Genomic DNA, 57,367 nt, shown 5'->3' with positions numbered 1-57,367 from the left:
TCCGCGCCGTCGAATCCTTCTCAACCATGCGGGCCAAAGTAGAGCCGAACTCCGGCCGCGCAGTCACTGCCACGCGGTAATTCACCTCAACTGCTGATAACTTGCGCTCGCGCATTCCTGCGAAGCGCCGCTTCGCGGGCGAAGCACCTTCGCGCGCGAAGGGTTCTTTAAGTTTATAGCGCACGAAAGGAATGGGGGCGAGTCGCGGGAAAGGGGAATTGTTGCGAAGTGGGTTGGGTTGGTCGTGGGGGGGGGGGGGGGGGGTGTCCCCCCCCCCCCCCCCCCCCCCCCCCCCACGACCAACCGCACCGACCGCTCACCGACCCCTACCCCTCACCACCGTTTGAAACTTCCCCCATGGCGACCTGCAGCTTTGCGTCAGAGTCTCAACCGAGGCATCAACGATAGGCTTGAACCCCATGAGTCAAGACATTCGAGACTTCGTGACCCCCTCGTGCGACCTGCTCGGCCTGGGCGAGCCCACGCACGCGATCCCGGTCTTCGCGGAGATCCGCAACGACCTGTTCGCGCAGCTCGTCGACCGAGGTTTCCGCTCCATCGCGCTCGAAACCGACCGCGTGTCGGCCCTCACCGCGAACGACTTCGTCCAAGACGGCACCGGGACTCTCGACCTCGCGATGAGCGAAGGCTTCAGTCACGACTTCGGCGCCCTGGATGCGAATCGGCAGCTGATCGCTTGGCTGCGCGAGCACAACGAGAACCGCCCGCCCGAGGAACGCCTGTCGTTCCACGGTTTCGACACGCAGACGGAAACCTTCTCCGCCCCCAGCCCGCGGCGGTACCTCCAATACGCCGCCGACTACCTCGGCTCGTCCCGGGACATCGCGAGTGTGGCGGGTGACGACGAACGCTGGAGCCGTACGGAAGCGGTGATGGACCCGGCCGGGTCACCGGGGGCGACGGCGGAGGCCTACCGGCTGCGCGCGATCGCGTCGGATCTCCTGACCGCACTGCGCGCCCGCGAGCCGAACGCCGGATGGTCCCGCGCCGAAATCCACCTCATGGCGGGCATCGATCTGCTGCGCTATCACCGGCAGTGCGCCGAACCTCTCGACCAGGGCGAGCGATATCAGCGCCTCTCCGCCGTCCGGGACGCGATCATGGCCCGGAACCTGCTGGACATCCGCGCCGCCGAGGCCGGTCGTGGCGCGACGATGGTGTTCTCACACAACCTCCACCTCCGGCGCACCGGGACGGATGCCGCCGGCGGGCTGGTTTCCCCGCTGCTCGGCGATCGGTACACCTTCGTCGCGACCAGTCTCGGCCGCAGCGAGGCCATGGGGCTTCAGGCTCCCGAGGCCGACACCTACGAAGGGTTCCTGCAGAAGCACATCACCACGGGCTGGGGGCTGCTCCCGGCCACCGAGGTCCCGCCCGCTCGCGTCCGGACCGATACCACTCCGCGGCAGGGCTACTTCCCGCTCGACCAAGCACTACTCGACGACGCGGACGCGATCCTGCACGTAGCCGCTTAGGCGTCGAACCGGGTGACGCCTCCTGCCCTCGGAAGGCGTCACCCGGCCACGAGCACGCGCCGTCACCCCCAGTCCCGCGAATCCAGGACGGCGCGAAGTCCGCTCACCCGGACTCGAGTCAACAGACCGGCGCCATAACTTCGCCAAACGCGGAGGCCACCGCTCCCCCTCCGGGTTATCCCGGCATCGCACCGAAGCGGATCTTCGTCAAGGCTTCACGAGCCCGTTCCCGCTGCCGCCCGTCCCGGTCGACGGCGGAAAGATCCCGGAGCGCGCGTAGTTCCCACACCGGGAATCCCAGTTGCCGGAACAACCCGGCCGCCGTGCGGAGTCCTTCGGCGGCTTCGGTCGCGACACCTTCGTCCGCCCGCAGACGGCCGAGGCTGAGCAAGGCGTATCCGCCGCCCCGGCGGTCACCGAGCGCGCGGAACGTGTCCATCGCGAGGCCGAGATGCACCTCCGCCTGGTCCGCTTCACCTGCCAGACGCAGGGATTCGCCGAAACTCCGATGCGTGTAGGCGGCCGCGTGCCGGTGGCCGACGTGCTCGAAAAGCTCCAGCGACCGCGTAAGACACCGCTCGCTCTCCCCCGCGTCCCCCGCCTTCGCGTGGAGATCGCCCAGGCTGCGCAGCACGTGCGCCTCCCAGTGACGTTCACGCGAGCTCCGGGTACCGGTCAGCGCACTCGTCAGCAGATCACCGGCTTCGTCGAGGCGACCGTTCCGGCGCAGGACATCGGCGTAGCGTTTGGCGGACCGGTCGTGCTGCCGCCCGTCCTCGCAATGGAGCGAAAGCAGCAGGCTCGCCTCGAAACACTCCTTCGCCCGCCCGAAGTCACCGAGGTCGTCCCAGACCGAGCCGAACTGGGCCGACGCCATCGCCTGCCCGGAGAGGTCACCGCAATCCCGGTACAGGTCCAGTGCCTCACGCAACGCGTCGACGGCCGACCGGGGACGGCCGGAGTCCGCGTCGACGTCGGCGAGCGCGACGAGTGCGGCCCCGGTGCCCCGCCGATCCTCCGCGGACCGGAATCTGGCCTCGGCCAACGCGAAACACGTCCGCGCTCGTGCCAAGTCACCCGCGTTCGCGTGGGAATGGCCGAGCTTCAGCAGTTTTTCCGCCTCCGCGGGGAGATCGAGGCGTTCACGCACGATGTCGAACCCGAGCAACGCCAGTGAACCGCCGCGCCGGGGGCCGACGAGATCGCCGTGGGCGTCGGCCAGCCGCGCCGCCAGCTCGGTCCAGCCGTGGCCGCTCGCGGTCCGGGCGGCGAGGGCGAGGTTCGCGATTTCCGCCTCGCGCCAGCCGATCGGGTCGGCCGCGACGCGGTCCAGCGCCGCCGCGGGCGCGTCCATCCGGCGGACAGGTGAGTACTCGGCGCCGAGCGCGGAAATCGCGTGTTCGGCCAATGCCGCAGTGACTGTCAACGCGCGTTCGAGGGCTTCGGGATCCGCCGGTACCCGAAGCGCGAGACGGGTCAGGCCAGGCAGCCGGTACCGGAGGAAGCCCGCCTGATCGGGTGCGGCGTGGAGCAGATGCTCGTCCACCAGTTCGTCGAGCAGCTCGGCCGCCTCGCGGGAGGAACAGCCCAGCAGGGCGGTCGCGAACCAGTCGGCGATCTCGACGGCGCCGGGAAAATCGAGCAACCGCAAGGAATTCCGCTGCCGTGGCGACAGCTCCGCGAGGGCCTCGGTGAGCACCGGACGGACGGCGAGGTCACCGGCGGTGAGTTCGTCGAGGCGCAGGCGCTCGTTTTCCAACCGGGTCGCGAACTCGGCGATACTCAGCCTCGGTCGCTGCAGCAGCCTCATTCCCGCCGCGCGCACCGCCAGCGCGAGCCCGTCGCAGCAGGCCAGCAGCCGTCGGACGGCGTCGGGTTCGGCCGAGGGCCGGTCCTCCCCGATGATCGCGCCGAGCAGCACCCGCGACTCCGCGTAGGACAGCGGACCGACCTCGATCGGCCGGGCACCGACGAGCCCGGCCAGCCGTCGCCGGGTCGTGACGATCGTGGCGCAGCCGGGACCGGTCGGCAGCAACGGCCGCACCTCGGCCTCGGACCGCGCGTTCTCGAGGATCACCAGCAGCCGCCGGTCCGCGGTATGGCTTTGCCACAAGGAGATCAGTCCCGCCCGATCCGGCGGGAGTTCCGTTTCCGCGAGGCCGAGAGCGCGGAGGAACCCGGTGAGCACCTCGCCGGTTTCACGCAGGTCGGCGACGAGCTGACCGTCCGGGAACCGTTTGCGTACCCGCCACGCGGCGTGGACGGCCAGCGCGCTCTTCCCCGCGCCCGCCGCGCCGTGCAGCACCACCGGCGCCGGACCGCGCAGCGCGCGCCCCAGCTCCGCCAGTTCGCCTGCCCGGCCGGTGAAATCCGGTGTCGACGGCGGCAGACGGCAGGGCGGGCCGCCTGCCGACCAGCCGGTTCCGGCGATCCGCCGGTGGACCGCGAGCAGGTCTTCTCCCGGCGAAACGCCGGCGTGCTCCCAGAGCACGTGACGGCACCGGTCGAGGACGGCGAGCGCGGCGTCCCGGCGACCGAGCCCGTGCAGTGCCTCGGCCAGCCATCCGGCAAGGCGCTCGTCACCCGGCCGCTCGGCCAGTTCCGGCCCGAGCCGGTCGGCGACCGCCTTGTGGTCACCGGCCGCCAGGTCCAGCTCCACGAGCTTGCCGAGTACCGAGCATCGCCGGTCCTCCAGCCACAGTTTGTGCGCCTCCAGGAGCGGGCCGGCCGGGACGTCGGCGAACGCAGGGCTTCGCCACAACCCCAGTGCCCGATCGAGCAGCGCCTTGCGCTCGCCACCGGTCGCCGTCGCGGCCGCCGCGGTCAGACCGGTGAAACCGGCGACGTCCAGTTCCCCTTCCGACACGGTCAGCCGGTAGCCACCCCGCCCCGACCGCAGCCGCTGCCGGGCGTCATCCACCGCCAATCCGGGGGACAACGCCTTGCGCAGTTTGGAAACCGCCATCTGCACGACGGCGGCGGCACTCGACGGCGGCCCCTGCGGCCAGAGTTCGTCCACGAGGGTGTTCCGGTGAACGAACTCGTTCGGCCTGGCCAAGAGCACCCCGAGCACCAGCCGGGGCTGAGCCGCCGACGGCAGCGGGACCGAGGCCCAGAGCGGGCCGAGCACCTTGAACTCCACGAAGCACCTATCACCTGGACGGGTGGGCAGAATCTAACCCGGCGGGGTCACCGATTTACCGCTTCTCACCCGGATGGCCGCCCCCCTCACGTCCCGGTGTGCGCGAGCAGCCTGTCCCGCAAGGCGGGCTCGTCCGCGAGGGCGTCGTTCAAGGTGTGCTCCAGCAACGGCTTGAGATCCCCATACGGCCGCTTCGACCAGTCGAGCGCGCCGAGCGGCGGCTCCGGGTCGTACTCGATGACGAACTGGATCGTCCGCGCGATCTCGGCACCGACGAGCCGCTCGACCAGGTGCAGCGCGAGGTCGATCCCCGCCGACACCCCGGCGGCGGTGATCACGTTCCCGTCCTCTACCCAGCGTTCGGCGACCGGCTCGGCGCCGAACGCACGCAGCAGTTCCCGGAACATCCAGTGCGTCGCGGCCCGGCGGCCCTCCAGCAGCCCCGCCTGCCCCAGCACCAGCGAGCCCGTGCACACCGAGGTGACCAGTTCCGCGTTCGCGGCGGCACCGCGCACGTAGTCGATCAGCTTCTCGTCGGCGAGTGCCTTCAGCGTCGGCGCGGCGCCGCCGGGCACGAGGAGGGCGTACGGCGACGGGACTTCGTCGTAAGTGTGGGTCGGCACGAGCTTCAGCGGGTTGTCGGTGACGACCGGGTCCTTGGTCTCGCCGACCACGACCGTCCGATACTCCTGCACCGTGCTCGCCATACCGTCCAGCACGGTCAGCGGTCCGACCATGTCGAGCGGGGTCATCCCCGGGTACACGACGAACGCGATGGTCTTCTTGTCCTCTGTCATGGGGCAACAGTGTCTTAGCCGAGGAACCGGCGTGGGCCCGATGTCCGGATTCCTGCGAACTACGTCCTACGGCCGGGTGAGGCTGCTAGCGTTCGATCATGCCGGGTTCACCCAGACGAGTGTTGATCGTCGGTTTTACCCACGCCGAGCTGCTCGACATCGCCGGTCCGTCGGACGTCCTGGACGCCGCGACGAAACTCGGCGGGCGGCCGGGGTACGAGATCATGCTCGCCAGCGTCGACGGACGCGGCATTCGCTGCGAATCCGGCCTGACCCTGCAGGCACAGCACCGCCTCGACCAGGTGACCGGCGAACTCGACACGCTGATCGTCGCGGGCGGCACCGGCCACGAGACCGCCGCCGCCGACCCCCGGATCGTCTCCCACATCCGCAGGCTCGCGCAGCGCAGCCGTCGCGTCGCTTCGGTGTGCACCGGCGCCACGGTGCTGGCCGCGTGCGGGTTGCTCAACGGGCGCCGCGCCACCACCCATTGGCGGTACGCGAACCGGCTCGCGACGAACTATCCGCAGGTGAACGTGGACCCGGTTCCGCTGTACGTGCGCGACGGCAACGTCTACACGGCGGCAGGCGTCACCAGCGGGATCGATCTCACCCTCGCGTTCGTCGAGGAGGATCACGGGCCCAGCCTCGCCAGGGAGACCGCCCGCATGCTGGTCACCTACCTGCAGCGGCCGGGCAATCAGGCACAGGTGAGCATGTTCCTGTCCGGTCCGCCGCCGGAGAACCGGCTGGTCCGCGACATCACCGCGTACGTCGCCGAACACCTCGCCGGTGATCTCAGCACCACCGTGCTCGCCGAACGGGCGGGCATCAGCACCCGGCAGCTGACCAGGCTGTTCGACGCGCATCTGAGTACCACGCCCAGCCGGTACGTCCGGGCGGCGAGGACCGAGAACGCGGCGAAACTTTTGTGCGGCACCGAACTTCCGCTCACGTCGATCGCGAGGCGGTGCGGTTTCGGCTCCACCGAGACGCTTCGCCAGGCTTTCCTCGACCACTTCGACACTCCCCCGTCCGCCTACCGCCGGGTCCATCTGCGGCAGGCGTTCGGCTAGGGCCGACGCGCGGGGTCCGACGCGGGCTGTGCAGGATGTGCGGGTGAACCGCCGCGACATCTCCGACGACGACACCGGCCCGATTCGCCGGGTTACGGACACCCCGTCCGATCGTCCGCCCGGAACGTCCCGTTCGCCGCGCCGGACCCCGCCCGAAGGCGTCCGGCGTCCGCGTCCCCCGGCCGAGCGGCCGCGACCGGGCGAACCGGGCAGACGTCGCGCCGCCGAACCGAAACCCGAAGCGAAACCCGCGCCGGTCGGGCACGGGCACTCGCACGGCCGCGGACCGGCGGCGCCCGCGTCACGCCGCGTCCGGCTGCTGCTGATGTGGCTGCTGATCCCGCTCGCGGTCGCGACCGTCGCCGGGATGGTCCTGCTCTACCCGTGGGGCAAGGATCCGGCGAAAAGCGCCTTCCCACAGGGAACGCCGGTGAACGCCACGATCACCGCGACGATCACCGGTCCGTGTCTCGCCGAAGGCCAGGTCCAGGTCGGCGAGCCGTCGCCGGACGCGAAACCGTGTCTCACCAGCGAATTGACGATGACCGACGGTCCCGGCGCCGGGAAGCCGCTGAAGCTGACCCTCCCGATCGAGCCGAGCACGCCCCGGTTCGCCGCGGGCGACAAGGTGGTGCTTTCCTACAACGGCGGCGACGCCGCGAACCCGGCGTCGTTCCAGATCGTCGACTTCCAGCGCGGCACGCCGTTGCTTTTGCTCGCCGGGCTGTTCGCGCTCGCGGTGATCGTGCTCGGCCGATGGCAGGGGCTCGCCGCGCTGATCGCGCTGGGACTGAGCTTCCTGGTGCTGGCCCTGTTCGTGCTGCCATCGATCCTCGCCGGGGAAAGTCCGCTGCTGGTGGCGATCGCGGGGGCGGGGGCGATCATGTTCGTCGCGCTGTACCTGACCCACGGGCTGTCCGCGAGAACCTCGGTGGCGGTGCTGGGCACCTTGGTGAGCCTGATCCTGATCGGCGTCCTGTCGGCGATCTTCTCGGCCGCGGCGTCGCTGACCGGACTGGACGACAGCACCTCGCAGCTGATCGGTTCGCTCGGGCACGGGATCGACGCGCGGGGCCTGCTGCTGGCAGGCGTCGTGATCGGCGCGCTCGGCGTACTCGACGACGTCACGGTGACGCAGACGAGCGCGGTGTGGGAGCTGCGGCGGGCGAACCCGTCGCTCGGCTGGCGCGAGCTCTACGGCGCGGGCCTGCGGATCGGGCGTGACCACGTCGGTTCGGCGGTCAACACGCTCGTGATGGCGTACGCGGGTGCGGCGCTGCCGGTGCTGCTTTACACGTCGCTCTCGGGCGTGGGACTCGGTTCGATCCTCGGGGCGGAGGACATCGCGCAGGAGATCGTGCGGACGCTGGCCGGGAGCGTCGGCATCGTCGCGGCGGTACCGGTCACCACCGTGCTGGCCGCGCTGATCGCCTCGCGGGAGCCGCAGGAGCCTCAACCCTCGTGAGTGGTAATGACGGTTCTATTGAGAGGTAAGGCAAAGGTGGCGTGTCCTGAAGGACCCCGTTGAGACGTTGAAGGTCTCAACGGGGGCCTTCAGGACATCACGCGTCGACGCTGGGGCAGCGGTGTTCCCGCCATGTCGCGAAAGCCACTTTCGGGACGTGTGGTGTCCCGAAAGTGGCTTTCGCGACATGGGCAGCGGGCTGCCAACCTCGAGGGAAGCGCACAGCAGACGTGCTGGTCATGGCAGCCTTACTGTCTCCACTGTGGCATTGGGGGCATGACCGGCTCCCGACCGCGCTTATCGCCCGGCAGCGGGAATGTTCCCTTGCCGAGGGCGCAGGCCACGCCATATTTGCCTTACCCCTCAATAACCAAAGGCCTCTTAGGTCCTACGGCGGGTGAGCCGGGTTGCGGCCGGTCCGTGAAGGACTCCTTAAGGGACCCAGAGTCCCCCCAAGCTCCCCTCGCTCGCCCCGGACAACCCTCACAAGCCCCAGCAGCACCACCAGTCACAACAGCGGCGCGTGAAGGACCCCTTTCCTCGGCTGAGCCGAGGAAAGGGCTCCTTCACGCGTTCCCCAGTACATGAAGGCCCCCATCACTGCGCTAGGCGCAAGGAAGGGCGCCATCATGTACTTCACGCGAGCGACCGCAGCTCGTGAGTGGTAATGACGGTTAGAACCGTCATTACCACGCACGAGGCCCGGACGATTTCCGCCGCTTTCATTCCAACGTCGCCACGAACCTGCTGACGGCTTCCATCGTGAACCGCTGGATGTACTTCCCGGCGGGTGCCGCCGAGGCCAGCCGGTAGAGCGGCCGCTCCGCCGCCGCGTCCCCGCGCGCCTCCGACTTCAGCTGTGCCACCAGCAGTTCCGAGAACACCAGGCCATTCGCGTCCGTGTTGTTCAGCAGCGCGTTCGCGAGCCTGCGCAGTTGCAGGACGCCGAGTTCCCGGCCACCGGCACCGGAGTAGACGGCCAGGTCGACCTTCGCCACCTTGCGCCGTTTACCCGCGTTGACCAGCAGGCTGACCGTCCGGGTACCGCGTACGTCGCTGATCACCAGGTCGATGCGTTCGGCCTCGGTCAGCGCGATCCGCCGCAGACCCCAGGTCCGCACGATGAGCGTGTCGCCTTCGAGCCAGACACGGCGGCGCAGGTTGTAGCACATGACGTAGAGCAGCGGCAGCGCGATGACGCCGGCGACGACGAGCCCGGCGACCTCACCGCCGATCAGCCCGGCGATCCCGCCGAACGCGGCCGCGAAGATCACGACACCGGCGATGCCGGAGCAGCCGCGACGGCGGCGGAGCTTGGGGTCGTCGTGGAACAACGGAAGACGCTCGGGCGTCTCCGGCACACCTGCCCGCTCGGCCATCTCGCTCACGATCCCGTCCCGGCCAAGAACGGGTTGCCCGCGCGCTCCTGCCCGATCGTGGTGGCCGGGCCGTGCCCCGGCAGGACGACGGTGTCGTCGGGCAGCGTCATCACCTTGGCACCGAGGGACCGCACGAGTTCGTCACCGTCGCCGGAGGAGCGCCCGATCGAACCGGCGAACAGGCTGTCGCCGGTGAGCACGATCCGGCCACCCTCGGCGGAGGACAGCCCGAAGATCACCGAACCGGCGGTGTGGCCCGGCGTACGGGACACCGTGATCTCCAGTCCGGCCAGCCTGAGCGGGCCCTCGACGAGTGGCACGATCCCGTCCTTCCATTCCCCGGCGTCCGCGGCCAGGAGTGGCCTGTCCGCCTCATGCAGATACAGCGGTATTCCATGGCGCGCGCCGACCTCGGCCGCCGAGGCGACGTGATCCGGGTGGCCGTGGGTGGCGAGCATCGCGACCGGCGTGAGCCCGTGCCCGGACAGCGCGGCCTCGAGAGGCTCGCCGATGTCCTCGCCGGGATCGACGAGAACGCACTCCCCGCCGCCCTCGGGGGCGAGCAGATAGCAGTTGGCTTCGAGAGGGCCGGCCGGGAATCCGACAACCAGCACGAAACGCCTCCTCGAATCTTCCGCCGAACAGGTGACAGGATGGCCCTGATCACGATCAAGTAAGCCTAGCGGCCCCTGTACGGGGGTCTCACAGGCTGTGCCCATAGACTTCCCCCACCTCAGACGTGTGAACATCGAGTGGAAACGGGGAGGGCGGGTGCCGACCAACCAGCAGCGCCGCGAAGCCGCGAAGCGCAAGCTCGAGCGACAGATCGTGCGACGGGCCGAAAAGGCCAAGCGGCGCAAGATCGTCGGCGCGGTGGCGGTCGTCGGCGTCGTCGCGATCGTGGCAGGCGCGGTGTGGTGGATCGTCAGCAGTAACAGTGGTGACGACGCCGCCTCCGACGCCTCCCCGAGCTCGGCTCCTCCGACCCCCGAGGTCACCATCCCCACGGAACGCGCGCCGATGCCCAAGCGGGCGACGCCGCTGGCGAACCCGGTGACGTGTGACTTCAAGGACGACGCCACCAAGAAGGCGTCGAAGCAGGTGAACAAGCCCGAAGGCAAGGACGTCTCGTCGAACGGCACCGTCAACCTCGTGCTGAAGAGCACCGCGGGCGACATTCCGCTGACGTTGGACCGGGCGCTCGCGCCCTGTGCCGTCCAGAGCTTCATCAGCCTCTCGCAGCAGGGCTATTTCAACGACACCAAGTGCCACCGGCTCGGCACCACCGGCCTGCAGATGCTGCAGTGCGGTGACCCCGAGGCCAGCGGCATGGGCGGTCCGGGCTACACGATGCCGGACGAGGCGTTCCCCGAGATCAAGTACGGCCGCGGCATCCTCGCGATGGCGAAGACGCAGCAGCCGAACTCCGGCGGCAGCCAGTTCTTCATGGTCTACGGCGAAGCCGAACTGCCCGCGGAGTACTCGGTCTTCGGCAGCATCTCCGACGAGGGACTGAAGGTGCTCGACAAGGTCGCCAAGGCGGGCGCCAACGCCCAGGCCGGCAACGGCGACGGCACCGGCCCGCCCAACACCGAGGTCAAGTTCACCGGCGTCACGGTCAACGCCTGACGTGAAGCTGGAGCTCAACGGCGCGCCCGCCAGGTCGGAAGACCTGGCGGGCGCGTTCGGTTACGGTCATTTCACCGCGATGCAGGTCCGCGACGGCAAGGTCCGCGGCCTGGACGTCCACCTGGACCGGCTCGTGACGAGCACGCGTTCGTCACGAGCCCCAGCCTCGGACGCCACAGGTACCCGGCTGCCGGTGGGAGGCGGGCCGGTTGGTCGTGGGTGGCGATTCGGGTCAGAGCCGAAAGTGTTCAGGTACCTGCTGCCGGGCGCGCACGTGTGCTCCGATGGACGACACGCGTGATTGGTCGGCCAACACGCGTGTCCAGCCGGACGACTCGCGGCGGGACCGGTCGCGTCCACGTGTCGTCAGCGGTAGGTGAACTTCGGCGGCCGCCGCGCGAGGAACGCGGCAACGCCCTCGGCGTAGTCCTCGCCGTGCAAGGCGCCCAACCGGATCTCGTCCACCTCGGCGTCGGATTCCTCTTGTCCCGCGACGATCTTCTCGATGATCCGCTTCATCCCGCGCACTGATGCCTGCGAACGCGAAGCCAGCGTCTCGACGAACTTCATCGTCGACGCCTCCAGCTCCTCGGCGGGATAGACGTCGTTGAGCAGCCCGATCTCCCGCGCCCGCCGCGCGTCGACGAGTTCGCCCGAGAGTAGGAAGTACTTCGCGTTCGCCGGGCCGACCAGGGAGACCAGCTGCCGTGTCGAGTCGAAGTGGTAGACGATGCCGAGCTTCGCCGGCGTGATGCCGAACCGCGAACCCTCCGCGGCGAAGCGGAAGTCGCAAGCGACCGAGATCTGGCAGCCACCGCCGATGCAGTTCCCCTGGATCATCGCCACCGTCGGCTTCCGCGACGCCGTCAGCGCCGCCACGGCCCCGTCGACGGCCTTGTCGTAGGTCTCGGCCGCGTCGGCCGTGGACCGCAGGTCCCGGAACTCGCTGATGTCCGCGCCCGCCGAGAAATGTGCGCCCGCGCCGGTCAGCACGAGCACCTTGATCTCCGGGTCCGCCTCCACCCGCGCCACCACGTCCGGGATGGCTGACCACATCCCGTAGGTGATCGCGTTCATCTTCTCCGGCCTGGTGAGCGTCAGCCGGGCGACCTCGCCGTCGCGAGTGAATTCGAACCCTTCAGTCATGTTCCGCACCCTAGTGCGCGGCCCCGCCGGTGCCCGTCGAATGTGGTCAAGACGGCCCACGACATGAGAACCCGAAAGGCGGCTTTCAACGCCTCCCCCCTGTGGTTTTCTGGTCGTCCAACGAGCTAGGGGGAACTCGATGGCGAAACGCGTGCTCGGAATTCTCGCGGCCACTCTGCTCACTTCGGCTTTGCTGAGCGGACAGTCGACGGCCGCGCCCGGACGTACCCAACCCGACCCGCTGCTGATGTTCCCTTCGCATTTCGGGACCGTCGACTGGGCGGCCGTCACCCGCGACCGGGCGGCGAAGAACATCGCCCGCTCCGAAGTGTCGGTTCAGAATCCCCTTCCGTACGCGGAAAAAGAGCAGGCCGGGACCAGCGGCGCCAACGACTCCCCCGCCACCGCCGAACACATCGCGGGCTTCGGGACGCAGCGCTCGAAGAACCCCAAGGTGCGGCTGACCGGCGACCTCAAACCCGATGCCTCGATCCCCACGCTGCCTCCGGCCGCCGAACCCGATGACTCTCTCGGTCTCGCGAGCGAAACCGGCGTCGGCGCCGATCGCCGGGCCGCCCGTACCAGCGGCGTCATCGGCGACGGCCCGTACGGCAGCGCCGGTGACGGCACGGGTGACTTCGACTTCTACCGGTTGAGCGCCGCGACGACTCCGGTGACGTTCTCGGCGCGGACCCTGACGCCGACCGGCGGCCTCGACACGTTCCTCGCGCTGTTCGACGTCGACGGCAACGTGTGGGCCGTCAACGACAACGCGAGCGGGTCGAGTGACTCCGCGCTCGCCTTCACCATCCCGCCGGGCCAGGAGTACTTCCTCATGGTGGGTTCAGGTCCCTTCGGCGTGCCTGGTGATCCCACGAAACCGGGTACCGGCAGCGGTGTCCAGACGGAGGGCCCGTACGACCTGGCGATCACCAGCGGCAAGAGCGGCGGCGACCTCGACTACTACTCGTTCGACCTGCGTGCCGGGGACGTGCTGGGCGCGTCGGTGGCAGGCGGCGGAACGCGGCTCGCGGTGCTCGACCCGGCCGGGCGGGAGGTGTTCGGCTCCTCGCAGGATTTCACCTTCATCTTCGCCTCCACTTCACCGATGCCCGGCGGGGGCAACGCCGTCGTCGACTTCGTGGCACCGAAGGACGGCCGGTACCGGCTCGGCGTCGAAGCGGGCGAAGGCGCGTACGACGTCAAACTCGAAGCGTTCCGGCCTGGCACGGAAACCGCCCCGCGCGGCAGCGTGCACACGATCTTCCTCGACTTCGACGGTGCCAGGGTCAACACGGCGGTCTTCGGTTCGGGCGGCGGGATCCGTGACCTCTCCCCGCTGTCCGCCTTCCTGCCGCGGTGGGGGCTCACCGCGGGCGACGAACGCGCGCTGACCGACGCGATCGTCGCCACCGTCAAGGAGAACCTCGAACGGGACCTGATCGCCAAGGGCACCAACCCGAGGTTCGCGCTGCGCGTTCTCGACAGCCGGGACCACGCCGATCCGTGGGGGCAGCCGAACGTCAGCCGGGTCGTCGTCGGCGGCACCGTCCTGGAGTCCGGTATCCAGACCATCGGCATCGCGCAGTCCATCGACGCGGGCAACTTCGGCAAGGAGGAGACCGCGCTGGTCCTGCTCGACGAGATCAGCCGTCCGGCCGGACCGGCGTGGTCGCTCAACACCTACCTCGGGCCGGACAGCGACAAGATCGCGTTCCTCGGCCGGGCGGTCGGCAACGTCACCAGCCACGAGGCCGGGCATATGTCGGGCAGCTGGCACACGAACCTCACCAACGACGTCCCCGGGATCATGGACCCCGGCGGGAATCCGGCCGCGATGTACGCGGTCGGTCCCGACGGCCGCGGCGGCACGGCCGACGACCCGGACCTCGACCTGGTCGAGGAGGAGATCAGCCCGGCCGAAGGCTTCACCGGGATCGAGGACACCCTCAACCGCAGTGCGTGGGCCTTCGTCCGCGGAACCTAGGAAGCCGAAGTCACCCGGTAGACGTCGTAGACGCCTTCGACACCTCGGACCACCTTCAACACGTGACCGAGGTGCTTCGGGTCGCCCATCTCGAAGGTGAACCTGCTGACCGCGACGCGGTCACGTGAGGTCGTCACCGACGCGGACAGGATGTTGACCTTCTCGTCCGCGAGGACCTTGGTGACGTCCGAGAGCAGGCGGTGCCGGTCCAGCGCTTCGATCTGGATCGCGACGAGGAACACCGACGAGGCTGATGGCGCCCACTCGACCTCCACGAGCCGCTCGGGCTGCGCGGTCAAGTCGTCGGCGTTGGTGCAATCCGTGCGGTGCACGCTGACCCCACCGCCGCGGGTAACGAAACCGAGGATCTCGTCGCCGGGCACCGGCGTGCAGCAGCGCGCGAGCTTGGCCCAGACGTCACCGGCTCCCTTCACCACGACGCCGACGTCGTTCGAGCCGCGGCGGCGGGTGACCGTGGACGGGGTCGCGCGCTCGGCGAGCTCCTCCTCCGCCTCGTCGACCCCGCCGATGAGGGCGACCAGCCGCTGTACGACGTGCTTCGCGCTGGTGTGGCCCTCGCCGACGGCCGCGTACAGGGAGCTGATGTCGGGGTGCCGGAGTTCGGTGGCGACCGCGCCCATGGAATCGGCGGAGACCAGCCGCTGGATCGGGAGACCGACCTTGCGGACCTCCTTGGTGATGGCCTCCTTGCCGCCTTCGATCGCCTCGTCGCGGCGTTCCTTGGCGAACCACTGGCGGATCTTCGCGCGCGCCTTGGGTGAACCGGCGAACTGCAGCCAGTCGCGGCTCGGGCCCGCCGTCTCGGCCTTCGAGGTGAAGATCTCGATGACCTCGCCGTTCTCGAGCTTGCGCTCGAGCGCGACGAGCCTGCCGTTGACGCGGGCGCCGATGCAGCGGTGCCCGACCTCCGTGTGCACGGCGTAGGCGAAGTCGACCGGGGTCGAATCGACCGGCAGCGTGATCACGTCACCCTTGGGCGTGAACACGAAGATCTCGCGCGAGGCGAGCTCGTAGCGCAGCGATTCGAGGAAGTCGCCAGGGTCCGCGGCTTCCCGCTGCCAGTCGAGGAGCTGACGCATCCACGCCATTTCGTCGACGTCCACGGCGTTCCCGTTGTGGGTGCCCTTGGTCTCCTTGTACCGCCAGTGCGCGGCGATGCCGTACTCGGCGGTGCGGTGCATCTCGTAGGTGCGGATCTGGACTTCCAGCGGTTTGCCGTCCGGTCCGATCACCGTCGTGTGCAGCGACTGGTACACGCCGAACCGCGGCTGCGCGATGTAGTCCTTGAACCGGCCGGGGACCGGCTGCCACAGCGCGTGGACGACACCCATCGCGGCGTAGCAGTCACGAACGTCCTCGACCAGGATCCGCACGCCGACCAGGTCGTGGATGTCGTCGAGGTCGCGCCCGCGGACGATCATCTTCTGGTGGATCGAGTAGTAGTGCTTCGGCCGTCCCTCGACCTTCGCGGTGATCCGCGAACCCTCCAGGTTGCTGGTCAGCTCGGTGATCACCGACCGCAGGTACGTGTCGCGCGAAGGCGCTCGATCGGCGACCAGCCGGACGATCTCGTCGTACTTCTTCGGCTGCAGGATGGCGAAGGCCAGATCCTCCAGCTCCCACTTGACCGTCGCCATGCCGAGCCGGTGCGCCAGCGGGGCGAGGACCTCCAGCGTCTCGCGCGCCTTGCGGGCCTGCTTCTCCGGCGGCAGGAAGCGCATCGTGCGCATGTTGTGCAGCCGGTCGGACAGCTTGATGACCAGCACCCGCGGGTCACGCGCCATCGCGATGACCATCTTGCGGATGGTCTCGGCCTCGGCCGCCGTGCCGAGCTTGACCTTGTCCAGCTTGGTGACGCCGTCGACCAGCTCACCGACCTTCTCGCCGAAGTCGGCCTTCAGGCTCTCCAGCGAGTAGCCGGTGTCCTCGACGGTGTCGTGCAGCAGTGCCGCGACCAGCGTCGTGGTGTCCATACCGAGTTCGGCGAGGATCGTCGCGACCGCGAGCGGATGTGTGATGTACGGGTCGCCGGACTTGCGCCGCTGATCGCGGTGAAGCTCCTCGGCGACGTCGTAAGCGCGCTGCAGCAGGGCGAGGTCGGCGTTGGGGTGCAGCTCGCGGTGGATGACGGCGAGCGGTTCGAGTACCTGCTTGACCGGCGCGGCACGCTGTGCGGTGATCCGGCGGGCGAGGCGGGCACGGACCCGGCGCGTCGCGGAGGGCGTGGGCGCGGCCCCCTGTCGCGACACACCGTTCTGCTCGGTGCCGTCCTTCGAGGACACCGCGGCATCGAGCTCTTGGCTCACCCGCACCTCCTGCGCTTCGTGCGGCCTTCGGACAACAAGAGTAGCCGCTCCCCCTCGCGGCCCACTTGGTACGCCCGGTCAACACACCCGGAGGGCCTCCACATGACGCCCTTCAAGCACGGAACGACCGCCGAGCCCGGCGAGTTCCATGACCACCGAAACGCCGGTGACCTGTGCTTTCGCGTCTTCCAGCAGTTTGCAGGTGGCCGCGACGGTGCCACCGGTGGCGAGCACGTCGTCGAGGATCGCGACACGCTGCCCTGGCTCGACGATCCCTTCGGGCAACTCGACGGTCGCCGTGCCGTATTCGAGCGCGTAATCGACCCGTCCCGCCACCCGGGGCAGCTTGCCGGGCTTGCGAACCAGCGCCACGCCGAGTCCACGGGAGTAGCCGACCGCGGCGGCCAGCAGGAAGCCGCGTGCTTCGACACCCGCGAGCAGGTCGACGTCGGGGCCGACGGTGGCCGCCAGCGCGTCGGTGACGGCCTTGAAGCCGGCGGCGTCGGCGAACAACGGGCTCAGGTCCCGGAACAGCACGCCGGGTTCCGGGAAGTCCGGCACCTCGGCGATCAGGTCGAGTGCCTTGTCCAGCTCCATGTACTTCCCTGCTCTCGTGTCGTGCGTCCGGGCTCTGAACGCTAGGAAAGGTCCCTTCATTGCAGAATTTGCAATGAAAGGACCTTTCCTAGCGCTTGAAACCCGGCTCTACCTCTTGCGCTTGCCGGACGGACGGCCCTTGTGGGCCTTCTGGTTCCGGGCCGGGACGCTCGCCGCGGCAGCGTACGCCTTCTCCTTGCGGAGTTCGGCTTCCAGCGCTTCTTCGTCGTTCGGGTCGAAGTCGTCGTCGCGCTCGGCGGCCTTGCGGGCCTGGTTCGCGCGCCGCGAAGCGACCCTGTCGGCCTGCTGACGGTACTTCGGGTCGCGCATCTTGAAGTCGACCAGCAGCGGCGTCGCCAGTGCGACCGACGACAGCACGCCGACCACGGTGCCGGTGAGCTGCACCAGCGCAAGCTCCTGCAGCGTGCCGGAGCCGAGCAGGATGTAGCCGATCACCAGCAGGCCGAGGATCGGCAGCGCCGCGATCAAGGACGTGTTGAACGAACGCATCAGCGTCTGGTTCAGCGCCAGGTTCGCCGCCTCGCCGTAGGTCCGGCGGGTCAGTCCGAGCAGGCCGCGCGTGTTCTCGCGGACCTTGTCGAACACCACCACCGTGTCGTACAGCGAGAAGCCGAGGATCGTCAGCAGACCGATCACGGTCGCCGGCGTGACCTCGAAGCCGATCAGCGAGTACACACCCGCCGTCACCACGATGTCGTTCAGCAGGGTGACCAGTGCCGCGGCCGCCATCCGTGGGTCGAAGTACAACGCCAGGAACAACGTGACCGCCAGCAGGAAGACCCCGAGCGCGATCAGCGCCTGCCGGGAGATCTCCCCACCCCAGGACGCGCTCACGGCGCTGTCACTGATGGCCTGGACGCTGGGCTGTCCGTTGGTCCCGATCGGGCCCAGCTGCTCGAACAGCGCCTGCTTCACCTTGGCGACCTGGGCCGAGTCCAAGGTGTCCGACCGAAGCTGGATGGTCGACGAAACCCCGCTGCCGACCTTCTGCGCCTCGTCGGCGGGCTTGCCGAGCGCGTCGGCGAAGACCTCCCTGGCCCGCTCTTCGGTGATCTGCCCGCTCTTGCCGTTGGCGGGCAGCTGGATCTGGGTGCCGCCCTCGAAGTCGATGCCGAAGTTGAAGCCCTTGACCCCCATCGAGGCGATGCACACCAGGACCAACGCGCCGAAGAAGAGGTACCAGCGCTTGCGCTTGCCGACCACGTCGAACGCGCCGGTGCCCACGTAAAGGCGGTGGAAGACGCTCTCGCGCTTGCCCGCGGTGGTGTTCTGGTCGTCGACCACGGTCACGCCTCCTTGACGTTCGGGCGGCCGGAGGCGGTACGAGCCGCGGCCTTGCGCTCCGAACCCAGCTGCTGCACGGCTCCGAGGCCGAGATTCTTGGGGTTGGACAGGAACTTCGACTTGGACCGGGACACCATCGCGACCAGCGGATGCGTCACGAGGTAGACCACGACGAGGTCGAGGACCGTCGACATGCCGAGGGTGAACGCGAAGCCCTTCACGTCACCGACGGCCAGCAGGTAGAGGATCGCCGCGGCGAGGAAGCTGACCGCGTCCGACGCGAGGATCGTGCGCTGGGCACGGGACCAGCCTCGCGGGACCGCGGACCGGAACGTCCTGCCTTCCCGGATCTCGTCCTTTAGTCGTTCGAAGTAGATGACGAACGAGTCCGCGGTGATACCGATCGCGATGATCAGACCGGCGACGCCCGCGAGGTCGAGGGTGTACCCGATCCACCGCCCCAGGAGCACCAGGACCGCGTACACCAGCGAGAAGGCCAAAACCAGCGACAGGATCGTGAGCACACCGAGCAGCCGGTAATAGAACAGGCAGTAGATGAAGACGATCAGCAGACCGGCGCCACCGGCGATGAGGCCCGCCTGCAGCGAGGCGAGACCCAGGGTGGCGGACACCGTGGTCGCGTCCGAGGACTCGAACGACAGCGGCAGCGAGCCGTACTTCAGCACGTCCGCCAGTTCCTTCGCCTCGGTCTGGCTGAACCGGCCGGTGATCTGCGTCTGGCCGCCGAGGATCGCGGACTGGATGGTCGGCGCGGAGACGACCTGCGTGTCGAGGACGAACGCGGCCTGCTTCTGGGTGTTCTTCGCGGTGAAGTCGCCCCAGATCCGGGAACCGTCGCTCTTGAAGTTCAGGTTGACGACCCACTGGGAGTTCTGCGTGTCGTAACCCGAGGAGGCGTCGGAGATCTCCGTCCCGGGGAGGAACTCCGGCTCCAGCAGGTACTTCATCGTGTTCTTGTCACCGCAGGCGACCAGCGGCTTGTCGGTGAGGTCGTTGCCGACCAGCGGATCCGACACGTTGGGCGCGCAGTTCAGCGACGCGAAGGCCTTCTCGGCGGCCGCGGCCTGCTTCGCCTGGTCCGTCGACATCAGATCGGGGTTCTGCCGGACACTCCGGGCTTCCTCGATCTCCTTCTTGGTCTGCTCGTCGGCGTTGTCGCCCGGCTGCTGCTGCGGCGCGGCGGCGGCGCCACCGCCGCCGTTGGCCGGGCTGCTCGGCGGAGCGCTCGACGCGGCCGGAGCGCCCGATGACGGCGGAGCCGACGAAGGCGCGCCTGACGCGGGCGGGGCCGACGGCGGCGCGACCGGGGTCACCGGCTGCGACGTCACGACCTTCCGGAAGCCCAGCTTCGCGGTCTTGCCAAGGGACTTGGCCTGGTCGCCCTGCTCGCCGGGAACGGTGATCACGACGTTGCTGCCGTCGAGGACGACCTCGGTGCCGCCGACGCCGATACCGTTGACCCGGCGCTCGATGATCGAGCGGGCCTGTTCGAGGGGCTCTCGCGGAGGGTCGCCGCCGTCGGGATTACGGGCGGTCAGGGTGACCCTCGTGCCGCCTTGCAGATCGATGCCGAGTTTCGGCGTCGGCTTGCCGCTACCGGTGAAGAACACCAGGGCGTACAGCGCCACCACGATCAGGGCGAAGAAGGCGAGATAGCGTCCCGGGCGGAGATGCCCGGCCGGTGCGGCCACTGTGCTTCGGTCTCCTCGGACGGACTGGGTGTTCCCCAATGGACTTGGCTGTTCACTCACCGGACGGGAGTCCGGCGGTACCGCGAACGTGCCTCGACGACGGTGCCCGATGAACGGGCACGACTATGACGACGGACACGCACGCAGCACCGAGACACTACTCGGTGCTGCGTGAGCCCGGCGTTGCCCCCGCACCTACGAAAGTCTGGTGTCGGGGATGGCCTTACAACCGCTACTTCTTGCCGTGCTCCAGCGGAGGAGCGATCTGCGCACCCGACTTCTCCTCGACGCGCTCGTCATCCTTCGACTCGACGATCGGGGCCTCGACGACCTCGTCGGCGTCCACGACGTCGGTGGTGTCTTCGTCGGTCTCGACAACCGGCTCCACCTTCTCGCGGACGGCCTGGCGCAGCCAGGTGGTCACGACACCGGGGGCGATCTCGAGGTCGATCGTGGTGTCGGCGGAGGCATCGGCGACAGACGCGTAGAGACCGGAGGTGGTCATCACCCGGTCACCGGGAGCGAGGCTCGAGAGCAGCTCCTGCTGCGCTGCCGCCGCCTTCTTCTGCTTACGGGTGCCCATGACGAGCGGAATCGCCACAACGAGCATCAGGAGCAGCGGCAGCAATAACTGGTTCATGATTCTCCATTTCGAGCGGACGCCGCGCGGTGCGCTGTTTTGTCCGATTTGGCGGGGTGTGCTCTACCCGAGTGTGCCAGGTGCCAGCGGAAACTCCACCACCACCCGTCGCCACCACGGGCCCCGTACCGCGTGCACGGTCCGGTCAGTCCTGGTCGAACAGGGTCGGGCCGCCCTGATCGCCGCGCGTGGCACCGGCCGGAGCCGTCAGTCCGAGGTGTTCCCAAGCGGCCGCTGTGGCGACCCGGCCGCGAGGAGTGCGGGCGAGCATACCGGCGCGGACCAGGTAAGGCTCACACACCTCTTCGACGGTGGTCGGTTCTTCCCCCACCGCGACGGCCAGTGTCGACACGCCGACCGGACCGCCGCCGAAGGACCGCACCAGTGCCGTCAGCACCGCGCGGTCGAGCCGGTCGAGGCCGAGTTCGTCGACGTCGTAGACCTCCAGCGCGGCTCGCACGACCTTGCGCGTGGCATTCCCGTCCGCGCGGACCTCGGCGTAGTCGCGGACCCGGCGAAGCAACCTGTTCGCGATCCGGGGTGTCCCCCGGGAGCGACGCGCGATCTCGGCGCAGCCATCGCGGTCGATGGGGATGTCCAGGATCGTCGCCGCCCGGCGGACGACGAGTTCGAGTTCGCTGTCGGTGTAGAACTCCATCTGGCCGGTGAAACCGAACCGGTCGCGCAGCGGGCCGGTCAGTGCACCGGACCGCGTGGTGGCCCCGACCAGTGTGAACGGCGCGATCTCCAGCGGGATGCTGGTCGCGCCGGGCCCCTTGCCGACGACGACGTCGACGCGGAAGTCCTCCATCGCGAGGTACAGCATTTCCTCGGCGGGGCGGGCGATGCGGTGGATCTCGTCGATGAACAGGACGTCGCCGGGCGCCAGGTTGGACAGCATCGCGGCGAGGTCGCCGGCGCGTTCCAGCGCCGGGCCGGAGGTGATCCGGATGGCGGCGTTGAGTTCGGCGGCGACGATCATCGCCATACTCGTCTTGCCGAGTCCGGGCGGTCCGGAGAGCAGGACGTGATCCGGCGGGACCCCTCGGCGGCGCGCGCTCTCCAAGACGAGTTCGAGCTGTTCGCGTACCCGCGGCTGGCCGACGAACTCGTCGAGTTTGCGCGGGCGCAGTGTCGTCTCGACCTCGCGTTCGCCGGTCTGCGGCAGCGCCGAAAGCGTCTCTTCCTCGGCGTCGAAATCGGTCACGGCCTCATAGTCCATGTGGCCTGTTACCGCTTACGCCCGAGGGTGGCCAACGCGGCACGCAGCACGGAGGACGTCGTGTGCCCGTCGCCCTCGCTGAGTACCTTGTCGACGGCCTGTTCGGCCTGTTTGGCCGGGAAACCGAGGCCGGCTAGCGCTTCGACGACCTCGCCGCGGAGCACGCCGGGCGCGGTGACCACCGGGGAGCCGTCGGTCGGGCCGGCGAGGGCGGTGACCTTGTCGCGCAGTTCGAGGGTGAGCCGCTCGGCGCCCTTGCGGCCGATGCCGGGAACCTGGGTCAGCACGGTGATGTTGCCTTCGACCAGCGCCGACCGCAGTTTGTCCGGATCGAGCACCGCCAGCGTCGCCAGCGCGAGCCGCGGCCCGATCCCCGAGACCGTCTGCAGGAGGCCGAACAGCTCGCGGGCGTCGGCGTCGGCGAAACCGAACAGCGTCAAGGAATCCTCGCGGACCACGAGCGCGGTGTGCAGCATCGCCTCTTCTCCGCGGCGAAGCGTCGCGAGAGTGGCGGGCGTGGCCTGCACGGCGAAGCCGACTCCCCCGACCTCGATCACCACGTGGTCGAGGCCGATGGAGAGGATTTCTCCGCGTACCGAGGAGATCATCGAGCCGCTCCCTGCGTCTTTGCTTCGTGTTGTTTGGCGCGCTGTGCCGCGGCGGCAAGCCTGGCCTTGTGGTTCTTGGCGATCTCGGCCGCCCTGGCCTCGGCTTCGGCGAGGCGGACCCGCATCGGTTCGCGCCAGAGGTGGCAGATGGCGAGCGCGAGCGCGTCCGCGGCGTCCGCCGGATGCGGTTTGACCTCGAGGCCGAGCAGTCGCATGACCATACCGGTGACCTGTGCCTTGTCCGCACGGCCGGAGCCGGTGACGGCGGCCTTGACCTCACTCGGCGTGTGGAACACGACCGGCAGACCGCGCCGGGCAGCCGCGAGCGCGACGACCCCGCCCGCCTGCGCGGTGCCCATCGCGGTGCGCACGTTGTGCTGCGCGAAAACCCGTTCCACGGCGACCGCTTCGGGCTTGTAGCGATCCATCCACCGCTCGACGGCGTCGGAGATCCCCAGCAGGCGCACGGAAAGGTCGGCGTCCGGCGAGGTCCGCACGACGTCGACGGCCACCGCGCGGACGGTGCGGCCCGTGCCGCCGTCGACCACGCCGAGTCCGCACCTGGTCAGACCGGGGTCGACCCCGAGTACCCGCACGCGTTTCCCTCCGCCGTTCCCACGAACATCCGTTCGAGCCTGAGGCTACCCGGAGCGATCGACGGCAGGATGAAGACATGCCGAGCCTCGACGAGTTCACCGTTCATCTGGGCCTCCAGCCGCTGCCCGTGGAAGGTGGCCGCTGGGCGCAGAGCTGGCGCGACGAAACCGCGTCGGCGATCTACTACCTGCTCGCGCCACCGGAAACGTCCGCGCCGCACCGGCTGGACCGGCTGGAGATCTACGCCCATCACGCGGGCGCGCCGGTCCGGATGCTGCTGCTGTTCCCGGACGGCCGGATCTCCCGGCCGGTACTGGGGCCGGACGTCGCGGCCGGTCAGCGGCCGCAGGTGGTGGTGCCTGCCGGGGTGTGGCAGGCGTCGGTGAGTACCGGTGAGTGGAGCCTGCTCGGGACCGTGGTGGTGCCGCCCTATACGGACGACTGCGTGGAATTCCGGTCGGCTTCGGCGCTGGCCGCGGAGTGGCCGGAGGCCGCCGAAGACCTGGCGCCTTGGCGCGTTTAGTCCTCTGAATGCGCCGGGTGGGAGCCGGTCCCGAACGCCATGAAAGGTCCTTTCCTTGCGAAATTTGCAAGGAAAGGACCTTTCATAGCACGCTCAGCCGCAGCATCAGGGGCCGTCGACGCCCGGCGTCCAGCTCTCCGGATCGCCGGATTCGGTCAGCACCGGCTGGTACCGCGCGAAGCCCTCCGGCGCGTCCGGGTGCCAGGGGAAGTGCCCGTCCGGCGTGGCGACGATCAGCTGCAGCGCCGGGAAGTCCCCGTCCGGGTAGATCAGGAACGCGCTCCCGAAGTACTCGGGATAGTGCCCCTTCGCGACCCGTTCGAAGACCACCGGCGCGCCCTCGAAGAAATCGTCGTAGCGCTTGCCGACCTCGAAGATCTCACCGTTGGCCGCGCGGTCGACGTAGGCGTCGAGCAGGACCGGCCCCATCTGCCCGGGCAGCCCGATCACGACCGCTTCCGCGACGCTGTGCAGTGCCCAGGCGCACGCGGTGAAGCAGAAGCCCGCTTCTTCCTCGTCACCCGCGACCGCGATGACCGCGTTTCCTCTCGCCTTCGCCTGCGACTCGATCCAGTGGATGAGTTCGGTTTCTTCGGCGGTGAGGGCGTCGGCTTCGGAGGTCGTCACGCGCGACATTCTGCCCCACGTCCGCGCCCGCACCTAGCCCCGGGACGAATTTTCCGCGGCATGACTGGAAAAACGATCAGCCGACCTCTGCCATGACCTCGTCGGACACGTCGAAGTTCGCGTAGACGTTCTGCACGTCGTCGCAATCCTCGAGCGCGTCGATGAGCTTGAAGACCTTCTTCGCGCCTTCGACGTCCAGCGGGACACTGACCGACGGCAGGAAGGTGAGATCCGCGGACTCGTACTCGAAACCGGCTTCCTGCAAGGCTTTCCGGACCGGGACGAGGTCGGTGGCCTCGGAGACGATCTCGAAGTTCTCGTCGAGGTCGTTGACCTCTTCGGCGCCCGCGTCGAGCACGGCCATGAGGACGTCGTCCTCGGCGGCGTCACCCTTGGGCATGATCACGACGCCCTTGCGGTTGAACATGTAGGCGACCGAACCCGGGTCGGCGAGGGAGCCGTTGTTCCGGGTGAGGGCGGTCCGTACCTCCATGGCGGCGCGGTTCTTGTTGTCGGTGAGGCATTCGATCAGCACGGCCACACCGTTCGGGCCGTAGCCTTCGTAGGTGATGGTCTGCCAGTCGGCGCCACCGGCCTCTTCACCGGCGCCGCGTTTGCGGGCGCGCTCGATGTTGTCCTGCGGGACCGAGTTCTTCTTCGCCTTCTGGATGGCGTCGTAGAGCGTCGGATTGCCATCCGGGTCGCCACCGCCGGTCCGTGCCGCCACCTCGATGTTCTTGATCAACCGGGCGAAGAGCTTGCCGCGCTTCGCGTCCAGGTTGGCCTTCTTGTGCTTCGTGGTGGCCCACTTGGAGTGGCCGCTCATCTCTCCTCCATCTACTCCTGTGCCCGCCGCTGAGCACAGTGTCGGTTTTGCTTAAGCCTGCCGCACGAGGTCGACGAACAGCCTGTGCACGCGTTCGTCCCCGGTGAGTTCGGGATGGAACGACGTGGCGAGTACCGCCCCCTGCCGGACCGCGACGATCCTAGCGGCCGCGTCGTCAGAGCCCGGTATTTCGGGGACACTGGCGAGTACTTCCACCCCGTCGCCCGCCTTCTCCACCCACGGGGCGCGGATGAACACAGCGTGCACCGGGCCGCCTTCGATACCGGTGAAGTCGAGGTCGGCTTCGAACGAGTCGACCTGCCGCCCGAACGCGTTGCGCCGGACGACGACGTCGAGACCGCCGAGTTGCCGCTGGTCAGGCCGTCCGTCGAGGGCCTGGCGGGCAAGCAGGATCATCCCGGCACAGGAACCGAACGCGGGCAGTCCGTCCGCGATGCGTTCCTGCAGGGGTTCGAGCAGTTCGAAGCTCTCCAGGAGCCTCGACATGGTGGTCGATTCGCCACCCGGCAGCACCAGACCGTCCACTTCGGACAGTTCGCTCGCGCGGCGGACGGGCAGCGCGCGGGCGCCCGCGCGCTCCACCATCGCGGCGTGCTCCCGCACGTCACCTTGCAGTGCGAGCACGCCGACCACCGGCCGTGCCCCCGTCGCGATCGCCACTCGACCTCCCGAAAGACCTTCCCCCAGCTTAGGCGTCCCGGGGAACGGCCAGGTCAGGGGACCCCGGCGAGCCGCAGGAGAGCCGCGGTCGCGGCGGCCGCGACGACGACCAGCGCGAACGGCGCCTTGCGCCAGGCGAGCACGCCGCCGACCAGGACACCGGCGGGCCGGGCGTAGCCGGCGAACTCGTGTCCCTCGGTCAGCGCGGCGACCGCGACCAGCGCGGCCAGCAGGACGACGGCCGAGCGCGTCATCAGCTTCTCGGCCTTGGGCGATACCGTGAACCGTGCCTTCAGCACCGGTCCGGCGAAGCGGAAGGCGAAGGTCCCGACGGCGAGCACTCCGCCCGCGATGATCAGTTCCAGCGGGTCCATCAGTGCACTCCCTCGGGTTCACGCTCGGCGGGTTCCTTCGCGGCGATACCGACCAGTACGCCGACCAGCGCGAGCAGCACCGGCAGACCGGCGGGCAGGAACGGCGTCGTGGCCAGCGCGACGGCCACCCCCAGGAACACGGGTAGCCGGGCGGCCCGGTCCCGCAACGACGGCAGGACCAGCGCGAGCAGGACCGCGGGGAAGGCCGCGTCGAGGCCGAACGCGTCGGTGTCGCTGATCGCGGTCCCGGCGTACGCACCGGCGAGGACGCCGATGTTCCAGCACACGAACAGCCCGATCCCGCAGACCCAGTACGCGGCGCGGCGCCGGTTCTCGTCGCGCTGGGCCAGCGCGAACGCTACCGATTCGTCGATCATGAGATGACTGCCGACGAGCCTCGACGACCAGCGCTTCCCCAGGACGTCGCCGATCGCGAAGCCGAACGGCAGGTGCCGCGCGTTGGCCAGCAGGCCAGCCGCGACGGCCGCGACCGGGCTGCCACCGGCGGCGATGATGCCGACGAACATGAACTGCGAGGCACCGGCGAAGACGAGCACCGAAAGCAGCATCGGCGCCCAGATCGGGAAGCCAGAGCTCACCGCGATCGCACCGTAGGAGATGCCGACAATGGTGTCGGCGAGGCAGACCAGCCCGATGTCACGGAGAAGATCGCGCCCCAGGACACGAGTGGTTGTTCGCCATATCGAACGCATAGCGTCATACAATGAACGAACGCCACCGTGTTCGTCAAGGCGAACGCAACGACCGATGGAGCGAACGCATGTCCCCGACCGCGTCCGACGGCGCACCACTGGACGTCATCGCCACGTCCCTGCGCCGGGAACGTGCCCGCACCGGGCTGTCCCTCACCGAGGTCGCCAAACGCGCCGGAATCGCGAAGTCGACGCTCTCCCAGCTGGAGTCCGGGACCGGGAACCCGAGCGTCGAAACGATCTGGGCGTTGTGCGTCGCCCTCGACATCCCGTTCTCGCGGGTGGTCGAACCCGAACGTCCCCGCGTGCAGGTCATCCGCTCGGGCAGCGGGCCGACCGTGTTCGCCGAACACGCCGACTACGCGTGCACGCTGCTCAGTTCCTGCCCGCCCGGTGCCCGGCGCGACGTGTACCTGATTCGCGCCGAGCCCGGGAAGCCCCGGCTTTCGGATCCGCATATGAGCGGCATCGTCGAGCACATCGTCCTCAGCGCGGGCCGCGCCAAGGTCGGGCCGCGGGACGAGCCGGTCGAGCTGATGCCCGGTGACTACATCTGTTACCCCGGCGACGTGCCGCATATCTTCGAGGCGCTCGAACCGGGAACCTACGGCGTGGAGATCGCGGAGTACACCTGATTCAGGCAGGCTCCTCGGTCTTCTCTTCGGTGACATCGGCGAGCTTCCAGCCGCCCTTCCGCCGGAGCACGAAGACGTAGTACGCGATCGACAGCAGGGCGACGCAGGCCGTGACGATCAGGCTCGGCCTGCCCACCGCCGGGTCGAGCAGGTTCTGGTAGACCACGAACACCAGGACGGCGAGTGCCAGCACCGGCACGACCGGGAACCAGGGCATCCGATACTCGGCGTGCGCGGTGGCGCCCGTGCGGCGGCCGACGATCGCGCCGAGGCACAGCGCCGCGTAGACCGCCACGATCGACGTGCTCGTCACCACCAGCAGCAGTTTCGGGTCGACGAAGCACAGCAGCGCGGCTACAAGTCCGGTGCCGACGGTGGCCACCCACGGCGTCCCGAACCTCGGATGCACCGCGGACAGCGCGCGGTTGACCGGTGATGGCCACGCGCGGTCGCGGCCGCTGCTGAACAGCATCCGCGAGCTGATCAGCACGATCGCCAGCACCGCGTTGATGATCGCGAGCGCGATCGCCAAGCCGAGCACGGTGTCGAGCGTTTTGCCGCCACGCGAGTCGATGAAGTAGGACAGCATGTTCCCCGAAGCGAACAGCGCGGTCAGATCGGGCGCGCCGAGCAGCACGGCGGTCACCGGGACCAGTTCGGCGAGCACCGTGATGCCGAGCGCGAACAGGATCGCGCGGGCGATCCCGCGGGAGGCGTCCTGCGTCTCCTCGCCGAAGTACACCGCCGAGCCGTAGCCGTTGTAGGCGAAGATCGCGACCGAGGTGGCGATCGCGATGGCGCCGACCGTGGCCGGGCCGCCGTCCGGGGCGACCGGATGCGCGAGCAGTTCGCCGAACGAACGCGCCGGATTCAGCAGGCCGAGCGCGCTGACCACGATCAGCGCGAGGATCTCGATCGCCAGGAAGATCCCGGTGACCCAGGCGTTGAGCTTGATGTCGAACACCCCGACGACGGCCGCGACCACGCAGGTCACCGCCGCGATCAGCGGGCCCGGCACCCCGGGTATCAGCACCCCGAGGTAGGTGCCGACGCCGAGCGCGATCACCGCGACGATGAGCACCTGGGTGATGATCATCAGACCCAGTACGGCGAACCCCGGCAGCCTGCCGAGGGTGCGGGTGACGATCGCGTACTCCCCGCCTGCCAGCGGGAACGCCGACGCGAGTTCGGCGTAGACGAAGGCCATGAACACGCCGACGACCGCGGCGGCCACGAAGCTGTAGAAGGCGCCCGTACCGGCGCCGGAGACGACTCCCGGCGCGATGATGAAGACCGACGAGGCCGGGCTGATCGCGGAGAGCGTGATGAGCAGCGTGCCGAGGGTGCGCAGACCGCGGCGAAGTGCGGGAGTGGACACGGCCGACCTCCAGTGGGGGCGGGAATCGGTTCTTTGAGTCTCCTTCGAAAAACTGTTGAGCACGCATCAAAGGCTCTTCTCGTTGTGACGTCAAGAGGCGATCCGGATCCGGGGTTGCGTTTTTCGAACAAGATTCGAAGAATGGAGCCATGGCGAGACCGAGCAAGGCACCGGAACGACGAGCCGAGCTGATCGAGGTGGCGAGACGTGCCGTCCTCGAACGCGGGGTGCTGAATCTGCGGCTGCGGGACATCGCCGACGGCGCGGGCATGTCGTCCGGATCGATCCTGTACTACTTCCCCACCCTCGACGACCTGCTCCAAGAGGTGCAGCGGGAGGCGGTGGCGCGCTTCTGCTCGGCGAGGGAGCAGGCCGCCGCCGCGAAGACGGATCCGGCGGAGCGGCTGCGCTCGATGATCCGCAGTGGCCTGCCGACCGGCCCGGACGACGAACTCTGCGTGCTGCTCTACGAACTCGGCACCATCGCCCGGCGCGATCCCGTGTACGCGGCACGCCACATCACGCTCTTCGAACAACAGGTGCGGATCTACACCGGCATCCTCGAAGCCGGCGCGGCCACCGGCGAGTTCACCCTGACCGCGGACGCGGTGTCGATCGCGCGGAACCTGGTCGCACTGGAGGACGGCTACGGCCTGCACCTCACCCAGGCCGTGCCGACGCTGGAAGCCGCCACCGCCGAAGCGATGTTGCTCTCCTACGCCCGCACCGCCACCGCACACCCCTTGGAGGAAAAGTCATGACCCGCGCCCGCGACCTGGGTATCCCCCTGCCCGGCCGGACCGGCGAGCACAACGCGCTCACCGACGTCCCCGGAGTCGAAGTCGGGTTCACGACGCTCGTCGAGGGCGACTCGGTACGCACCGGTGTCACCGCCGTCCTGCCGCGCGGCCGCGAGGATTTCGCCGTGCCGTGCGCGGCCGGGACCTACGCCCTCAACGGCAACGGCGAGATGACCGGAACCGCTTGGCTCGCCGAGACCGGATCGCTGACCCTGCCGGTGCTGATCACTTCGACGCACGCTGTCGGCCCGTGCCACCGCGGCGTGATCGACTGGGTGGTCCGCGAACGGCCCGACGTGGCCGCGGAATGGCTACTGCCGGTGGTCGCCGAAACCTGGGACGGCTACCTGAACGACAGCACCGCGCCGACGATCCACAGTGGACACGCCGTCGCCGCGATCGACGCCGCGCGAGGCGGTGCGCTCGACGAGGGTTCCGTCGGCGGCGGGACCGGGATGACCTGCTACGGCTTCAAGGGCGGCACCGGCACGGCCTCGCGCCTGGTGTCCTATGGGGACGACGAGTACACCGTCGGTGTGTTGGTACAGGCCAACTTCGGCTCGCGCCGCGAACTCACCGTCGCCGGCGAACCGGTCGGGCTCGAACTGGGCGAGGACAACCCGATGGAGGAGGCCTGGACGGCGCCGTCGGGCGCGGGGTCGGTGATCGTGATCGTGGGCACCGACGCTCCTTTGCTGCCCGGCCAGTGCACTTCGCTCGTCCGCCGGGTCCCGCTGGGTCTCGCCCGGACCGGCACCACGGGCTCACATTTCTCCGGTGATCTCTTCCTCGCCTTCAGCACGGCGAACCCGGGCGCGCTCACCAGCCGGTTCCCTCGCACCGAGGAGGCCGAGTACGAGAGCCTCCGGTTCGTTCCGTGGGGCAGGCTCGACCCGTTCTTCGAAGCCGTGGTGCAGGCGACCGAAGAGGCGGTGCTCAACGCGCTCTTCGCGAACGAGGAGATGACCGGCCACCGAGGTCACCGGGTCCCCGCACTCCCGACTTCACGTTGGCGCCCCTGACCCCTCGCATTTCGTCCTCTGAATGCGGTAGTTGCGTGTGCAAGGACCGCATTCAGAGGACGAAACGCGTCGGTCAGGAACCGGACAGGGTCCCGAGCAGACGCGCGCAGGCGGCCGCGCCGCTGCGGTTGCCCGCCCCGGTGAACTGCGAGGACGCGCCCGCCAGCACCTTCGCCGCGGCCTGCCGCTCCCCCAGCGTCGTGTAGGTCCGGCCGATGTCGAGCCGGACCTGCGCGGCACAGAGTTCGTCGGAGAGCGATTCGAGCAGTTCGAGCGCGCGACGCAGGCACGACATCGCGCCGCGCGGGTCCTGGCGCCGCAGATGCAGTTGTCCTTGCCTGCGCAGGACGAGCGCCATCCGGTGCGGGTCGTCCAGTTCGACGCAGAGCCGCCAGGCCTCGTCCAGTTCCGCCTCGGCCTCGTCGAGCAGATCGAGTTCGGCGCTCGCGACGGCGTGCGACGTGTGGAGATGAGCCATGCCGAGCACGTCGCCGATCTCGGTGAAGATCGCCAGCGCACGTTTCGCGGTCGCTCGCGACTCCTCGCGCCGTCCGGTCGACCGCGCGACGACGCAGAGTCCGGCCAGCGCCCTGGCCCGCCCGGCGGGATCGCCGATACGCTCGCTGATCCGGTACGACTCCGTGAGCGTCCTGGCGGCCTCCGGATAGTCGTCCCAGTACAGGTGGATCTGGCCGATTCCGCGCAGCAGCGCGGCTTCCCCGCGTGCGCAACCCGACGCCCGCGCGGCTTTGAGCGCGCGCCGATGACACCGCGACCATTCCGCGTACAGTCCACTGTGGTCGAAGTAGGACGCCGCGACGACGGCGATTTCCCAGGCCAGCTCCCCGAGTCCGGCATCCGCGGCGTGCGAGACGGCGGCTTCCAGCGCGTGAAGTTCCCCCTGGAACCACGAATGCGGTTCGGCCACCAGCGTTTCGTCGACGGCCGTGCGGGCAGCCGTGCCGGGCTCGGGCCGGAGCACACTGCCGGGCAACCGGTCCGCCGCCTTCTCGGCGAGCCAGAGCCACCCGCCGAGCACCCGTTCGACGGCGTCCGCGCGTTCGCGCTCCGGCTCGGCGCCCACCTCCTCGACGGCGAACGCGCGCAGCAGGTCGTGCACCCGGTAGCGGGACGTACCGGTTCCGCGAGAGAGCGGCTGGATCATGTGCCGGTGTCTCAAATCTTCGAGCGCGCCATCGACGTGGTCAGGGCCGCCGCCGTCGGCGAGCCCGGCCGCCCAGGCCGGGAAATCGGCCGCGGGCAGAAGACCCAGCCTGCGGAAGACCCGCTGCCTGTCCGGCGCCAGTTGGCGGTATCCCAGGGAAAGACTGCTGCGGACCGCGAGATCTCCGGCGCGAAGCCAGTCAAGCCGCCGCCGTTCGACGGACAGCTCGACGGCTACGTCGGCGAGCCTCCAGCCGGTCCGGTCGCCGATCCTGCTCCCGACGATCCGCAGCGCCAGCGGCAACCCGCCGCAGTACTCGAGAACCTGTCGAGCGGCAACGGAATCCTCGTCGATCTCGCCGCTGCCGGTGAGTCTCGCGAGCAGCGCGGCCGCGTCGGCGGGCGGCAGGACGTCGACCGGGACCGGACGGCCGATTTCGAGGCCGTCCAGGGCGAACCTGCTCGTGACGAGCACCGCGCAGCCGCCGCCGGCGGGCAGCAACGGCCGCAGCTGGGCCTCGCCCGCGGCGTCGTCGAGGACCAGCAGGACCCGGCGCCCATGGACCAGGCTCCGGAACAGGCAGGCGCTTTCGTCGACGTCCGCGGGGATCGCGTCGGAGGGAACGCCGAACGCGCGGAGGAATCCGGCGAGCACGGCCTCCGGCGACCGTGGTTCGTTCGTCGTACCGCGGAGGGAGGCGAACAGCGTGCCGTCCGGGTATTCCCCGGCCACCTCATGCGCGAGCCGGATCGCCAGTGAAGACTTGCCGATCCCGCCCGCGCCGGTGAGCAGCAGGACGCGCGGTGTCCCGCGGTCCCCCGCCGGGACCAGTTCCGCCAGCAGGTCGGCGACCAGCGCCTCGCGACCGACGAAGTCCGGGATGCCGGGCGGCAACTGGCTCGGCACCGCGGGTTCCCGGTACACGGGACAGTCGCGCGCAGTCGTACTCGGGCCGTCGCGGAGGATCTCACCGTGCAACGCGCGGATCGCCGAGGACGGCTCGACACCCAGTTCGTCGACGAGCCCGCGGCGCCATTTCCCGTAGACGTCGAGCGCCTCGGCCATCCGGCCCGCCCTGGCGAGCGCGGTCATCAGCTGTCCGCAGGTCCGTTCGCGGAACGGGGCCGCGGCGAGCATTTCGCGCAGCTCCGGCACCAGACGGTCGTGCTCGCCGAGCCCGAGTTCGGCCTCGACCCGGTCCTCCAGCACGGAAAGCCGCTGATCCTCCCAGCGTGCGATGACCTCGGCCGCGACCTGGACTCCGGCGAGCACCGGCCCGCGCCACAGCGCGAGCGCTTCCTGGAACCGTCGCGCCGCCTCGCGATGATTTCCGCGCGCGAGCAGTTCGCGGCCGTGGGCGGCCAGGCAGGCGAACCGGCCGCCGTCGGTCTCCTCAGGTCGCGCGTCGAGGAGGTACGCCGCTCCCCTGGTCAGGATCGGCTGATCGCCCAGCGGTGACCGCAGAGCACGGCGAAGACCGGAGATCAGACCCTGGACCTGCACCTTCGCCGACGCGGGCGGAGCGCCGCCCCAGAGTTCGTCGATGATCCGGTCGCAGGAGACCAGTTGTCCGGCCTCGATGAGCAGTAGCGCGAAGAGCCGACGAGCCTGCGGCGGACCGAGCGGGAGATCCGCGCCCTCCCACTCGGCGGCCGGCTCCCCCAGTAGGCGATAAAAGCGTGCTCCTGTCCTCATGAAGCCCCCTTTGATGTGACACCTGAACCAAGAGTGTCACGGCTCGCCGTGCTGGTGCGTCATCCGTTCGGGCGAATCGTTCAACGGTCGGCGCAATCTCGGTCAGCGGGAGCGGAGCGGTTCTGCGGACGGCCCGTTTTCCTCGAAAAGGGGTCCACAAGCTGGCTATGATCGACTCGTGGTGCGATTCCACGGTGTGGCCGTATAGCCGGCCGGTTCCGCCGAGGGGGTGGAACGACCCGGTGCGATTCCGGGGCCAGGCGGTGAGACCCCGCGTCCCTGTGTCCGGCCATCGCCGGACCTTCCGGGGTACGGCGTCAAAACGGGGTGTTATTCATGTTCACTGGGCGAATCGGCGAGCTGGGTGCCGTCGAACAGATCAAGGGCGATGTGCTGCGGGTGCGGGCGCCGAAGAGCGCGGACCGCGTCCACGACGGCGGATCAGCGTGCGTCAGCGGGGTACGGCTCACCGTGCAGGCGGCCGACGGCGTCCTGGAGGCGGTGCTCTCCGCGGAAACCCGGCGCCGGTCGACGTTCGACGCGCTCACCGTCGGAGACCGGGTCAACGTCGAGACACCGCTTCAGGTCGGCGATCCGCTGGACGGCCACCTGGTCCAGGGCTACGTCGACGCCGTCGGCAAGGTGATCCGGGTCGACGACGAAGGTGGTGCCCGCCGGATCTGGCTCCGGCCGCCACAGCGTCTGCTGGAGAGGCTGCTCGCGAAGACTCCGATCGCCCTCGACGGCGTCAGCGTGACCATCGCCGAAGTACTGCGTGACCGGATTTCGGTCGTGCTGCTCCCGATGACCCGCTCGGCCACCACACTCGGCGAGCTGAAGGCCGGAGACCGGGTGAACCTGGAACTCGACCTGGTCGGCCGCTTGGTGGAGAAGGCCCCTCCTTCGGTGGTGGGCAAGGCCTTGCCCCAGCTACCTTGGGCAGGTCGCGTCGACGGACGCGTCGGCGTGGAGAAGGTACTGCGCCAGCTCGCCACCGGTGGCGGTGTCATCGTCTGGGATCCGGAAACCGAAGGCGAAGGCGACGTCATCTTCGCCGGCGCCCGGCTCCGTCCCGAATCGTTCACCTTCCTGCTGACCCAGGTCTGCGGATTCCCCGCGGTGCCGTGCGCGCCGGAAGTGTTGCGGCGCCTCGACATCGCACCGATGCCCGGCGAAGGCGACCGGCAGGGAACGGCGTGGTCGATCCCGGTCGACCTCGCCGCGGGAACGGGCACCGGCGTGTCCGCCGCCGAACGGGCCGCCACCGTGCGGAAACTGGCCGATCCCGACGCGGCTGCCAAGGACTTTCTACGTCCAGGACACGTGTTCCCGCTCGCCGCCCGGCCGGGTCTGCTCGCCGAACGGGCCGGGCACACCGAAGCGACCGTCGCGCTGTGCACCGCCGCAGGCCTTCCGCCGGTCGGCGTCTGCTGCGAAGTGATGAACCCCGACGGCACGATGGCGGGCAGCGCCGACCTCGAAGTGGCGGCGCTGCGCTGGGGAATGCCCATGGTGGATTTGGCCGACCTGAAAGCGTGGCTCTGATGACCGTACTGACCCTCGAAGACGCCCGGAAGGGCCTCGCCTCGCAACCGTTCAGCGTTCTGCTCGGTGCCCGCGTGACCTCGTTCGGCGACGGCGCGGCGACCCTGGAACTCGACATCCGCGAAGACCTGTTGCAACAGAACGGCTATCTCCACGGCGGCGTACTCGCCTACGCCGCGGACAACGCGATCACCTTCGCCGCCGGGACGACGCTGGGACCGGCCATTCTCACCAGTGGCTTCAGCATCGACTATCTGCGGCCAGCCAAAGGAATCCGGCTCGTGGCAGAGGCGCAGGTCCTCTACAGCGGCCGTCGGCAAGCCACCTGCCGCTGTGATCTCCGCGTGGTCGGCGAGGACGGGACCACGACGCTCAGTGCCGCGGCACAAGGCAGTGTGATGACCAGAAACGGCACGACTTCCTGATTCACGCCGCACGAGTACGGGACGGCCCGGTGTTCATCGAGAGCGCCGGGCCTTTCATACCAGGCGGAATCCTGCGGTCAACGGGCCGTAGAGAGTGCGCACGTAAGTGTCCGTGAGGTGATTGTCCCGGTACACCACGACGTTACCGACGACAGCCGGGCACACGTCGCCGACGCACAGCCACGGAGTCAAGTCGACGACCGTCGAGCGCGGTACACGCCGGGCGGCCTCCACCAAGGGATCCTCGTCGGGGCCGAACGCGGTACTCAGGGCGGTGTCGCATTCCCGGTACCGGCCGGGGTTGCTTTCCAGGCAACGCGGGGTGTTCTTGGCCGGCCGGGGTACATCGCGGATCACTCCGGTTCGGATACCGGCGTCGGTGATGCGCCGCAGCATGGCCTCGTAACCGTCCACGGTCTCCGCACGCGACTCCCAACGCCATCCGAGATCCTTGTCGTAAGACGCAGGGGACATCGCTGAGGTCACCACGATTTCTGGCTTCATGGCGAGGATTCCGGCGAGTTCGAGCTCGTTCTGTTCGGCGCAGACGGTGAGGCCCGCCGGCGCGACGGCGTTGAAGGGGCAGCCGTTGCGCAGCATCATCTTCACCCGCCACTCGGGGTGCTCACGCACGAACCGCGCGAACGCCGTGCTGAACATCGCCGCGTGCGAATCGCCGACCAATACGAGTGTCTTCGGCGCGGTCGCCGCGCCGTAGGTGCATTTGTCGCCGGTGGGCGGCCAGTTCTCGATGTCGTAGGTGGTGCAGTTGACGGCCTGGTCCTTAAGCGGCCAGTCCTTTCCCGCTACAGCCGGGTCCGGAGTCAGCGGGACATCTTCCGGCACCGCTCTCGGGTCGTCCCTGTCCAGTGCGAGGGCGCCCGGGTGAGCTTCGTCGAGGCCGGTGGCCGCCGCGAGGCGATCGAGTTCCGCCGAGGCGTACTGCCACGGTACCGTCGCGGCGACTGTCGTCGCCGCGATCATGGCCGCTCCGAGCAGGTAGGCACTGCGGCGCCGGGGCATGCGGAGCCGGAACGGCGGAGACATGGCCCTCCCACCGCGGAAGGCGTCTTCGACCACGTGTTTGGACACCACGGCCAGCGCCAGACTCAGCACGAGGGCCCCCGCCGCTTGCCGCAGCGTCAGTTCCGTATTGCCCGCGACCTGCAGGACCACCACGATGACCGGCCAGTGCCACAGGTACAGGCTGTAGGAGATGTCGCCGAGGTAGCGCAGCGGCTGGAGACCGAGCACGACGGCGGTTTCCCGGCGGGCCACTCGCTGGTCCGCGGCGACGACCCCGGCCAGCAACAAGCCGACGGTGCCCAGCGTCGGCAGGAGAGCGACGTAGCCGGGGAACGCCATCGCGGTGGTCAGCAGGAACGAACTGACCACGACCGCGACCAACCCGCCCCAACCGAGAATCAGCCGGACCCGGCCCTCGATGCGGATCCGATGGACGGTCATCGCGGCGAGGCCGCCGAGGCCGAGTTCCCACATACGGGTGGGCGTCACGAAGTAGGCACGGCCGTGGTCGAGTTCGCTGTAGACCACGGAGAACACGAACGACACCGCGGTGACGAGGGCGACCGCCGTGACGGCGTGGCGGGCGGCCTTCGGGCCGGCGCGATGGGCCAGGCGAGCGCAGAACAGCAGGACCAAGGGGATGACCAGGTAGAACTGCTCTTCGACGCTGAGGGACCAGAAGTGCTGGACCGGCGACACGGCGGCCGTGGCATGGGCGTAATCGGCGGCCTTGGCGGCCAGCGCCCAGTTCTGGACGTTCAGCGAGGAGGTGAGGACGTCGCTCATGATGGCGGGCCAGCGTGAGATCGGCAGGATCAGCCAGGTCACGAGCACGGTGCCCAGCAGGACGACCGACGCGGCAGGCAGAAGACGCCGGATGCGGCGCGCGTAGAACTCGCGCAGGCGGATGGTCCCGGTGCGGCGTAGTTCGCCGGTGAGGGTGCCGATGATGAGGTAGCCGGAGATGACGAAGAAGACGTCGACACCGACGAAGCCGCCAGGCAGCCAGTCCGGCCGAAGGTGGTAGACGATCACCAAACCGACCGCCAGCGCGCGCAATCCCTGGATGTCCCGACGCTGGCCGGATGGCTTGGCCGATACCGCTCTCAGTGGAACCGTGTCTTCGACCTGCGCGAACGCCATCGCAACAACCTTATCCCGTCGCTTCGGCCGCGCTGGGATAATGACGGCCGCTCACCGAAGAGCGTAGAACGTCGACTCGAACACCTGCGTTCACCCTCCCGGGCAAGGTTGGTGACCGATCGCCACGGACATCCTGGCGCTCATCCGGAGGACCCCGGGGCAGGCACGCCTGCTCCCGAGACCGCCCGACTGTTACCGGCCGCGCTCGGAGGGCCGGTGCGGCTCGGTCCCCCATGTCCGTGAAGGCCTCCTTCCCTGCTCTGAGGGTCAGGGTCCCGGCAAAGTCGAGTCGACAATGAGGGTTATTGAGGGATAAGGCAAACGTGTCGTGTCTCGGGTGGGACGGTGGCTGGGCATGCGACACCGCACTCGCGTGCTCAGACCCGGATCTCGCGTGTTCAGACCCCGAACCCCCGAGTGCGGCATCCAGGCACGCGAGTCACGCCTTATCGAAGTACATGAAGGTCCCCTTCCTTGCGCTAGGCGTCAGGGTCCCGGCAAAGTCGAGGTAGAGCTTGATCAACGGCAGATCAGGGACACTCAACGTCCCTGATCTCTTCCGTTGATCAAGGGCGAGCCGAGGTAGGGCAGGCCTGATTCTGGACACCGCGGGGCTACAGGTGCGGTTTCGGAGGAATGGCGTGAGTGGCGATTCTGGGTGAGGGCCACTGGTGTCTTAGGTACCTGCCATCGGGCGACACGCGTGATCCGACGGAGGGCACGCGTGAGTGAACGGAGAACACGCGTGTCCAGCCGGACGACACCCGACGAAACCTGCCGCTCCCGCGTGTCATCCATCCAGTCACACGTGTCCTCCGTCTGATCACACGCGCCATCCATCCAGCCACGCGAAACCACCCACTCGGCCCCGGTCGTGAGTGGAGATTCGGGCTAGAACACGAAACGCCACTCACGACCCCCTCGCCAAACCCCGCAACTCGCCCAAATCGGGCACATTTGTCCCGAGAAGTGTCCCTTATGGACAGTCCGGACCCGGGGGAGGCCCCTTGCGTGAACCCGCTCCCGCCGTGTCCACCACGACGCGTTCGTCTTATCCCGCTATAGCGATGCAGCCGACCAGCACTTATGCGACTTCGCCGGAACCCTGCGCTAGGCAAGGAAGGGGACCTTCATGTACTCCGGGAGGGCGTGACTCGCGTGCCTGGCCGCCGCACTCGGTGGGCCGGAGCACGCGAGTGCGGTGTCGCGTCACCCAGCCTGCCGGCTCGCCCACACCACGACACGTTTGCCTTACCCCTCAATAACCCTCATTATCACTCACGACCTCGCGTCGAAACGTGCATAGCGGCATCAATCGGACACCCAATCGTCCGATGGTGTCCCTTGTGGACAGTGAAACCTCTCCGGCGTCCAGAATCAGGCCTGCCCTACCTCGGCTCGCCCCTGACCTTCCGTTGATCAAGCTCCACCACCGATGCGTGCGGCCCCGCGACAGTGCAGAAGTAGTCGACCGACCTGCAAGATTTCGCCTTTGCCGGGCCCCTAACTTTGAGCGTAGGGAAGGAGGCCTTCACTACCAGAAGAACGCGTACACAAGAGCGACACCGGCCCCACACCACGACACGTTTGACTTTCCCCTCAAATAGAACTCAAATCACTCACGACCCCCTCGCGAAACCGTGTAGGTCGCCCAAACCGGGCACGTTTACCTTGAAAAGCGTCCCTTATGGACAGTCAAGAGCCGGATGAGGCCCCCTTGCGCGAGCCCGCTCCCGCCGGGTTCCACCACGACACGTTCGCCTTGTCCCGCTGTAGCGGTGGAGCCGATCGGCAGTTACGCGACTTTGCCGGCCTCCTTCCCTACCATCAAAGCAGGGAAGCAGGCCTTCACGGACCTTCAGAACAGGATATTGCGGATCAAACCGGCCATTCAGGCATGCGGTTGGTCCTTTGTGGACAGTTAATCCCCCTGTGGCCGGTCCGGCGCAACTCACGCGACTCCTCGGCGCGTGACCCGCCCGGATAAACCAAGAGCATCATTGCACGACGCAGCGGCCTGGCGGCCACGAAGCGAAACCGCTCCGTGACGACGACCACCACCGGCTCAGCGGCGGCAGGAGCCCCGGCTAGAACATGGACCGGTTCACAGTCCAGTACGCGTTCCCCTTGACCATGTTGTGTCTCATGATCGCGTCGTGGAGCGGACGGGAAAGCTTCGTGCCCTTCCGCACGTACAGCGTGAACGGGATGTTCTTCTTCTCCGCGTACGCCAGGAACGCCTTCAGCTGCCGTGAGTAGGACTGGTATATGACGGCCTTTGCTTCACCGATGGCCTCGGTGGCCGCACCTTCGTCTTCCCAATAATCGGGGATATGCCTGGCCGTCGGCAACGGCTTGTTGTTCTTCGCGCGTTTGACGAATTTTTCGGCCATCCTCCCGGCCGCGGTCGACTTCTTGTTGTTGCAGTTGTGCACGAGGACGTCAACGCCGGTCGTCGCACCTTGAACGTGCACATAGTAGGTGTGCAGTCCCTCGACGGTGAGGTTGTAGACGGTGCGTTGTTCGGTGCGACGGTTGCCACCGAGGAGGCCGACTTGGCCGCCGGCCCTTGTGCGGAAGTCATGACCAGTCACAAGTTCGCCTGCCTCGACCCATCGGTGCTGCGTCTCGTCCCAGAACGGGTGGCCCGCGGTAGCGGTGACCCGGCCGGATTCACCACCGGCGGCTCCGTCGGTGTCGATGGTGAGATCCACGAGGTCCTTGCTACCCGAGCCGACGATGAGCGCGGTGACCATCCGTGCTGAGATTTCCCCCGTCAGCGGATCGGACGCCGTGACGTGATCACCGACCTCGACGTGCTCGATCGGCTTGTGGCTGCCGTCGGCCATCAGAACCAGAGTTCCGGGTATGAAGCTGTTCGGCACCTCGCAGGTGGTGTCGGGGAGTTCCGTCGGGGACGGCGGAGTGGCCTTCCGCAGGGTGGGTACTCCGGTCGCCGGCGCAGGGGCGACCACCTTGTTCGGCACTGTCCTGGTCGCGCCAGCGGGTACGCGCGCACCGCCTCGCCCAGAACCGGTCATCGCGGTACCACCCCTGCCAGAACGCGCCACACGAGGAAGGCTCCCTGCTGCGCGCCCGGAGGACGCCAGAGGCCGCGCCGGTGCCGGCGGAACCACGACCTGATCAGGCGCGGTCGCGCCTTGTCCGGTGCCACGAGTTCCTTGTTGGCCCGTCGTCTGTCTCGGCACAGAGCGGAGTCCGGTCTGCGGCCGTGCGTTGGAAGCACCTGAACCTGGCGAGACTCGCGGAGCACCCACACGCATCCGTCCCGGGCCGCCAAATCCGCCCACCACGGGACCGTTCCCGCCGTTCTCGGCAGCGAACCTCATGATCTCCACTGCGCCGCTCCCGGCCGTCGGCTGCTCACCCCTGTTGATCCTGGTTGACACCGCGCCCAGTACGAAGTCGTCCGAGCACTTGAACGCTCCCGAACACAGTTCCTCCACCCGGCGCGCCGTGTCGGCGACTGTCTCTTTCTCAGGATCCCCGCAGGCGAGCGTGGCATTGGTGACACAGTCCGGCGCCTTCTTCTTCAAGCTGTCGCGCAAAGCGGGAATCAGCTTGCTCACGGGAGGGGCACCCGGCCGTGACACATCAAAACCGTTGACATAGACCGTTCCGGTCTTCAGGTCCTTGACCGTCGTGACCCCATCACCGTGGTCCTCTTCGTACTTCCCACGACCCGCCGCACCGCGGTCGATCACCTTCCCGTGCGCCACATCGTCGTACTTGGGTGGCTGCCGACGGTCCGGATCCGCGTTGCGTGGCACGGGGTTGGGGTCCGGCAGCCGGATCGGGAACGTTCCTGCGGAATCGTCGCTGGTCTTGACAGTGGCCAGCGCTCTCATACGATCAAAATGGGAGCTCTCGGCCCCGGCAGGACGCGCAGGTAGCCCGACAATCGGCCGGAGCACGTCTCCCGCATCAGTGTCGGGGACCGGATCACCCTTCCCCGGCTGCTCGCCCTTCCCGGTCTCGGAGTGCGGCGAGACTTCGCTGACCGTGCCCACCATCATCCCAGGCACCGAATCGTCGGACTTCGCATTCGACTTCCCGCCACGGGATTCTCCCGACGACTCGCCCACTTTCCGCGCCTCGTTCGCGACCCTCGCCACACCAGCACCGGGAGCCACACGGAGCAGATTGTCGACGTCCTTTTCCGACTTGGCCCAATCGGCCTTGGACTTGTCCTTGGACGCCTTCTCGCTGTCGTCATCGCCCGACCTGGAACTCGCGTTCCTCTGTTTCTTTTGCGAGTTACCGCCTGAGCCGGAATCACCGCCCCCGGAGGTCTTCTTCGATCCTGAGTCTCCTGTCGACGCCGCACCCTGCTGCTTTCCCGAGTTTTTCTTGACCGACTCGTTGGCCTTCACGGCGGCGTTGGCAGCCTTCGCCATGACACCAGCGGGGCCCGGCAGCTTCGAAGCCGCCTTCAGTCCCGCATCTCCGGACGGTGCGGCCTTCGGTTGAGCCGCGCTGGGCCCGTCACCTGGGAGCACCTTCGCCTGCGCCGCTCCGGCACCCAGCAACCCGAAAGCCACCGAGACAAACCCGCCGGAGATCGAATAGAAAACCGTTCTCCGCAAACCAACCTTGATATCCCGCATGGTTCCCTCCACACCTAGGTGCGGCGAAGAATGCCGGGCCACGGTCCATTAGCGGTACATCGCCAGTACAGCGGAAGGAAAAAGGGCCTGACTGTTGGGCAGCGTGGGGACAATGGGTGGGCGGGGTCGGCTCGCTCGTCGCCCGAGACACGCTGGATGTGGTCCGCGCTCATCTTGGACCACGGCAACGGCCCTGACCGCAACGCCGAGACAACCAGGGCCCACGCCACCAAACCTCGGCGACGTGGGCCCTGGTTGTCTCGTTTACCAGCTTTACCAGCCGCGCTCGGAAAGACGGTGCGGCTCGGGCACGTCGTCGACGTTGATGCCGACCATGGCCTCGCCCAGACCACGCGAAACCTTCGCGATGACGTCCGGGTCGTCGTAGAACGTGGTGGCCTTGACGATCGCCTCGGCGCGCTGAGCCGGGTTACCGGACTTGAAGATGCCGGAACCGACGAACACGCCTTCGGCGCCGAGCTGCATCATCATCGCGGCGTCGGCCGGGGTCGCGATGCCGCCCGCGGTGAACAGCACGACGGGGAGCTTGCCCTTCTCCGCGACCTCCTTGACGAGGTCATACGGGGCCTGAAGTTCCTTCGCCGCAACGTAAAGCTCGTCCTCGGGCAGCGACGAAAGGCGACGCAGCTCCGCGCGGATCTTACGCATGTGCGTGGTCGCGTTCGAGACGTCGCCGGTGCCGGCCTCACCCTTGGAGCGGATCATGGCCGCGCCCTCGTTGATCCGTCGCAGCGCCTCGCCGAGGTTGGTCGCACCGCAGACGAAGGGCACGGTGAAGGCCCACTTGTCGATGTGGTTCTCGTAGTCGGCCGGGGTCAGCACCTCGGACTCATCGATGTAGTCGACGCCGAGCGACTGCAGCAGCTGGGCCTCGACGAAGTGGCCGATACGGGCCTTCGCCATGACCGGGATCGAGACGGCCTCGATGATGCCGTCGATCAGGTCCGGGTCGCTCATCCGCGCGACACCGCCCTGCGCGCGGATGTCCGCGGGGACCCGCTCGAGCGCCATCACCGCGACGGCACCGGCGTCTTCGGCGATCTTCGCCTGCTCGGCGGTGACCACGTCCATGATCACACCGCCCTTGAGCATCTCCGCCATCCCGCGCTTGACCCGGGCGGTGCCGGTGAGCGAGGTGGTGGCCGTGTTCGTGGAGTCGTCAGACACTGCTGGACCTTTCGGAAAGCGCGCGAGGTGGAGTGACCCTTCCGAGGGTAGGCCGCTTTTGGACCTCTCAAGCAGGCCAGTTAGTGACGATTTCAGCAGTCCACTGGGTGATCTGGCCCGCATTTGGTCCTCTGGTTGCGGTAGTTGCACGCGCAAGTACCGCAACCAGAGGACCAAATGCGAAATGGGGGCTAGCGGGCCAGGCCCTGCGCGAAGGCGAACAGGCCGTCCGGGTCGTATTTGCGCGCCACTCGCCGCAGCCGCGGCAGGCTCTCGCCGTAGTACGCGTTCGCCCAGTCCGGCATCTCCGGGTCGATGTAGTTGACGTACCCGGCCTGCCCCAATTCCCGGCCGAGCTGGTCCCTGACCTGGCCGATCACCTGTCGCGCCCGCGCTTCGCCATCGCTGGTCCCGCGGATCACCTGGATACTTCCGAGCGCGTCCCGGTGCGGGAAACACGACTCGCTCGGCGACACACGGGCGATCGCACCGCCGTAGGCGTCGAAGATCGTGTACAGATCCGGATCGCTGGTCAGCAGGGACGCCAGCGCGTCGGTGTCCGCCACCGGATGGGTCAGCATCCTCGAAGTGGCCACATAATCCGCCCGGTCACGGGCCGCGGCCGGGAAGTCGGTCTCCTCGGCGAAAGCGCGCATCGTGGCCAAATGGCTCTGTTCGGTCACCTCGCGCGTGGTCGGCTGAGTGCCGACGCGGCGGACGAGGTCGTCTAGCAGCGGGTTCACCTGCGCGGCGGAGCCCACGAAACAGCCACCGCAATTCACCACCGTCGCGCCGAGCCCCATCCCGCACCACAGTTCGTCCGGCATCGCCGGTTGCCACTCCTGCCACGCCGCGACGAGGTCGGCGAGCGTGGCGGGCGGGAAGGTCAGCGCGAAGTTCGTCAGCATCCGGGCGGCCGCCGTCTTGAAGGTGAACGACGTGACGATGCCGAAGTTGCCACCGCCACCGCCGCGCAACGCCCACAGCAGGTCCGGCGCGGTCTCCGCCGATACCAGGCGCAATTTCCCGTCCGCGCCCACGAAACGCACGGATTCCAGGACATCGCAGGTCAGCCCGTACTTGCGGCCCAGGACGCCGATTCCGCCACCGAGGGTCAGCCCGCCGATGCCGACCGCCGGACAGCTGCCCGCGGGCAGCGCGCGGCCCGCCGCCGCCAAGGCCTCGTACACCTGACCCAGTAGCGCGCCCGCCCCGATCGCCGCCCGGCCACCCGGCAGGATCTCGACCGCGGAAAGGCGGGACAGGTCGACGACGAGCCCTTTGTCCACTGTGGAATAACCGGCGTAGCTGTGCCCGCCGGACCGCGCCGCGATCGGCACGCGATGCTTGGCCGCGAAGTCGACACAGCGCCGGACGTCGTCCTCGTTCGCGCACACCGCGATACCGACGGGAAGCCGATGGTCGTACAGGGAGAAGAAGCCGAGCCGCGCTTCGTCATAGCCGGGATCGCCGGGCCGGAACAGTGTGCCCGCCAGCCGGGCGCGCAGCCGTTCCCACTCGTCCCCGCCGCCTGCCCCGGGGATCACCGCCATCGCCGGAACCGCGCCTGCCAGCCGCAACACCGTCCGTCTGTCGAGCTCCATCGCTCTCCCCCACCGTCGGATTCGGTTCGGATTCGGTTCGGATTCGCCTCCGGGTGTCCGCCATCGAGCATAGCGGCGGGTCGACATTCGGGGGGTCCATCGCCGGTCACCTTGCCGCGACGGCCGTCGCGGGTGTGTGATCGAGGACACACCTGTTACCGGCGTCGTGTGGTGAGGAGACCGGCATGGCCGACAAACAGAACAAGAACGGGGACTCCGGGGCCGCCGTCGCTGTGGACGACCCGGTGAAAGTGCGCAACGTGGTTCTGGTCGGCCCCTCGGGATCCGGCAAGACGACACTCGCCGAAGCCTTGCTCGCCGCGTCCGGCACGGTGACGCGGGCGGGCTCCGTCGTCGAGGGCACGACGGTGTGCGACCACGACCCCGCCGCGGTCCGGCAGCAGCGGTCGGTCGGCCTCTCGGTCGCGCCGGTGCTGCACCAAGGCCACAAGATCAACCTCATCGACACCCCCGGATACGCCGATTTCGTGGGCGAACTGCGCGCCGGGCTCCGCGCCGCCGACGCGGCGCTGTTCGTGGTCTGCGCGGCCGAAGGCGTCGACGCGGCCACGGTCGCGGTGTGGGAGGAATGCGCGGCCGTCGGGATGCCGAGGGCGGTGGTCGTCTCCCGGCTCGACCATCACCGCGCCGACCCCGAAGGCGAGATCGCGGCCTGCCAAGCGGCCTTCGGCGCCGGCGTCCTGCCGCTGTACCTGCCCGCTCGTGACGGGCTCGTCGGGCTGATCACGCGTCGCTACTTCGACTATTCGGACGGCTACCCGCCCACGATCGGGGAGCCGGACGAGGCCGACCTCGCCAGGATCACCGAAGCGCGCAACGAACTGATCGAAGGAGTCATCGCCGAGAGCGAAGACGAATCCCTGATGGACCGGTACCTCGCCGGTGAGGAGATCGCCGAGGACACGCTGATCGCCGACCTCGAGACGGCCGTCGCGCGCGGGTCCTTCCACCCGGTGATCCCCGTGTGCGCGACGACCGGGGTCGGGCTCGCCGAAGTCCTCGACGGCATCGTGCGTGCCTTCCCCTCGCCGCTGGAACATTCCCCACCGGAGGTCACCTCCCCCACCGGCGAGCCGCACGCGAACCTCCGCGCCGATCCCGACGGCCCGCTGGCGGCCGAGGTGGTGCGGACCGCGGTGGACTCCTACGTCGGCCGGGTGTCGCTCGTGCGGGTGTTTTCCGGAACGCTTCGCCCAGAACGCCCGGTGCACGTCTCGGGCCACGGGCTCGCCGAACGCGGACACGAGGATCACGACGCCGACGAACGGGTGGCACACCTGTACTCGCCGCTCGGCGCGAACCTGCGCGAAGTCCCGTATTGCGTCGCGGGCGACCTCTGCGCGCTCACCAAGGTCGGCTCGGCCGAGACGGGCGACACCGTTTCCTCGCCGGACGATCCGCTGATCATGAAGCCGTGGACGATGCCGGAACCGCTGCTGCCGGTCGCCGTGATCGCCAAGACGCGCAGCGACGAGGACACCCTGGCGCGCAACCTTTCCCGGCTGGTCGCGGGCGATCCGACGCTCCGGCTGGACCGCAACGCCGAGACCAATCAGCTCGTGCTGTGGTGCATGGGCGAGGCGCATGCCGACGTCGTGCTGTCGCGGCTGCGCGCGGGCGGCGCCGACGTGGACACCGAACCCGTCCGCATCAGCCTGCGTTCGACGTTCGCCGGTCCGGGCCGCGGACACGGACGGCATGTCAAGCAGTCCGGCGGTCACGGCCAGTTCGCCGTCTGCGACATCGAGGTCGAGCCGCTGCCGCGGGGTTCGGGCTTCGAGTTCGTCGACAAGGTCGTCGGCGGCTCGGTGCCGCATCAGTTCATCCCGAGTGTCGAAAAGGGGGTCCGGGCCCAAGCCCAGCGAGGGCTGGTCGACGGTCATCCGCTGATCGACATCCGGGTGACCCTCGTCGACGGCAAGGCGCACAGTGTCGATTCCTCGGACGCCGCGTTCCAGACCGCGGGCGCGTTGGCGCTCAAGGAAGCAGCCGCGGCCGCGAAGATCGTGTTGCTCGAACCGCTCGAAGAGGTGGCGGTGCGGCTTCCGGACGAGCACCTGGGCACCGTGCTGGGTGATCTGTCGTCCCGGCGTGGCCGCGTTCTCGGCACCGAGTCGGGTGAAGGCGGCCGCACGGTCATCCGCGCCGAGGTACCCGCGGCGGAACTGCTGCGCTACGCGACCGACCTACGCTCGCTGACCTCGGGCACGGCGACGTTCACCCGTAAGCACGCCCGGTTCGAGCCCATGCCGGAAGGAGCCGTGGCCCTCTAGCCCCCGCGTTTGGTCCTCTGAACGCGGTGGTTGGCGACACGAACTACCGCAGTTAGAGGACTAATCGCGAGACGGCGGGAACTCGAAGCCACCTGGACGTCCGTTCCGGTCGGCGAGCAGGCCTGCCAAGGTCGCGACGGCGATCTCGGGCGGCGTGCGCGAGCCGATGTTCAAGCCGACCGGGCGATGCACGCGCGCGATCTGGTTCTCCGGGACGTCCAGCGCCTTGAGCGCGGCGACGTGCGGTCCGGCATGGCGCGGATTGCCCAGCACCCCGACCCAGCGGGCCGGGTGGTCGAGTACGGCCTTGAGCACCTCGCCGAGTTCGGGCCGGTTGTGGTCGGTGACAACCACGTCGGTGCCCGCTCCGAGTTCCGGCACCGACGAGACGGCCTCGAAGCCGTTCTCGACGTCGGTCGCCCGCGCGCCGTCCGGCTCGAACAACACCGTCGTGTAGCCGAGGTCCTTGCCGTAGCGCAGGAGGTACGACGCCACCGGCGTCGCGAACACCGCTACCAACACCCGCTGTTCGTCGCTCACGCGCCCATCTTCCCGCACTTCGTCCTCTGATCGCGCTCTATGCGCACGCAACTACCGCATTGAGAGGACCAAACGCGGTGGTGGACGCGGGGTCAGAGCTCGGGTTCGGCGATTTCGAAGTATTCGGGGAGCCGCGCGGTGCCGGCGAGGCCGAAGTACCGGACTTTCCGGCGCCGCCGCAGATGCAGCGTGTCCCGGACGGCGTCGTTGTGCACCCGCCGCGCGATGACGACGCGGTGTTCGGCGTCGGTCAGCTCCTCGGCCAGTGGAGGTGGCAACGTCGTCCGGTCGACGCGCGCCAGCCACAGCGTCAGTTCGCTCTCCTCGGCTTCGCGATCCGGGCGCTCGGCGTGCTCGGCCCGTTCGGCCAGCGCGCGCAGTCCCTCGTCACCCAGGATCGCGGCGGCCGCCCTGGCCACGACGGCGCGCCGCGCGAGGGCCGCGTCGAGCGCCGCCCACCCCGCGTCCGTGCGCACGTGCAGCCGGTCCAGCCGGTTCGCCGTCGCGAGCAGGAACAGCCCGCCCAGCACCACGATCACGGCCACCAGGCCGCCGATCCACAACCACGTCGTCACCGGCTGAACTCGCGTTCGCCCGCGCCGACCCGTCGGGGGTCGGCGGCGATCGCCGTCTCGTACACCCGCAGGACCTGCGTGGTGACCACGGACCAGTCGAACATCGCGACCCGCTCCCCCGCGGCCGCCGCCAGCGACACCCGTCGCGCCGGATCACCGAGCAGCTCACGCAATCCGTCGGCCAGCGCGACCGCGTCACCGGTTTCGGTCAGCATCCCGGCCTTGCCGTCGTCGAGCACCCGGCGGAACGAGTCCAGCCCGCTCGCCAGTACCGGTGTGCCCGCCGCCATCGCCTCGGTGAGGATCATCCCGAAACTCTCGCCGCCCGTGTTCGGCGCGCAGTAGACGTCGACACTGCGCAGCGCCCGCGCCTTCGTCTCGTCGTCGACCTGGCCCAGCAGGTCGATATGCGACGCGAGTTCCGGGCCGGCCTCGCGCCGGAGCTGCTCCGCGTCACCGCGGCCGACGACCAGCATCCGCAGGTCCTCGAATTCCGGCAGCAGGATGCGCAACGCCTCCAGCAGCACACTCATCCCCTTGCGGGGCTCGGTGTACCGCCCGACGAAGCCGACCGTGCCGCCCGCTCGTGGGTAGCCGTCCAGCGGGAGCGCGCGGGAGAAGAAGTCGACGTCGACGCCGTTGGGCACCTCGACCGCGTCGCCGCCTGCGTGCTCGACCTGAACCCGGCGGGCCAGCGCCGACACCGCGATCCGCGCGGTGATCTTCTCGAGCAGCGGCCGCAGTACCGGCTGGAACGCCGCCAGCGTGCGCGAACGGGTCGTCGCGGTGTGGAAGGTCGCCACGATCGGGCCGTCCGCGACCTTCAGCGCCAGCAAGGAAAGGCTCGGCGCGGCGGGCTCGTGCAGGTGCAAGACGTCGAACTCGCCGTCACGGATCCACCGCCGCACCCGGGCGTAGGACACCGGGCCGAACTGCAGCCGCGCGACCGAGCCGTTGTACGGGATGCCGAGCGCCTTCCCCGCGGGGACGACGAAATCCGGGACGTCCGAGTCCTCGTCCGCCGGCGCGAGCACGGAGACGTCGTGCCCGCGCGCGAGCAGCGCCTTCGCGAGATCGATGACGTGTCCCTGTACACCGCCCGGTACGTCGAACGAGTACGGGCAGACGATCCCGATCTTCATGACCCGCGACTGAGCCATCGGCTCAGCTCGCTTCGCCGAGGTCGGCCTGTTCCCCGGGTTCGAGATCGGAGAGCCAGAACTTCTGCATCATGTGCCAGTCGGCCGGATGCGCGGCGATGTCACCGGCGAAGATGTCCGCCAGCGCCTGGGTGGCGGCCGGGACCTCGGACCGGTTCGTGACCCGGATCCGCGGATGCAGCCGGATCTGCCAGCCGTCCTCGGTGAACCAGCAGCCCGCCGGGATCAACGCGGCACCGGTGGTCGCGGCCAGCCGCGCCGGTCCGCCGGGCATCCGGGCCCGCTCGCCGAAGAACTTGACCGGAACGCCCGAATTCGTCAGATCCCTGTCCCCCACCAGGCAGATCGCCTTGTTCTCCCGCAGCCGTTTGAGCAGCACGCGCATCGCGGAGCTGTCGCCGGTCAGCGGCACGATCTCGAATCCGAGCGACTCGCGATAGGACACGAACCGCTGGTAAAGCGACTCGGGTTTCAGCCGTTCCGCGACCGTGGTGAAACCGCCGAGGTAATCCGCGAGCCAGACGCCCGCCGCGTCCCAGTTGCCGCTGTGCGGCAGCGCCATCACCGCGCCGTTACCCTCGGCGAGCGCGGCGTCGAGGTTCTCGACACCGGTGATCGACTGGGCGACCTTGCGGCTGACCTCCTTGTGGTCCATCGAGGGCAGCCGGAACATCTCGTGCCAGTAGCGGGCGTAGGACCGCATCGCGCGGCGGGTCAGTTCGTCGAGCTCGACCTCGTCCGCCTGCGGTACGACCCGGGCGAGATTGGTCCGCAGCTGCTGTACACCGCCGCCGTCGCGCCGGACGGCGAGATCCGCGCCCAGCCCGAAGGTCACCGAGCCGAGCGACTCCGGCAGCCAGCGCGCGAGCCGCCAGCCTGCCGCGTAGCCGAAGTCGCTCAAACGCTGGGAGAACCCGCTCACGAGCCGGCCTCCCCTGCGGGTGGACCGGCGGCCTTGGCGGCCCTGGCCGCCTTCGCGACGGCGGCCGTCCGCTGCAGCAGGGTGATCACCGAAAGCACCGCGAGCAACCAGAGGGTGATGTCCACGGTGTACGGAACGCCCAGACCGTGCAGTCCGGTTCCGACGAGGGCGATGATCAGCCGTTCCGCGCGCTCGACGAGCCCGCCGTCCGCCTCCAGCCCGGATGCCTCGGCGCGGGCCTTGACGTAGGAGATGACCTGCGCGAGCACCAGGCAGATCAGCGCGGCGGCCGCGGCGGGGCGGTTGTCGTCGTGGACGAAGCACCACCACGCGATCGCGGCGAACAACGCGCCGTCGACCAGTCTGTCGCAGGTCGCGTCGAGCACGGCTCCGAACGCCGTGCCGTACCCGCGGGCGCGGGCCATCGCGCCGTCGAGCAGGTCCAGCATCGCGAAGCCCCACACGGTGAAGGTGCCCCACAGCAGCATGTCGTTGGGGAAGAACGCGAGCGCGCACAGGACCGCCCCGGCCGTGCCGATGACGGTCATCGCGTTCGGGGTCAGACCGGCGCGGACGAGCACCTTCCCCATCGGGTCGGTGACGCGGGAAACGGAGGCGCGCGCGAAAATGTTGAGCATCGGTTCTTCAGGTGCACCTAAGCAGCAGGGTCGGATGGGCGCCCGAAGCCTATCCACCCGCACCGACACCTGTCGTCGTGCCCGCCCTGGACCGGCTTTTTCTCAGTCCGTTGTGGCCAGTTCGGGTACCTCCCGAAGGTCGCCCGAGACCACACCGGATTCCTCCCGCAAGGCCAGCGCCGCCTCGGCGGCGGCGCATTTCGGCGACAGCCTGGCCAGCACGGCGGCGCTGATCTCCCCGAGCGTCTTGACCTGTTCGGGGGTCAACGGGTCGAAGAGGCTCTCGCGGACCGCCTCGACGTGCCCGGGAGCCGCCTCCTCCAGCGCGGCGAAACCTTCAGCGGTGAGCACCGCCCACGAACCGCGTTTGTCGGTGGGACAGGACTCACGTCGCACCCAGCCGTTCGCCTCGAGCCGCGCGACCGCGTGTGACAGCCTGCTGCGTGACGCCTTGCGCGCGTCGGCGAGCTCGCTCATGCGCAGGCGGCGGCCCGGCGCCTCGGACAGGGCGACGAGCACTTCGTAGTAGGTGTGCGGCATGCCCGCCTCATGCTGAAGCTGGCCCTCCAGGTGCGCTTGCAGCATCCGCGTGGCCGCGGAGAAGTCGCGCCAGACTTTTTGCTCCTCGTCGGAGAGCCATCGGGGTTCGGACATGCCACCCATTCTACTCCTGGTTGAACGCTCAACCAAATTGCGCTACAGTCCTTGTTGAGCGCTCAACAAGCCGAGGGCTCACCACAGGCAGACCACAGACTTTGGAGATCGACTTCCATGACCACCACCGAAATCCCGGGCTACGTCGCAGGCAAGTGGACGATCGACACCGCTCACTCCGACATCGCTTACACCGTGAAGCACCTGGGCCTGGCGAAGTCCCGGGGCAACTTCACCGCCTTCACCGGTGAGGTCGTCACAGCCGACAACATCCTCGACTCCTCGGTCACCGTCGAGATCGACGCCTCCTCGGTCGCCAGCGGTGTCGACGGGCGTGACACGCACCTCAAGTCCGAGGACTTCTTCCACGTCGACGAGCACCCGGTCATCACCTTCCGCTCGACCGGCATCCGCGAGGACGGCGGCGACTACGTCATCGACGGCGAGCTCACCTGGCGCGGCAAGAGCGTCCCGGTCGCGCTCGAGGCCGAGTTCAACGGCATCGGCACCAACCCGGCCAACGACAACGCCACCACCCTCGGCGTTTCGGCCAGCGCGACGGTGAACCGCCGCGACTTCGGCATCGGCCCGGAGGGCAACGCCTTCCTGTCCGAGAAGGTCAAGATCGACATCGAGCTTCAGGCCGCGCTCAACTCCTGAAGCCTCGCTTCGGCCCCAGCGAATCGCGAATGGCGATTCGGGGTTGACGGAGACGCCCCTTCCTTGCTTCTAGCGCAAGGAGGGGGCTCTTCGCGTACTCCAGCCAGCGAAGGGGACTTCGGTGACGCGTCGGCCGGGTTGGTCGTGAATGACGGTGAAGTCGCCAACGGATTGGTGAATTCCCCCGTTCGGCAGACAAGCCCGCCCGTTTCATGATTATTTGTGCGCGCACGTGTTCACCAGAGAACTGGGGCTCTACAAGTGAAGAAGAAGATCGCGGCAGCCGCCGTCATGGGTGCGCTGGCATCAACGATCGCGTTCGCGCAACCTGCCAGCGCGGGCGTCGACCCGAGGTACTACTACGAGTCCAGCTGGGCGGAGGAGGGCGACTGCCAGATCAACGGCTACTTCGGCCAGCAGAATGGCCGGTGGTCGGCCTACTTCTGCTCGGCGTCGACCTGGTCTTGGGACCTCTACATCAAGCCGTAGCGAATCCGTGAAGGCCTCCTTCCCTACCTTGAGAGTAAGGGTTCCGGCAAAGTCGCATAACTGCTGGTCGGCACTGTTCTTGGTGGTCCGGATGTGGCATCGCTGATGCCTGCGGGGTCCGAGTGTGGAGGATTTGGGACGGTGAACGTCCCAATTCCTTCATAGACGTCGGCCTGCGCCATGACCAAGAGGGCACCGACCCGCACGATCCCCGACTTTGCCGGGCCCTGCTGTGAGAGTAAGGAAGGAGGCCTTCACGGACTTTGCCTGAGTGAGGGCGAAACCGGACCTACCAGGCCCCGGCCAGCAGCTTCCGTGTCTCCCCCAGCAGCTGCGGCAACACCTTCGTATGGCCGATCACCGGCATGAAGTTCGCGTCGCCACCCCACCGCGGCACCACGTGCTGGTGCAGATGCGCGGCGATGCCCGCACCGGCGATCACGCCCTGGTTCATCCCGATGTTGAACCCGTGCGCCGAGGACACCTCCCGGATCACCCGCATCGCGTGCTGGGTGAACTCCGCCAGCTCGACGGTCTCTTCCGCCGTCAGGTCCGTGTAGTCCGCGACATGGCGGTACGGCACGGCCATCAGATGGCCGGGGTTGTACGGGTACAGGTTCAGCACCGCGTAGACCGTTTTCCCGCGCGCGAGGATCAGCGCGTCCTCGTCCCTCTTCTCGGGGAGACGGCAGAACGGACAGCCCTCGTCGGGTTTCTTCGACCCCTGCACGTAGGCGAGCCGGTGCGGAGTCCACAGGCGCTGCAACGCGTCCGGGACCCCCACCCCGTCCTGTCCGACCACTTCCGGGCCATCGGGGCCCGTCACCGGAGGACCGCCTCCAAGCCCGCCACCGTCGGCGAGGAGTTCTCACGACGCTGGATCCAGCCGGCGATCGCCTCGACCGCGTCGGCCACCGGGACGCCGTTGATCTGGCCGCCGTCGCGGAACCGGAACGACACCGCGCCCGCCTCGACGTCCTTCGCGCCCGCCAAGAGCATGAAGGGCACCTTCTGCGTGGTGTGGGTGCGGATCTTCTTCTGCATCCGGTCGTCGCTCGCGTCGACGTTGATCCGGACCCCCTTGGCCCGCAGCGCCTTCTCGACCCCGCGCAGATGCTCGACCTGGTCTTCGGTGATCGGGATGCCGACCACCTGGACCGGCGACAGCCACGCCGGGAACGCGCCGGCGTAGTGCTCGGTCAGCACGCCGAAGAACCGCTCGATCGAACCGAACAGCGCGCGGTGGATCATCACCGGGCGCTGGCGGCTGCCGTCGGCCGAGGTGTACTCGAGCTCGAACTTCTCGGGCAGCATGAAGTCCAGCTGGATGGTCGACATCTGCCAGGTGCGGCCCAGCGCGTCCTTCGCCTGGACGGAGATCTTCGGCCCGTAGAACGCCGCGCCACCCGGGTCCGGCACCAGTTCGAGTCCGGACTCGACGGCCGCGGTCCGCAGCACCTCGGTGGCCTCGGCCCACACTTCTTCGGAGCCGATGTACTTCTCTTCGTTCCGAGTGGACAGTTCGAGGTAGAAGTCGTCGAGACCGTAGTCGCGCAACAGGTTCAGCACGAAGTCCAAAAGGGACTTCAGCTCACCGGGGACCTGCTCCAGGGTGCAGAAGATGTGCGCGTCGTCCTGCGTCATGCCCCGGACACGGGTGAGTCCGTGGATCACGCCGGACTTCTCGTAGCGGTACACGGAACCGAACTCGAACATCCGCAGCGGCAGTTCCCGGTAGGAACGCCCGCGCGAGCGGAAGATCAGGTCGTGGAACGGGCAGTTCATCGGCTTGAGGTAGTAGTCCTGGCCGGGTTTGCGGACCGAACCGTCCTCGTTGTGCTCGGCGTCGAGGTGCATCGCCGGGTACATGCCGTCGCGGTACCAGTCGAGGTGACCGGAGGTCTCGAACAGCGCGCCCTTGGTGATGTGCGGCGAGTAGACGAAGTCGTAGCCCGCCTCGACGTGCCGCTGACGGGAGTAGTTCTCCATCTCCTGCCGGATGATCCCGCCCTTGGGGTGGAACACGGGCAGCCCCGAGCCGATCTCGTCCGGGAACGAGAACAGGTCGAGCTCGACACCGAGCTTGCGGTGGTCGCGGCGTTCCGCTTCGGCCAGCCGCTCCAGGTAGACGTCCTGCGCTTCGGCGGATTCCCAAGCGGTGCCGTAGATCCGCTGCAGCTGCGGGTTCTTGTCGTCGCCACGCCAGTACGCGGCCGCGACGCGGGTCAGCTTGAACGCCGGGATGAACTTGGTGGTCGGCACGTGCGGGCCGCGGCAGAGGTCGCTCCACACGCGCTCCTTGGTGCGCGGGTCGAGGTTGTCGTAGATGGTCAGCTCGCCACCGCCGACCTCCATCACCTCGGAGGTGTCCACATCGGACTTGAGGTCGACGAGTTCGAGTTTGAACGGCTCGTCGGCCAGTTCCTTCTTGGCCTCGTCGACCGAGTCGAAGACGCGGCGGGAGAACTGCTGCGCGCCCTTCACGATCTGCTTCATGCGCTTTTCCAGCGCCTGCAGGTCTTCCGGGGTGAACGGGGTGTCGACGGCGAAGTCGTAGTAGAAGCCGTCCTTGACCGGCGGGCCGATGCCGAGCTTGGCCTGCGGGAACTGCTGCTGCACGGCCTGCGCGAGCACGTGGGCGGCCGAGTGGCGGATCACGCTGCGGCCGTCCTCGGTGTTCGCGGCGACGGCCTCGACCTCGACCTCGGACTCCGGGGCCCAGGCGAGATCGCGGAGGTTGCCCTCGGCGTCGCGCACGACGACGATCGTGTCCGGCCCCTTGGTCGGCAGCCCGGCTTCGCGGACCGCGGTGCCCGCCGTAGTGCCCGCCGGTACCACCACGCGCGGGGCGGTTGCGGCTGCTACTGACGACGGCTGGGACACGATGGGCTCCTCGCGATGAAAGCGGATGTTTCGTGTGATGTTAGTCGTCACCCGCCACGCGGCTCACGCGCATTACCCCCAAGCACAACGAAGGCCTCCTTCCCATCGGAAGAAGGCCTTCGCGTATCGCGGTAAGGCGTCAGATGGTCTCGACGACCTCGTCGAAGTCCAGTCGCGGCAGGCGGTCGTACCACGGGTTGTCGCCCGGCTTGCCGACGTTGATCACGACGAGGGACTTCCACGGCTTGTCCGCGAAGAACTCCTTGTCGATGCCCTCGGCGTCGAAGCCGGTCATCGGGCCGGCGGCCAGCCCGGCGGCGCGGACGCCGATGATGAAGTAGCCGACCTGCAGCAGTGCGTTCAGCTTGGCGGTCTCGACGCGGGCCGCCTCTTCGGCGAACAGGTCCTTGGCACCGGGGAAGTGCGGGAACGTCCGCGGGAGGTGCTCGTGGAACTCGGTGTCGGCGGCCAGCACGACGGTCACCGGCGCGGTCTCGGTCTTGGCGCGGTTGCCCTCGGCCATCAGCGGCGTGAGGCGCTTCTTGCCCTCTTCGGTGCGGATGACCAGCGCGCGCAGCGGCTGGTTGTTCATCGACGTCGGGGCCCACTTGACCAGCTCGTAGATCGCGCGGATCTGCTCGTCGGTCACCGGCTCGTCGCTGAAGCTGTTCGCGGTGCGGGCTTCGCGGAACAGCAGGTCCTGGACGTCCTGCGGGAGGCTCAGGGCTTCGGTCGACTCAACGCTGGTGGTCATGGGTGGATCTTCCTTCCGTACGCTTCCTGTACCCCTCCCAACCTAGTTGAGCGCTGAACTATTTCTCGTTCAACTATCGCTGCGTGTGGGTCCAGTCACAGGAAGGCGTCAGTAGGCGCCCCTCCCCTGCACGACGGCGCGGAAGGTCTTCCACAGGATCACCAGGTCGAGGGCGAGTGACCAGTCTTCGACGTAACGCAGGTCGAGACGGATGCTCTCGGCCCAGCTGAGGTCGCTGCGGCCGCTGACCTGCCAGAGCCCGGTCAGCCCCGGCTTCACCAGCAGACGCCGCCGCGCGTCGGGGGCGTACTTCACGGTCTCCTCCGGCAACGGCGGACGGGGGCCGACGAGGGACATGCGCCCGCTCACGACGTTGAACAGCTGCGGCAGTTCGTCGAGCGAATACCGCCGGAGCAGGCTGCCGACTCGCGTCACCCGCGGGTCCTTGCGCATCTTGAACAACGGCCCCGCGCCTTCGTTGTCCGCCTGGAGGCCCTGCTTGAGCTTGTCGGCGTCGGTGACCATCGTGCGGAACTTCAGCATGGTGAAGGTGTGGCCGTCGCGGCCGACGCGGCGCTGGCGGTAGATGACCGGGCCGCGGTCGTCGAGCTTGATCGCGACCGCGATCGCCAGCAGCAGCGGGGAAACGAGGGTGAGCAGCAGGGTCGAGCCGAA

The 57,367-nt window shown here is 68.5% G+C and carries 49 protein-coding genes and 1 pseudogene (2 of these 50 only partly in view); 15 read left to right on the top strand and 35 right to left on the bottom strand.

From position 1 onward, the window contains the following. A protein-coding gene (locus ACZ7KI_RS18690; protein ID WP_470274369.1) for a helix-turn-helix domain-containing protein crosses the window boundary here: on the bottom strand, positions 1-184 show its 5' portion. It extends 830 nt beyond the left edge of the window; 184 of the gene's 1,014 nt are visible here — the first part of the coding sequence; the start codon lies at positions 182-184; the stop codon falls past the left edge of the window. Positions 185-419: 235 nt separating this feature from the next. Between ACZ7KI_RS18690 and ACZ7KI_RS18685 the strand changes: the two genes are divergently transcribed. After that, positions 420-1,496: an erythromycin esterase family protein gene (locus ACZ7KI_RS18685; protein ID WP_470274368.1), complete on the top strand. Its 1,077-nt coding sequence runs from the start codon at positions 420-422 to the stop codon at positions 1,494-1,496. Positions 1,497-1,671: 175 nt separating this feature from the next. Here the strand turns inward: ACZ7KI_RS18685 and ACZ7KI_RS18680 are convergent, their stop codons facing one another. Next, complete coding sequence (locus ACZ7KI_RS18680) at positions 1,672-4,638, bottom strand: AfsR/SARP family transcriptional regulator (RefSeq protein WP_470274367.1); 2,967 nt, start codon at positions 4,636-4,638, stop codon at positions 1,672-1,674. An 86-nt stretch (positions 4,639-4,724) separates the two neighbouring features. Beyond that, positions 4,725-5,435: a DJ-1/PfpI family protein gene (locus ACZ7KI_RS18675; RefSeq protein ID WP_470274366.1), complete on the bottom strand. Its 711-nt coding sequence runs from the start codon at positions 5,433-5,435 to the stop codon at positions 4,725-4,727. Positions 5,436-5,533: 98 nt separating this feature from the next. Between ACZ7KI_RS18675 and ACZ7KI_RS18670 the strand changes: the two genes are divergently transcribed. Next, positions 5,534-6,511: a GlxA family transcriptional regulator gene (locus ACZ7KI_RS18670; protein WP_470274365.1), complete on the top strand. Its 978-nt coding sequence runs from the start codon at positions 5,534-5,536 to the stop codon at positions 6,509-6,511. A 43-nt stretch (positions 6,512-6,554) separates the two neighbouring features. Continuing rightward, the gene (locus ACZ7KI_RS18665; protein ID WP_470274364.1) at positions 6,555-7,976 is read left to right on the top strand and encodes a YibE/F family protein; all 1,422 of its coding nucleotides are present in this window, start codon (positions 6,555-6,557) and stop codon (positions 7,974-7,976) included. Positions 7,977-8,698: 722 nt separating this feature from the next. Here the strand turns inward: ACZ7KI_RS18665 and ACZ7KI_RS18660 are convergent. Next, complete coding sequence (locus ACZ7KI_RS18660) at positions 8,699-9,355, bottom strand: hypothetical protein (protein WP_470274468.1); 657 nt, start codon at positions 9,353-9,355, stop codon at positions 8,699-8,701. Between the two features lie 5 nt (positions 9,356-9,360). Continuing rightward, positions 9,361-9,969, bottom strand: a complete 609-nt coding sequence (locus ACZ7KI_RS18655) for an MBL fold metallo-hydrolase (protein WP_061982874.1) — start codon at positions 9,967-9,969, stop codon at positions 9,361-9,363. A 157-nt stretch (positions 9,970-10,126) separates the two neighbouring features. Between ACZ7KI_RS18655 and ACZ7KI_RS18650 the strand changes: the two genes are divergently transcribed. After that, entirely contained in the window at positions 10,127-10,984 is an 858-nt protein-coding gene (locus tag ACZ7KI_RS18650; RefSeq protein ID WP_470274363.1) for a peptidylprolyl isomerase, read from the top strand. A gap of 1 nt (position 10,985) precedes the next feature. Beyond that, a pseudogene (locus tag ACZ7KI_RS18645) lies at positions 10,986-11,171 on the top strand (aminodeoxychorismate lyase); the annotation flags it as partial. A gap of 179 nt (positions 11,172-11,350) precedes the next feature. On the opposite strand, the gene ACZ7KI_RS18640 reads toward ACZ7KI_RS18645, so the two are convergent. After that, positions 11,351-12,130, bottom strand: a complete 780-nt coding sequence (locus ACZ7KI_RS18640) for an enoyl-CoA hydratase/isomerase family protein (RefSeq protein ID WP_470274362.1) — start codon at positions 12,128-12,130, stop codon at positions 11,351-11,353. Between the two features lie 139 nt (positions 12,131-12,269). Between ACZ7KI_RS18640 and ACZ7KI_RS18635 the strand changes: the two genes are divergently transcribed. After that, on the top strand, positions 12,270-14,117 hold the full coding sequence (locus ACZ7KI_RS18635; RefSeq protein WP_470274361.1) for a PPC domain-containing protein: 1,848 nt from the start codon (positions 12,270-12,272) through the stop codon (positions 14,115-14,117). On the opposite strand, the gene ACZ7KI_RS18630 is transcribed toward ACZ7KI_RS18635, so the two are convergent. The 8 genes from ACZ7KI_RS18630 to ruvC all read right to left on the bottom strand — a co-directional run bounded on the left by ACZ7KI_RS18630 (position 14,114) and on the right by ruvC (position 23,124). After that, positions 14,114-16,444, bottom strand: coding sequence for a RelA/SpoT family protein (locus ACZ7KI_RS18630; RefSeq protein ID WP_470274360.1), 2,331 nt, complete (start codon positions 16,442-16,444; stop codon positions 14,114-14,116). The genes ACZ7KI_RS18635 and ACZ7KI_RS18630 overlap by 4 nt on opposite strands. 78 nt (positions 16,445-16,522) lie before the next feature. After that, entirely contained in the window at positions 16,523-17,041 is a 519-nt protein-coding gene (locus ACZ7KI_RS18625) for an adenine phosphoribosyltransferase (RefSeq protein WP_470274359.1), read from the bottom strand. Between the two features lie 108 nt (positions 17,042-17,149). Next, on the bottom strand, positions 17,150-18,352 hold the full coding sequence (secF, locus tag ACZ7KI_RS18620) for a protein translocase subunit SecF (protein WP_470274358.1): 1,203 nt from the start codon (positions 18,350-18,352) through the stop codon (positions 17,150-17,152). Continuing rightward, positions 18,349-20,058 carry a protein translocase subunit SecD gene (gene secD / locus ACZ7KI_RS18615; protein ID WP_470274357.1) on the bottom strand — a complete coding sequence of 570 codons (1,710 nt, stop codon included), beginning with the start codon at positions 20,056-20,058 and terminating at the stop codon, positions 18,349-18,351. Before secD ends, secF begins: the two co-directional genes overlap by 4 nt. Positions 20,059-20,290: 232 nt before the next feature. Next, a complete protein-coding gene (gene yajC, locus ACZ7KI_RS18610) occupies positions 20,291-20,698 on the bottom strand; it encodes a preprotein translocase subunit YajC (RefSeq protein WP_470274356.1) in 408 nt (135 codons plus the stop codon). 145 nt (positions 20,699-20,843) lie between these two features. Beyond that, a complete protein-coding gene (gene ruvB, locus ACZ7KI_RS18605; protein WP_470274355.1) occupies positions 20,844-21,920 on the bottom strand; it encodes a Holliday junction branch migration DNA helicase RuvB in 1,077 nt (358 codons plus the stop codon). An 8-nt stretch (positions 21,921-21,928) separates the two neighbouring features. Continuing rightward, the gene (gene ruvA / locus ACZ7KI_RS18600; RefSeq protein ID WP_470274354.1) at positions 21,929-22,528 is read right to left on the bottom strand and encodes a Holliday junction branch migration protein RuvA; all 600 of its coding nucleotides are present in this window, start codon (positions 22,526-22,528) and stop codon (positions 21,929-21,931) included. Further along, a complete protein-coding gene (gene ruvC / locus ACZ7KI_RS18595; RefSeq protein WP_044854994.1) occupies positions 22,525-23,124 on the bottom strand; it encodes a crossover junction endodeoxyribonuclease RuvC in 600 nt (199 codons plus the stop codon). The genes ruvA and ruvC overlap by 4 nt, the downstream gene beginning before the upstream one ends. 77 nt (positions 23,125-23,201) lie before the next feature. Here ruvC and ACZ7KI_RS18590 point away from each other — a divergent pair, with 77 nt between their 5' ends. After that, the gene (locus ACZ7KI_RS18590; RefSeq protein WP_470274353.1) at positions 23,202-23,648 is read left to right on the top strand and encodes a cupin domain-containing protein; all 447 of its coding nucleotides are present in this window, start codon (positions 23,202-23,204) and stop codon (positions 23,646-23,648) included. Between the two features lie 105 nt (positions 23,649-23,753). Here the strand turns inward: ACZ7KI_RS18590 and ACZ7KI_RS18585 are convergent, their stop codons facing one another. The 5 genes from ACZ7KI_RS18585 to ACZ7KI_RS18565 form a co-directional block, all read right to left on the bottom strand. Next, entirely contained in the window at positions 23,754-24,284 is a 531-nt protein-coding gene (locus tag ACZ7KI_RS18585; RefSeq protein WP_470274352.1) for a DUF4262 domain-containing protein, read from the bottom strand. 67 nt (positions 24,285-24,351) lie between these two features. Beyond that, on the bottom strand, positions 24,352-25,101 hold the full coding sequence (locus tag ACZ7KI_RS18580) for a YebC/PmpR family DNA-binding transcriptional regulator (protein ID WP_470226705.1): 750 nt from the start codon (positions 25,099-25,101) through the stop codon (positions 24,352-24,354). A 51-nt stretch (positions 25,102-25,152) separates the two neighbouring features. Next, on the bottom strand, positions 25,153-25,782 hold the full coding sequence (gene pdxT, locus ACZ7KI_RS18575) for a pyridoxal 5'-phosphate synthase glutaminase subunit PdxT (protein WP_470274351.1): 630 nt from the start codon (positions 25,780-25,782) through the stop codon (positions 25,153-25,155). A gap of 53 nt (positions 25,783-25,835) precedes the next feature. After that, positions 25,836-26,156: an AzlD domain-containing protein gene (locus ACZ7KI_RS18570; protein WP_470274350.1), complete on the bottom strand. Its 321-nt coding sequence runs from the start codon at positions 26,154-26,156 to the stop codon at positions 25,836-25,838. After that, positions 26,156-26,869, bottom strand: coding sequence for an AzlC family ABC transporter permease (locus ACZ7KI_RS18565; protein WP_470274349.1), 714 nt, complete (start codon positions 26,867-26,869; stop codon positions 26,156-26,158). Before ACZ7KI_RS18565 ends, ACZ7KI_RS18570 begins: the two co-directional genes overlap by 1 nt. A 68-nt stretch (positions 26,870-26,937) precedes the next feature. Here ACZ7KI_RS18565 and ACZ7KI_RS18560 point away from each other — a divergent pair, with 68 nt between their 5' ends. Continuing rightward, on the top strand, positions 26,938-27,504 hold the full coding sequence (locus tag ACZ7KI_RS18560; RefSeq protein WP_470274348.1) for a helix-turn-helix domain-containing protein: 567 nt from the start codon (positions 26,938-26,940) through the stop codon (positions 27,502-27,504). A gap of 1 nt (position 27,505) precedes the next feature. Here the strand turns inward: ACZ7KI_RS18560 and ACZ7KI_RS18555 are convergent, their stop codons facing one another. After that, positions 27,506-28,882 carry an APC family permease gene (locus ACZ7KI_RS18555; protein WP_470274347.1) on the bottom strand — a complete coding sequence of 459 codons (1,377 nt, stop codon included), beginning with the start codon at positions 28,880-28,882 and terminating at the stop codon, positions 27,506-27,508. A gap of 149 nt (positions 28,883-29,031) precedes the next feature. Between ACZ7KI_RS18555 and ACZ7KI_RS18550 the strand changes: the two genes are divergently transcribed. After that, a complete protein-coding gene (locus ACZ7KI_RS18550) occupies positions 29,032-29,643 on the top strand; it encodes a TetR/AcrR family transcriptional regulator (protein ID WP_470274346.1) in 612 nt (203 codons plus the stop codon). Further along, positions 29,640-30,704 carry a DmpA family aminopeptidase gene (locus ACZ7KI_RS18545; RefSeq protein WP_470274345.1) on the top strand — a complete coding sequence of 355 codons (1,065 nt, stop codon included), beginning with the start codon at positions 29,640-29,642 and terminating at the stop codon, positions 30,702-30,704. Before ACZ7KI_RS18550 ends, ACZ7KI_RS18545 begins: the two co-directional genes overlap by 4 nt. 73 nt (positions 30,705-30,777) lie before the next feature. Here the strand turns inward: ACZ7KI_RS18545 and ACZ7KI_RS18540 are convergent, their stop codons facing one another. Then, positions 30,778-33,564 carry an AfsR/SARP family transcriptional regulator gene (locus tag ACZ7KI_RS18540; RefSeq protein WP_470274344.1) on the bottom strand — a complete coding sequence of 929 codons (2,787 nt, stop codon included), beginning with the start codon at positions 33,562-33,564 and terminating at the stop codon, positions 30,778-30,780. Between the two features lie 336 nt (positions 33,565-33,900). On the opposite strand from ACZ7KI_RS18540, the gene ACZ7KI_RS18535 reads away from it, so the two are divergent. Continuing rightward, a complete protein-coding gene (locus ACZ7KI_RS18535) occupies positions 33,901-35,109 on the top strand; it encodes a 3,4-dihydroxy-2-butanone-4-phosphate synthase (protein ID WP_470274343.1) in 1,209 nt (402 codons plus the stop codon). Next, positions 35,109-35,534 carry a PaaI family thioesterase gene (locus tag ACZ7KI_RS18530; protein ID WP_470274342.1) on the top strand — a complete coding sequence of 142 codons (426 nt, stop codon included), beginning with the start codon at positions 35,109-35,111 and terminating at the stop codon, positions 35,532-35,534. The genes ACZ7KI_RS18535 and ACZ7KI_RS18530 overlap by 1 nt, the downstream gene beginning before the upstream one ends. A 54-nt stretch (positions 35,535-35,588) precedes the next feature. On the opposite strand, the gene ACZ7KI_RS18525 is transcribed toward ACZ7KI_RS18530, so the two are convergent. The 4 genes from ACZ7KI_RS18525 to ACZ7KI_RS18510 all read right to left on the bottom strand — a co-directional run bounded on the left by ACZ7KI_RS18525 (position 35,589) and on the right by ACZ7KI_RS18510 (position 45,123). Then, on the bottom strand, positions 35,589-37,703 hold the full coding sequence (locus tag ACZ7KI_RS18525) for an acyltransferase family protein (protein WP_470274341.1): 2,115 nt from the start codon (positions 37,701-37,703) through the stop codon (positions 35,589-35,591). 2,087 nt (positions 37,704-39,790) lie between these two features. Further along, positions 39,791-42,331, bottom strand: a complete 2,541-nt coding sequence (locus tag ACZ7KI_RS18520; RefSeq protein ID WP_470274340.1) for a polymorphic toxin-type HINT domain-containing protein — start codon at positions 42,329-42,331, stop codon at positions 39,791-39,793. Positions 42,332-42,604: 273 nt separating this feature from the next. After that, positions 42,605-43,519, bottom strand: coding sequence for a pyridoxal 5'-phosphate synthase lyase subunit PdxS (gene pdxS / locus ACZ7KI_RS18515; RefSeq protein ID WP_034307818.1), 915 nt, complete (start codon positions 43,517-43,519; stop codon positions 42,605-42,607). Positions 43,520-43,710: 191 nt separating this feature from the next. Beyond that, on the bottom strand, positions 43,711-45,123 hold the full coding sequence (locus ACZ7KI_RS18510) for an FAD-binding oxidoreductase (RefSeq protein WP_470274339.1): 1,413 nt from the start codon (positions 45,121-45,123) through the stop codon (positions 43,711-43,713). A 185-nt stretch (positions 45,124-45,308) separates the two neighbouring features. On the opposite strand from ACZ7KI_RS18510, the gene ACZ7KI_RS18505 reads away from it, so the two are divergent. Then, positions 45,309-47,417, top strand: coding sequence for an elongation factor G-like protein EF-G2 (locus ACZ7KI_RS18505; protein WP_470274338.1), 2,109 nt, complete (start codon positions 45,309-45,311; stop codon positions 47,415-47,417). Between the two features lie 60 nt (positions 47,418-47,477). Here the strand turns inward: ACZ7KI_RS18505 and ACZ7KI_RS18500 are convergent, their stop codons facing one another. From ACZ7KI_RS18500 to ACZ7KI_RS18475, 6 genes are all read right to left on the bottom strand, one after another. Further along, positions 47,478-47,957 carry an XdhC family protein gene (locus ACZ7KI_RS18500; RefSeq protein ID WP_470274337.1) on the bottom strand — a complete coding sequence of 160 codons (480 nt, stop codon included), beginning with the start codon at positions 47,955-47,957 and terminating at the stop codon, positions 47,478-47,480. A gap of 92 nt (positions 47,958-48,049) precedes the next feature. After that, complete coding sequence (locus tag ACZ7KI_RS18495; RefSeq protein WP_470274336.1) at positions 48,050-48,532, bottom strand: NUDIX hydrolase; 483 nt, start codon at positions 48,530-48,532, stop codon at positions 48,050-48,052. Then, entirely contained in the window at positions 48,529-49,674 is a 1,146-nt protein-coding gene (locus ACZ7KI_RS18490) for a glycosyltransferase family 4 protein (protein WP_470274467.1), read from the bottom strand. Before ACZ7KI_RS18490 ends, ACZ7KI_RS18495 begins: the two co-directional genes overlap by 4 nt. 22 nt (positions 49,675-49,696) lie before the next feature. Next, entirely contained in the window at positions 49,697-50,614 is a 918-nt protein-coding gene (locus ACZ7KI_RS18485; protein ID WP_470274335.1) for a phosphatidylinositol mannoside acyltransferase, read from the bottom strand. Continuing rightward, positions 50,611-51,252, bottom strand: coding sequence for a phosphatidylinositol phosphate synthase (gene pgsA, locus ACZ7KI_RS18480; RefSeq protein ID WP_470274334.1), 642 nt, complete (start codon positions 51,250-51,252; stop codon positions 50,611-50,613). The genes ACZ7KI_RS18485 and pgsA overlap by 4 nt, the downstream gene beginning before the upstream one ends. A 102-nt stretch (positions 51,253-51,354) precedes the next feature. Beyond that, on the bottom strand, positions 51,355-51,906 hold the full coding sequence (locus ACZ7KI_RS18475; protein WP_470274333.1) for a MarR family winged helix-turn-helix transcriptional regulator: 552 nt from the start codon (positions 51,904-51,906) through the stop codon (positions 51,355-51,357). Between the two features lie 117 nt (positions 51,907-52,023). Here ACZ7KI_RS18475 and ACZ7KI_RS18470 point away from each other — a divergent pair, with 117 nt between their 5' ends. Together ACZ7KI_RS18470 and ACZ7KI_RS18465 are read left to right on the top strand one after the other, a co-directional pair. Next, a complete protein-coding gene (locus tag ACZ7KI_RS18470) occupies positions 52,024-52,566 on the top strand; it encodes a YceI family protein (RefSeq protein WP_470274332.1) in 543 nt (180 codons plus the stop codon). Between the two features lie 261 nt (positions 52,567-52,827). After that, the gene (locus tag ACZ7KI_RS18465; RefSeq protein WP_470274331.1) at positions 52,828-53,055 is read left to right on the top strand and encodes a hypothetical protein; all 228 of its coding nucleotides are present in this window, start codon (positions 52,828-52,830) and stop codon (positions 53,053-53,055) included. Positions 53,056-53,344: 289 nt separating this feature from the next. Here ACZ7KI_RS18465 and ACZ7KI_RS18460 read toward each other — a convergent pair whose 3' ends face one another. From ACZ7KI_RS18460 to ACZ7KI_RS18445, 4 genes are all read right to left on the bottom strand, one after another. Further along, positions 53,345-53,881 carry an HIT family protein gene (locus ACZ7KI_RS18460; RefSeq protein ID WP_470274330.1) on the bottom strand — a complete coding sequence of 179 codons (537 nt, stop codon included), beginning with the start codon at positions 53,879-53,881 and terminating at the stop codon, positions 53,345-53,347. Next, positions 53,878-55,938: a threonine--tRNA ligase gene (thrS, locus tag ACZ7KI_RS18455; RefSeq protein WP_470274329.1), complete on the bottom strand. Its 2,061-nt coding sequence runs from the start codon at positions 55,936-55,938 to the stop codon at positions 53,878-53,880. The genes ACZ7KI_RS18460 and thrS overlap by 4 nt, the downstream gene beginning before the upstream one ends. A 139-nt stretch (positions 55,939-56,077) precedes the next feature. Further along, the gene (locus ACZ7KI_RS18450) at positions 56,078-56,692 is read right to left on the bottom strand and encodes a malonic semialdehyde reductase (RefSeq protein ID WP_470274328.1); all 615 of its coding nucleotides are present in this window, start codon (positions 56,690-56,692) and stop codon (positions 56,078-56,080) included. Positions 56,693-56,800: 108 nt separating this feature from the next. Then, positions 56,801-57,367 carry the 3' end of a sugar transferase gene (locus tag ACZ7KI_RS18445; protein WP_470274327.1) on the bottom strand. It continues 960 nt past the right edge of the window, so only the last 567 of its 1,527 coding nucleotides appear in the window; the start codon falls outside the window, past its right edge; the stop codon is at positions 56,801-56,803.

This window comes from Amycolatopsis sp. NPDC039088 (assembly GCF_055598845.1).
Note: the sequence above shows the minus strand (reverse complement) of the source record. Positions and strands in the feature narration are given on the sequence as shown.

Excerpts from the sequence above, each read along its gene's own strand:
- ACZ7KI_RS18505 (WP_470274338.1), top strand. The coding sequence starts at position 45,309 with ATGGCCGACAAACAGAACAAGAACGGGGACTCCGGGGCCGCCGTCGCT.
- ACZ7KI_RS18550 (WP_470274346.1), top strand. The coding sequence starts at position 29,032 with ATGGCGAGACCGAGCAAGGCACCGGAACGACGAGCCGAGCTGATCGAG.
- ACZ7KI_RS18475 (WP_470274333.1), bottom strand. The coding sequence starts at position 51,906 with ATGTCCGAACCCCGATGGCTCTCCGACGAGGAGCAAAAAGTCTGGCGC.
- ACZ7KI_RS18470 (WP_470274332.1), top strand. The coding sequence starts at position 52,024 with ATGACCACCACCGAAATCCCGGGCTACGTCGCAGGCAAGTGGACGATC.
- ACZ7KI_RS18670 (WP_470274365.1), top strand. The coding sequence starts at position 5,534 with ATGCCGGGTTCACCCAGACGAGTGTTGATCGTCGGTTTTACCCACGCC.
- ACZ7KI_RS18675 (WP_470274366.1), bottom strand. The coding sequence starts at position 5,435 with ATGACAGAGGACAAGAAGACCATCGCGTTCGTCGTGTACCCGGGGATG.
- ACZ7KI_RS18685 (WP_470274368.1), top strand. The coding sequence starts at position 420 with ATGAGTCAAGACATTCGAGACTTCGTGACCCCCTCGTGCGACCTGCTC.
- ACZ7KI_RS18590 (WP_470274353.1), top strand. The coding sequence starts at position 23,202 with ATGCCGAGCCTCGACGAGTTCACCGTTCATCTGGGCCTCCAGCCGCTG.
- ruvB (WP_470274355.1), bottom strand. The coding sequence starts at position 21,920 with ATGGACTATGAGGCCGTGACCGATTTCGACGCCGAGGAAGAGACGCTT.
- ACZ7KI_RS18565 (WP_470274349.1), bottom strand. The coding sequence starts at position 26,869 with ATGCGTTCGATATGGCGAACAACCACTCGTGTCCTGGGGCGCGATCTT.
- ACZ7KI_RS18510 (WP_470274339.1), bottom strand. The coding sequence starts at position 45,123 with ATGGAGCTCGACAGACGGACGGTGTTGCGGCTGGCAGGCGCGGTTCCG.
- pgsA (WP_470274334.1), bottom strand. The coding sequence starts at position 51,252 with ATGCTCAACATTTTCGCGCGCGCCTCCGTTTCCCGCGTCACCGACCCG.
- ACZ7KI_RS18635 (WP_470274361.1), top strand. The coding sequence starts at position 12,270 with ATGGCGAAACGCGTGCTCGGAATTCTCGCGGCCACTCTGCTCACTTCG.
- ACZ7KI_RS18540 (WP_470274344.1), bottom strand. The coding sequence starts at position 33,564 with ATGAGGACAGGAGCACGCTTTTATCGCCTACTGGGGGAGCCGGCCGCC.
- ACZ7KI_RS18490 (WP_470274467.1), bottom strand. The coding sequence starts at position 49,674 with ATGAAGATCGGGATCGTCTGCCCGTACTCGTTCGACGTACCGGGCGGT.
- ACZ7KI_RS18660 (WP_470274468.1), bottom strand. The coding sequence starts at position 9,355 with ATGGCCGAGCGGGCAGGTGTGCCGGAGACGCCCGAGCGTCTTCCGTTG.
- ACZ7KI_RS18535 (WP_470274343.1), top strand. The coding sequence starts at position 33,901 with ATGTTCACTGGGCGAATCGGCGAGCTGGGTGCCGTCGAACAGATCAAG.
- ACZ7KI_RS18525 (WP_470274341.1), bottom strand. The coding sequence starts at position 37,703 with ATGGCGTTCGCGCAGGTCGAAGACACGGTTCCACTGAGAGCGGTATCG.
- ACZ7KI_RS18545 (WP_470274345.1), top strand. The coding sequence starts at position 29,640 with ATGACCCGCGCCCGCGACCTGGGTATCCCCCTGCCCGGCCGGACCGGC.
- ACZ7KI_RS18580 (WP_470226705.1), bottom strand. The coding sequence starts at position 25,101 with ATGAGCGGCCACTCCAAGTGGGCCACCACGAAGCACAAGAAGGCCAAC.
- ACZ7KI_RS18520 (WP_470274340.1), bottom strand. The coding sequence starts at position 42,331 with ATGCGGGATATCAAGGTTGGTTTGCGGAGAACGGTTTTCTATTCGATC.
- ruvA (WP_470274354.1), bottom strand. The coding sequence starts at position 22,528 with ATGATCTCCTCGGTACGCGGAGAAATCCTCTCCATCGGCCTCGACCAC.
- ACZ7KI_RS18450 (WP_470274328.1), bottom strand. The coding sequence starts at position 56,692 with ATGACCACCAGCGTTGAGTCGACCGAAGCCCTGAGCCTCCCGCAGGAC.
- ACZ7KI_RS18625 (WP_470274359.1), bottom strand. The coding sequence starts at position 17,041 with ATGGAGCTGGACAAGGCACTCGACCTGATCGCCGAGGTGCCGGACTTC.
- ACZ7KI_RS18640 (WP_470274362.1), bottom strand. The coding sequence starts at position 12,130 with ATGACTGAAGGGTTCGAATTCACTCGCGACGGCGAGGTCGCCCGGCTG.
- yajC (WP_470274356.1), bottom strand. The coding sequence starts at position 20,698 with ATGAACCAGTTATTGCTGCCGCTGCTCCTGATGCTCGTTGTGGCGATT.
- ACZ7KI_RS18560 (WP_470274348.1), top strand. The coding sequence starts at position 26,938 with ATGTCCCCGACCGCGTCCGACGGCGCACCACTGGACGTCATCGCCACG.
- ACZ7KI_RS18585 (WP_470274352.1), bottom strand. The coding sequence starts at position 24,284 with ATGTCGCGCGTGACGACCTCCGAAGCCGACGCCCTCACCGCCGAAGAA.
- ACZ7KI_RS18570 (WP_470274350.1), bottom strand. The coding sequence starts at position 26,156 with ATGGACCCGCTGGAACTGATCATCGCGGGCGGAGTGCTCGCCGTCGGG.
- ACZ7KI_RS18530 (WP_470274342.1), top strand. The coding sequence starts at position 35,109 with ATGACCGTACTGACCCTCGAAGACGCCCGGAAGGGCCTCGCCTCGCAA.